Annotated in this window: 54 protein-coding genes (2 of these 54 only partly in view); 35 read left to right on the forward strand and 19 right to left on the reverse strand. The window is 70.0% G+C overall.

Going from position 1 to position 56,881, the window contains the following annotated elements:
- A protein-coding gene (locus ACYVNR_RS14610) for a hypothetical protein (RefSeq protein WP_461048861.1) crosses the window boundary here: on the reverse strand, nt 1-227 show its beginning. Its footprint begins 1,108 nt before the window's first position; the window shows 227 of its 1,335 coding nt (coding positions 1-227); it begins with the start codon at nt 225-227; its stop codon lies off the left edge, out of view.
- An 86-nt stretch (nt 228-313) separates the two neighbouring features.
- Between ACYVNR_RS14610 and ACYVNR_RS14615 the strand changes: the two genes are divergently transcribed.
- The 6 genes from ACYVNR_RS14615 to ACYVNR_RS14640 all read left to right on the forward strand — a co-directional run bounded on the left by ACYVNR_RS14615 (nt 314) and on the right by ACYVNR_RS14640 (nt 6,631).
- The gene (locus ACYVNR_RS14615) at nt 314-1,621 is read left to right on the forward strand and encodes a DegT/DnrJ/EryC1/StrS family aminotransferase (protein WP_461048863.1); all 1,308 of its coding nucleotides are present in this window, start codon (nt 314-316) and stop codon (nt 1,619-1,621) included.
- 60 nt (nt 1,622-1,681) lie between these two features.
- On the forward strand, nt 1,682-2,836 hold the full coding sequence (locus tag ACYVNR_RS14620; RefSeq protein ID WP_461048865.1) for a glycosyltransferase: 1,155 nt from the start codon (nt 1,682-1,684) through the stop codon (nt 2,834-2,836).
- Nucleotides 2,833-3,768, forward strand: a complete 936-nt coding sequence (locus ACYVNR_RS14625; protein ID WP_461048867.1) for an NAD-dependent epimerase/dehydratase family protein — start codon at nt 2,833-2,835, stop codon at nt 3,766-3,768. Before ACYVNR_RS14620 ends, ACYVNR_RS14625 begins: the two co-directional genes overlap by 4 nt.
- 103 nt (nt 3,769-3,871) lie before the next feature.
- Nucleotides 3,872-4,891: a GDP-mannose 4,6-dehydratase gene (gene gmd / locus ACYVNR_RS14630; protein ID WP_461048869.1), complete on the forward strand. Its 1,020-nt coding sequence runs from the start codon at nt 3,872-3,874 to the stop codon at nt 4,889-4,891.
- Nucleotides 4,884-5,669 carry a glycosyltransferase gene (locus ACYVNR_RS14635; RefSeq protein WP_461048871.1) on the forward strand — a complete coding sequence of 262 codons (786 nt, stop codon included), beginning with the start codon at nt 4,884-4,886 and terminating at the stop codon, nt 5,667-5,669. The genes gmd and ACYVNR_RS14635 overlap by 8 nt, the downstream gene beginning before the upstream one ends.
- Nucleotides 5,666-6,631, forward strand: a complete 966-nt coding sequence (locus ACYVNR_RS14640) for a GDP-L-fucose synthase family protein (protein ID WP_461048873.1) — start codon at nt 5,666-5,668, stop codon at nt 6,629-6,631. Before ACYVNR_RS14635 ends, ACYVNR_RS14640 begins: the two co-directional genes overlap by 4 nt.
- 46 nt (nt 6,632-6,677) lie before the next feature.
- On the opposite strand, the gene ACYVNR_RS14645 is transcribed toward ACYVNR_RS14640, so the two are convergent.
- A complete protein-coding gene (locus ACYVNR_RS14645; RefSeq protein ID WP_461048875.1) occupies nt 6,678-7,049 on the reverse strand; it encodes a DUF2304 domain-containing protein in 372 nt (123 codons plus the stop codon).
- Nucleotides 7,046-7,804 (reverse strand): glycosyltransferase family 2 protein, encoded by a 759-nt coding sequence (locus ACYVNR_RS14650; protein WP_461048877.1) that lies wholly within the window; start codon nt 7,802-7,804, stop codon nt 7,046-7,048. Before ACYVNR_RS14650 ends, ACYVNR_RS14645 begins: the two co-directional genes overlap by 4 nt.
- 243 nt (nt 7,805-8,047) lie before the next feature.
- Between ACYVNR_RS14650 and ACYVNR_RS14655 the strand changes: the two genes are divergently transcribed.
- On the forward strand, nt 8,048-9,334 hold the full coding sequence (locus ACYVNR_RS14655; RefSeq protein WP_461048879.1) for a hypothetical protein: 1,287 nt from the start codon (nt 8,048-8,050) through the stop codon (nt 9,332-9,334).
- 33 nt (nt 9,335-9,367) lie between these two features.
- Here the strand turns inward: ACYVNR_RS14655 and ACYVNR_RS14660 are convergent, their stop codons facing one another.
- A complete protein-coding gene (locus tag ACYVNR_RS14660) occupies nt 9,368-10,765 on the reverse strand; it encodes a hypothetical protein (RefSeq protein ID WP_461048881.1) in 1,398 nt (465 codons plus the stop codon).
- A 217-nt stretch (nt 10,766-10,982) separates the two neighbouring features.
- Here ACYVNR_RS14660 and ACYVNR_RS14665 point away from each other — a divergent pair, with 217 nt between their 5' ends.
- From ACYVNR_RS14665 to ACYVNR_RS14730, 14 genes are all read left to right on the forward strand, one after another.
- Nucleotides 10,983-11,165, forward strand: a complete 183-nt coding sequence (locus ACYVNR_RS14665; RefSeq protein WP_461048883.1) for a Flp family type IVb pilin — start codon at nt 10,983-10,985, stop codon at nt 11,163-11,165.
- Nucleotides 11,166-11,288: 123 nt separating this feature from the next.
- Nucleotides 11,289-11,471: a Flp family type IVb pilin gene (locus ACYVNR_RS14670; protein ID WP_461048885.1), complete on the forward strand. Its 183-nt coding sequence runs from the start codon at nt 11,289-11,291 to the stop codon at nt 11,469-11,471.
- A 102-nt stretch (nt 11,472-11,573) separates the two neighbouring features.
- Nucleotides 11,574-11,957 carry a TadE family protein gene (locus tag ACYVNR_RS14675; RefSeq protein ID WP_461048887.1) on the forward strand — a complete coding sequence of 128 codons (384 nt, stop codon included), beginning with the start codon at nt 11,574-11,576 and terminating at the stop codon, nt 11,955-11,957.
- Between the two features lie 41 nt (nt 11,958-11,998).
- A complete protein-coding gene (locus tag ACYVNR_RS14680; protein WP_461048889.1) occupies nt 11,999-13,156 on the forward strand; it encodes a TadE/TadG family type IV pilus assembly protein in 1,158 nt (385 codons plus the stop codon).
- Between the two features lie 72 nt (nt 13,157-13,228).
- On the forward strand, nt 13,229-13,999 hold the full coding sequence (cpaB, locus tag ACYVNR_RS14685; protein WP_461048891.1) for a Flp pilus assembly protein CpaB: 771 nt from the start codon (nt 13,229-13,231) through the stop codon (nt 13,997-13,999).
- On the forward strand, nt 13,996-15,168 hold the full coding sequence (locus ACYVNR_RS14690) for an AAA family ATPase (protein WP_461048893.1): 1,173 nt from the start codon (nt 13,996-13,998) through the stop codon (nt 15,166-15,168). The genes cpaB and ACYVNR_RS14690 overlap by 4 nt, the downstream gene beginning before the upstream one ends.
- Nucleotides 15,165-16,565, forward strand: coding sequence for a CpaF family protein (locus tag ACYVNR_RS14695; protein WP_461048895.1), 1,401 nt, complete (start codon nt 15,165-15,167; stop codon nt 16,563-16,565). The genes ACYVNR_RS14690 and ACYVNR_RS14695 overlap by 4 nt, the downstream gene beginning before the upstream one ends.
- 71 nt (nt 16,566-16,636) lie before the next feature.
- Complete coding sequence (locus tag ACYVNR_RS14700; RefSeq protein ID WP_461048897.1) at nt 16,637-18,544, forward strand: type II secretion system F family protein; 1,908 nt, start codon at nt 16,637-16,639, stop codon at nt 18,542-18,544.
- A gap of 1 nt (nt 18,545) precedes the next feature.
- The gene (locus ACYVNR_RS14705; RefSeq protein ID WP_461048899.1) at nt 18,546-19,454 is read left to right on the forward strand and encodes a type II secretion system F family protein; all 909 of its coding nucleotides are present in this window, start codon (nt 18,546-18,548) and stop codon (nt 19,452-19,454) included.
- Between the two features lie 14 nt (nt 19,455-19,468).
- Nucleotides 19,469-20,896, forward strand: coding sequence for a hypothetical protein (locus ACYVNR_RS14710; protein WP_461048901.1), 1,428 nt, complete (start codon nt 19,469-19,471; stop codon nt 20,894-20,896).
- A gap of 42 nt (nt 20,897-20,938) precedes the next feature.
- A complete protein-coding gene (locus ACYVNR_RS14715) occupies nt 20,939-21,817 on the forward strand; it encodes a glycosyltransferase 87 family protein (RefSeq protein ID WP_461048903.1) in 879 nt (292 codons plus the stop codon).
- A 69-nt stretch (nt 21,818-21,886) separates the two neighbouring features.
- Nucleotides 21,887-23,365 (forward strand): hypothetical protein, encoded by a 1,479-nt coding sequence (locus ACYVNR_RS14720; protein ID WP_461048905.1) that lies wholly within the window; start codon nt 21,887-21,889, stop codon nt 23,363-23,365.
- 161 nt (nt 23,366-23,526) lie between these two features.
- A complete protein-coding gene (locus tag ACYVNR_RS14725; protein ID WP_461048907.1) occupies nt 23,527-24,114 on the forward strand; it encodes an acyltransferase family protein in 588 nt (195 codons plus the stop codon).
- A gap of 138 nt (nt 24,115-24,252) precedes the next feature.
- Nucleotides 24,253-24,618 (forward strand): acyltransferase family protein, encoded by a 366-nt coding sequence (locus ACYVNR_RS14730; RefSeq protein WP_461048909.1) that lies wholly within the window; start codon nt 24,253-24,255, stop codon nt 24,616-24,618.
- A 118-nt stretch (nt 24,619-24,736) separates the two neighbouring features.
- Here ACYVNR_RS14730 and ACYVNR_RS14735 read toward each other — a convergent pair whose 3' ends face one another.
- The 3 genes from ACYVNR_RS14735 to ACYVNR_RS14745 all read right to left on the reverse strand — a co-directional run bounded on the left by ACYVNR_RS14735 (nt 24,737) and on the right by ACYVNR_RS14745 (nt 27,649).
- Nucleotides 24,737-25,285 (reverse strand): NADPH-dependent FMN reductase, encoded by a 549-nt coding sequence (locus ACYVNR_RS14735; protein WP_461048911.1) that lies wholly within the window; start codon nt 25,283-25,285, stop codon nt 24,737-24,739.
- Nucleotides 25,286-25,390: 105 nt separating this feature from the next.
- Nucleotides 25,391-27,184 (reverse strand): DEAD/DEAH box helicase, encoded by a 1,794-nt coding sequence (locus ACYVNR_RS14740; RefSeq protein WP_461048913.1) that lies wholly within the window; start codon nt 27,182-27,184, stop codon nt 25,391-25,393.
- A 114-nt stretch (nt 27,185-27,298) separates the two neighbouring features.
- Complete coding sequence (locus tag ACYVNR_RS14745; RefSeq protein ID WP_461048915.1) at nt 27,299-27,649, reverse strand: hypothetical protein; 351 nt, start codon at nt 27,647-27,649, stop codon at nt 27,299-27,301.
- 62 nt (nt 27,650-27,711) lie between these two features.
- Here ACYVNR_RS14745 and ACYVNR_RS14750 point away from each other — a divergent pair, with 62 nt between their 5' ends.
- Entirely contained in the window at nt 27,712-28,950 is a 1,239-nt protein-coding gene (locus ACYVNR_RS14750; protein ID WP_461048917.1) for an HNH endonuclease signature motif containing protein, read from the forward strand.
- A gap of 237 nt (nt 28,951-29,187) precedes the next feature.
- Here the strand turns inward: ACYVNR_RS14750 and acs are convergent, their stop codons facing one another.
- Entirely contained in the window at nt 29,188-31,182 is a 1,995-nt protein-coding gene (acs, locus tag ACYVNR_RS14755) for an acetate--CoA ligase (RefSeq protein WP_461048919.1), read from the reverse strand.
- A 228-nt stretch (nt 31,183-31,410) separates the two neighbouring features.
- Between acs and ACYVNR_RS14760 the strand changes: the two genes are divergently transcribed.
- Nucleotides 31,411-33,123 carry an alkaline phosphatase D family protein gene (locus ACYVNR_RS14760; protein WP_461048921.1) on the forward strand — a complete coding sequence of 571 codons (1,713 nt, stop codon included), beginning with the start codon at nt 31,411-31,413 and terminating at the stop codon, nt 33,121-33,123.
- 131 nt (nt 33,124-33,254) lie between these two features.
- Nucleotides 33,255-34,064, forward strand: coding sequence for a lysophospholipid acyltransferase family protein (locus ACYVNR_RS14765; RefSeq protein ID WP_461048923.1), 810 nt, complete (start codon nt 33,255-33,257; stop codon nt 34,062-34,064).
- Between the two features lie 25 nt (nt 34,065-34,089).
- Here ACYVNR_RS14765 and ACYVNR_RS14770 read toward each other — a convergent pair whose 3' ends face one another.
- The 3 genes from ACYVNR_RS14770 to ACYVNR_RS14780 all read right to left on the reverse strand — a co-directional run bounded on the left by ACYVNR_RS14770 (nt 34,090) and on the right by ACYVNR_RS14780 (nt 36,982).
- The gene (locus ACYVNR_RS14770) at nt 34,090-34,647 is read right to left on the reverse strand and encodes a nucleotidyltransferase domain-containing protein (protein WP_461048925.1); all 558 of its coding nucleotides are present in this window, start codon (nt 34,645-34,647) and stop codon (nt 34,090-34,092) included.
- A 46-nt stretch (nt 34,648-34,693) separates the two neighbouring features.
- Complete coding sequence (trpS, locus tag ACYVNR_RS14775) at nt 34,694-35,800, reverse strand: tryptophan--tRNA ligase (protein ID WP_461049389.1); 1,107 nt, start codon at nt 35,798-35,800, stop codon at nt 34,694-34,696.
- Nucleotides 35,801-36,052: 252 nt separating this feature from the next.
- Entirely contained in the window at nt 36,053-36,982 is a 930-nt protein-coding gene (locus ACYVNR_RS14780) for a hypothetical protein (protein ID WP_461048927.1), read from the reverse strand.
- A gap of 53 nt (nt 36,983-37,035) precedes the next feature.
- Between ACYVNR_RS14780 and ACYVNR_RS14785 the strand changes: the two genes are divergently transcribed.
- The 8 genes from ACYVNR_RS14785 to ACYVNR_RS14820 all read left to right on the forward strand — a co-directional run bounded on the left by ACYVNR_RS14785 (nt 37,036) and on the right by ACYVNR_RS14820 (nt 43,517).
- Nucleotides 37,036-37,914 carry a hypothetical protein gene (locus tag ACYVNR_RS14785; RefSeq protein ID WP_458803322.1) on the forward strand — a complete coding sequence of 293 codons (879 nt, stop codon included), beginning with the start codon at nt 37,036-37,038 and terminating at the stop codon, nt 37,912-37,914.
- 754 nt (nt 37,915-38,668) lie between these two features.
- Entirely contained in the window at nt 38,669-39,517 is an 849-nt protein-coding gene (locus ACYVNR_RS14790; RefSeq protein WP_461048929.1) for a CpaE-like family protein, read from the forward strand.
- A 16-nt stretch (nt 39,518-39,533) separates the two neighbouring features.
- Nucleotides 39,534-40,703 (forward strand): TadA family conjugal transfer-associated ATPase, encoded by a 1,170-nt coding sequence (locus tag ACYVNR_RS14795; RefSeq protein ID WP_458803318.1) that lies wholly within the window; start codon nt 39,534-39,536, stop codon nt 40,701-40,703.
- Nucleotides 40,700-41,686: a type II secretion system F family protein gene (locus tag ACYVNR_RS14800; protein WP_461048932.1), complete on the forward strand. Its 987-nt coding sequence runs from the start codon at nt 40,700-40,702 to the stop codon at nt 41,684-41,686. The genes ACYVNR_RS14795 and ACYVNR_RS14800 overlap by 4 nt, the downstream gene beginning before the upstream one ends.
- On the forward strand, nt 41,683-42,456 hold the full coding sequence (locus tag ACYVNR_RS14805; RefSeq protein ID WP_461048934.1) for a type II secretion system F family protein: 774 nt from the start codon (nt 41,683-41,685) through the stop codon (nt 42,454-42,456). Before ACYVNR_RS14800 ends, ACYVNR_RS14805 begins: the two co-directional genes overlap by 4 nt.
- 127 nt (nt 42,457-42,583) lie before the next feature.
- Nucleotides 42,584-42,796 (forward strand): DUF4244 domain-containing protein, encoded by a 213-nt coding sequence (locus ACYVNR_RS14810; RefSeq protein WP_045190649.1) that lies wholly within the window; start codon nt 42,584-42,586, stop codon nt 42,794-42,796.
- A gap of 38 nt (nt 42,797-42,834) precedes the next feature.
- Nucleotides 42,835-43,158 carry a TadE family type IV pilus minor pilin gene (locus ACYVNR_RS14815; protein ID WP_461048936.1) on the forward strand — a complete coding sequence of 108 codons (324 nt, stop codon included), beginning with the start codon at nt 42,835-42,837 and terminating at the stop codon, nt 43,156-43,158.
- Nucleotides 43,155-43,517, forward strand: coding sequence for an Rv3654c family TadE-like protein (locus tag ACYVNR_RS14820; protein WP_461048938.1), 363 nt, complete (start codon nt 43,155-43,157; stop codon nt 43,515-43,517). The genes ACYVNR_RS14815 and ACYVNR_RS14820 overlap by 4 nt, the downstream gene beginning before the upstream one ends.
- Nucleotides 43,518-43,559: 42 nt before the next feature.
- Here ACYVNR_RS14820 and ACYVNR_RS14825 read toward each other — a convergent pair whose 3' ends face one another.
- The 8 genes from ACYVNR_RS14825 to ACYVNR_RS14860 form a co-directional block, all read right to left on the reverse strand.
- Entirely contained in the window at nt 43,560-44,024 is a 465-nt protein-coding gene (locus ACYVNR_RS14825) for an RrF2 family transcriptional regulator (RefSeq protein WP_045190644.1), read from the reverse strand.
- Nucleotides 44,025-44,288: 264 nt separating this feature from the next.
- A complete protein-coding gene (locus tag ACYVNR_RS14830; protein ID WP_045190643.1) occupies nt 44,289-45,299 on the reverse strand; it encodes a sulfate/molybdate ABC transporter ATP-binding protein in 1,011 nt (336 codons plus the stop codon).
- Entirely contained in the window at nt 45,296-46,102 is an 807-nt protein-coding gene (cysW, locus tag ACYVNR_RS14835; RefSeq protein ID WP_045190641.1) for a sulfate ABC transporter permease subunit CysW, read from the reverse strand. The genes ACYVNR_RS14830 and cysW overlap by 4 nt, the downstream gene beginning before the upstream one ends.
- Nucleotides 46,099-47,103, reverse strand: a complete 1,005-nt coding sequence (gene cysT / locus ACYVNR_RS14840; RefSeq protein ID WP_461048941.1) for a sulfate ABC transporter permease subunit CysT — start codon at nt 47,101-47,103, stop codon at nt 46,099-46,101. Before cysT ends, cysW begins: the two co-directional genes overlap by 4 nt.
- A complete protein-coding gene (locus tag ACYVNR_RS14845; protein ID WP_461048943.1) occupies nt 47,100-48,134 on the reverse strand; it encodes a sulfate ABC transporter substrate-binding protein in 1,035 nt (344 codons plus the stop codon). Before ACYVNR_RS14845 ends, cysT begins: the two co-directional genes overlap by 4 nt.
- A 185-nt stretch (nt 48,135-48,319) precedes the next feature.
- Nucleotides 48,320-48,601 carry a DUF5818 domain-containing protein gene (locus ACYVNR_RS14850; protein ID WP_461048945.1) on the reverse strand — a complete coding sequence of 94 codons (282 nt, stop codon included), beginning with the start codon at nt 48,599-48,601 and terminating at the stop codon, nt 48,320-48,322.
- A 149-nt stretch (nt 48,602-48,750) separates the two neighbouring features.
- Nucleotides 48,751-51,744 carry a S8 family peptidase gene (locus ACYVNR_RS14855; RefSeq protein WP_461048947.1) on the reverse strand — a complete coding sequence of 998 codons (2,994 nt, stop codon included), beginning with the start codon at nt 51,742-51,744 and terminating at the stop codon, nt 48,751-48,753.
- A gap of 184 nt (nt 51,745-51,928) precedes the next feature.
- The gene (locus ACYVNR_RS14860; RefSeq protein WP_461048949.1) at nt 51,929-54,421 is read right to left on the reverse strand and encodes a DEAD/DEAH box helicase; all 2,493 of its coding nucleotides are present in this window, start codon (nt 54,419-54,421) and stop codon (nt 51,929-51,931) included.
- A gap of 225 nt (nt 54,422-54,646) precedes the next feature.
- Here ACYVNR_RS14860 and ACYVNR_RS14865 point away from each other — a divergent pair, with 225 nt between their 5' ends.
- From ACYVNR_RS14865 to ACYVNR_RS14875, 3 genes are all read left to right on the forward strand, one after another.
- On the forward strand, nt 54,647-55,030 hold the full coding sequence (locus ACYVNR_RS14865) for an anti-sigma factor antagonist (RefSeq protein WP_045190773.1): 384 nt from the start codon (nt 54,647-54,649) through the stop codon (nt 55,028-55,030).
- The gene (locus ACYVNR_RS14870; protein ID WP_461049392.1) at nt 55,027-56,619 is read left to right on the forward strand and encodes a DUF7059 domain-containing protein; all 1,593 of its coding nucleotides are present in this window, start codon (nt 55,027-55,029) and stop codon (nt 56,617-56,619) included. Before ACYVNR_RS14865 ends, ACYVNR_RS14870 begins: the two co-directional genes overlap by 4 nt.
- Nucleotides 56,620-56,726: 107 nt before the next feature.
- Nucleotides 56,727-56,881 carry the 5' end (the start) of a TetR/AcrR family transcriptional regulator gene (locus ACYVNR_RS14875; protein ID WP_461048951.1) on the forward strand. Its footprint extends 643 nt past the window's final position, so 155 of the gene's 798 nt are visible here — the first part of the coding sequence; its start codon is at nt 56,727-56,729; its stop codon lies off the right edge, out of view.

Raw genomic sequence — 56,881 nt, forward strand, 5'->3', positions numbered from 1 at the left:
TATCCGAACAAGGTCGTGGCCGTCCACGCCAGTGCGAGGCCGACGAACGGCTGAAGGCCGAGAACGCGTGGACCAGCAGCCAGCATTGCCACGACGGACGCTGCGACTGCGACGTTGCCCAGCGTCACATCACTGACACTGCGCCGCACCGCCCCCACGTCTGTCACCTGCGTCGACCCCTTCTCTCGGAGCAGCGTCGCGGCCTCCGCGGCCGATTGCGCCACCATAGACGGCAGGCGAGTAGAGCCCCCGAATTATGCGGGTCTGTCGCTTATGCCTGCTCATGTGACACCTGCTCGGTAGCATCACGCGAGTGACTGGATCAGACGTACGAGCCGCGACCGCTCCTGACATTCGGGTGCGGAGGCGGGACGCCATCGAGCGCGAGATCGGTGCGCTTCTGGAGGAGTACTTCGACCTCGTCGAGCCCATGCCCGGGAACTCGTGCCCGCTGTCGGTACCCCTGTATGGCGCCGATGAGGTGCGAGGGGCGCTCGCGACGATGCTTGAGCAGAACGTCACGATGGGGGTACGCGTGCGCGAGTTCGAACGAGAGTTCGCGACGTTCGTTGGCTCCCGTCACGCTGTGATGGTCAACAGCGGGTCGTCGGCGAACCTGCTCGCGCTGGCCGTGCTGTCGAACACTTCGCTCCCCGGCGCCCTGCGGCCCGGCGACGAGGTGATCGTTCCCGCCGTGACGTGGGCCACGACCATCGCTCCGATCCTCCAGCACGGGTGTGTGCCGGTGCTCGTGGACATCGACCCAAAGACGTTGAACCTCAGACCGGATGACCTTTCAAAGGCATTGTCGAACCGCACCAGAGCCATCATGCCCGTCCACCTGCTGGGCAACCCGATCGACATGGCGCCCCTCATGCAATTCGCCGCGAAGCACAGCCTCTGGGTCATCGAAGACACCTGCGAGTCGCTCGGAAGCTCAATCGACGGGCGGATGGTGGGTTCCTTTGGCCAGTGCGGGACATACTCCTTCTATTTCTCGCACCACATCACGACGATCGAGGGAGGGATGCTTGTCACGAACGATGACCGGATCGCCGACCTTGCCCGCTCGATCCGCGCGCACGGATGGACCCGAGACATGGTCAAGCGGACTGACGTCGAGGCGGCCAACCCCTGGATTGACCCGCGGTTCCTGTTCGTCAACGTCGGCTACAACCTGAGGCCCATGGAGTTGCAGGCGGCCTTCGGTCTCGTCCAGCTCAAGCGCCTGGACTCGTTCAATGCGAGTCGACGAGCCAATGCCCAGTACCTCCTCGCCGCAATGAGCGATCTGTCGGAGCACCTTGAGTTTGTCACCGAGCAGCGCGGCGGGCGCAGTACGTGGTTCGGCTTCACGGTCATGACCGAGAGCGGCGACGTCCGACGCAGGCTGAGTGCGCACCTGGAGGCGCGGGGGGTGGCAACCCGCCCCATAGTCGCCGGCAACCTTGCCGTTCAACCGGCGTTCCGGGACAACCCACACAGGACCGTGGGTCATCTGGGCGGTGCCACTCAGGTCGGCGAACGGGGTCTTTTTGTCGGCAACCACCCGAACCTGAGCCGGCAGCAGCTGGACCATATCGTGGCGTGCTTCCGGTCCTTCTTCGCCGACGCCTCCTGAACCGTGACTGCAGAGACCGGTCCAGCAGGCCGAATCCTTTGGGTGCACAGTCATTTTCAATTGCCCACAGGGGGTACCAAGTACATCTTCGAGGTCGCCCGCCGCATCGCAGCTGAGCGATCGATCGAGATGCTCGTAGAGTCGGCCTCCCCGCTGTGGCGCGAGCGCTATGCAGAAGCCGGGATTCCGCTCCACGAGGTGGGTGGCCGAACGTCGACGAGCCTTGGGTACTGGGCGCTGTTCCCGTTTCACCTTTGGCGTGATTTCAAAACTGTGGGGCTGCACGCTGCCAGCGCCGACGTCATCGTAACGAGCTTCTTCCCCATGCCATGGCTCGCGGGCCGGGTCGCTCGGGACAAGAAGGTGAGGCACGTTTCCCTGTGCTTCGAGCCCTTCCCGTTCTTCCACGACCGAGAGGTCATTGGCATGTACCCCGTTCCGAAACGATTGCTGCTCAAAGGGCTTCGTGTCGCCTACGGCCACCTGGACCGGGCGGGTATTCTCGGCGCCGACTCCGTGGTCACACTCAACGAGTCGACGCGACGACAGATCGAGGTCACCTACGGTCGTTCCGACGCGATTCCTGCGTATGCAGGTGTGGATACCGAACTTTTCCGACCGTATGCCGCGGACGAGGTGGCTCACCTGACCGCTCGCTTCGGGCCGGGGCCGTGGATTGTCCACTCGACGGACTTCTCGCCGATCAAGCGAACCGACCTCGCGCTCAAGGCCTTTGCAGCCTGTGCCCAGTTGAGTTCGACGGCAGGGCTCCTGGTGACCAGTACCAGACAGGACCCCTCCGCAGAAGGGGCGATGCATCGCCTTGCCGAGTCGCTTGGTATAGCCGACCGTGTCGTCTTCGGGGGGTTCCTCCCTTTCGAGGATCTCCCCCGGGCGTACTCCATGGGTACGGTGCTGTTGCAGACCGGCACGTCGGCCGGCTCGGGCGCCACGACGATGTCCCTGCCCGTCAAGGAAGCCCTGGCATGTGGCACGCCCGTCGTTCGCAGCGGGGTCACGGACGAGGACGTCGAGGAGGGAATCAGCGGATACCTAGTCGACCCGACCGACAGCGCGACGACGGGAGCGCGACTGGCGGAGCTTTTGGCCGACCCCGCTAGAGCTACGGCGATGGGGATGGCGGGCCGGGAGCGTATCAAGCGGACCTACACGTGGCCTTCTGTTGTCGACGCCGTCCTCGGAGCCGTGAGGTGAGCCGCCGCGCGCTCATCACAGGGGTGAGCGGGTTCACCGGACGTCATCTCGCAAGACAGCTCGTGGCGGCTGGGTGGGCCGTCACCGGCACGGTGCGGAGTCGCGCTGCAGGCGTCCCGGGGGTCGACGAACACGTGGTGGGCCTGGATGAGTGGGCACGGGTTCGCGAATTGGTCGAGAGCTGCAGGCCGGACGTCGTCTACCACCTCGCGGCCATCGTCGACACCGTGACCACGCCAGACCTTCATATGCTGTATCGCACCAACACCCTGGGCACGGCGTCCGTGCTGGACGCGGTCCTGGCGAGCGGCCTCCATCCGCGCGTCCTCTTGGCCAGCTCGGCTTTCGCCTACGGACTCGTTGCCAATGGCGGCGAATGCGTCGCCGAGGACACGCCTCTGAGGCCGCTCACGCCGTACGGCGCGTCCAAGGCTGCTGCGGAAGCCATTGCGCTCCAGTGGTGGCGACAGACGGGCATCGACCTCGTGGTCGCCCGGGGCTTTCAGCACACGGGGCCTGGCCACGTCGGCGCCTACGCCTTGGCTGACTGGGCCGCTCAGCTCGCGAGCGGAGCTACAACCCTCGAGGTGGGCAGCCTTGACGTCGTTCGTGACTATCTCGACGTGCGTGACGTCGCCTCCGCCTACGCCGCTCTCGCGGAGCATGGACGGCCCGGAGAGGCGTACAACGTCGGCAGCGGCGTGGGCAGGACCATGCGTCAGATGCTCGATGGCCTCGTCACCGCCTTCGGCCGGCGTGTGGAGATCCGCAGGGCCGTCGGAAGGTTTCGGGCAAGTGATCAGCCGGTCTTCGTCGCCGACATCACGCGGCTGACCACTGATACCGATTGGACCGCTGCCTACACGCTCGACGAGACCATGCGTGACCTTGCAGCATCGGCGACTGCGACCACGACGCCAAAGCCGAGATGACTGATTTGCACCATTGCGACGACACCTCGATGGGTAGGCTGACGAGGCGCCCGCCCGCCGCCCGGCGCCAGTATTCCTGCGCCACGAGTACGAAGGATGAGAAGTGACGAAACGTGCCCTGATCACCGGCATCACCGGGCAGGACGGTTCCTACCTGGCCGAGCTCCTGCTCTCGAAGGGGTACGAGGTGCACGGGCTTATCAGACGCGCTTCGACGTTCAACACCACGCGAATCGACCATCTGTACGTCGACCCCCATGAGTCCGGCGCCAAGCTCTTCCTCCACTACGGAGACGTCACCGACGGCTCCCGTCTGGTGACGCTGCTGGCGCAGGTCCGGCCGGACGAGGTCTACCACCTCGCGGCGCAGTCGCACGTGCGCGTGAGCTTCGACGAGCCTGAGTACACCGGCGACACCACTGGCCTCGGAACCATCCGCCTGCTCGAGGCGATCCGTATGATCGGGCTGGAGTGCCGCTTCTACCAGGCTTCGAGTTCGGAGATGTTCGGAGCGGCGCCCCCGCCGCAGAACGAGGAGACGCCCTTCTACCCTCGCAGTCCCTACGGCGCGGCCAAGGTCTACAGCTACTGGGTGACGCGCAACTATCGCGAGGCCTATGGCATGTTCGCCGTCAACGGCATCCTCTTCAACCACGAGAGCCCTCGTCGCGGCGAGACCTTCGTGACGCGCAAGATCACGCGGGCCGTCGCCCGCATAAAGGCCGGGCTGCAGGACGATCTGTACCTCGGCAACCTCGACGCGGTGCGTGACTGGGGGTACGCCCCAGAGTTCGTCGAGGCGATGTGGCTGATGCTCCAGCACGACGAGCCTCGCGACTACGTGGTGGCCACCGGCAGCGCGTACTCGGTCCGTGACTTCGTCCAGTTTGCCTTCGACCACGCGGAGCTCGACTGGCAGAAGTACGTTCGCTTCGACGAGCGCTACCTGCGACCCACCGAGGTGGACGCCCTCATCGGCAACGCCACGGTGGCACGCGAGACGCTCGGCTGGGTGCCGAAGGTCCACACGCCCGACCTCGCGCGGATCATGGTGGACGCCGACATGGGTGCCTTGGAGACTGAGGGCTCGCCGTGGGTCCACCGGGCGTGGGCGCATGGCTGAGCGGGGAGCAGTTCTTGCCGTCGTCCCGACTCTTGGCGAGAGGCTGGACACGCTCGGCCCGGCACTCGCCAGTCTGCGCGCCCAAGAGCGGGTCAGCACGACCCTCGTGGTCGTAGCGCCCCCAGCCGCTGAGGAAGCGCGGGCGATCGCCCAGGAGCACGGTGCCGTCCTCGTCGACGACCCGCGACGGGGGCTGTCCGCCGCGGTCAACGCGGGCATCGCTGCCGCCAACGGCGAGGCGTACTTCTCCTGGATCGGCGACGACGACGAGCTGCACCCCTCAGGGCTAGGCACCTTGGTCGACATGCTCGAGCGCGATCATGGTGCGGTCGTGGCCTTCGGTGCCTGCGACTACATGGACGACAAGGGAAAGGTCTTCGCGGTCAGCCGGGCCGGCCGCTGGGCCAGACGGGTTCTGGCCTGGGGCCCTGACCTCATTCCGCAGCCTGCCTCGCTTACCCGCCTCTCCGCCATGAGAGCGGTCGGGCCCTACGACGAGGGCCTGCGCTTCGTCATGGACCTCGACATGTTCCTACGGCTCCGCGCCCAGGGTTCCTTCATCAGCACCCAGCAGCGCGTCGCCAAGTACCGGTGGCACCCGGACGCCCTCACAGTTGCCAACCGCGACGTGTCCATCTCCGAAGGCGACACCGTGCGGCGCCGACACCTGCCCCGCGCCGTCCGCCCACTCGCGTTCGTGTGGGAGCGTCCAGTGCGGATCGCCATCAACCTCGTCTCGGACCAGCTGTCCAAGCGTGCCCGGCAGCGGCGCGCATGACGGAGACCGGCCGCGGGCGGCTGCAGCGCGACGCCCCGTTCTACGTCGCGGGGCACCGTGGACTCGCCGGGAGCGCGATCTGGCGCCACCTCGAGCGCGAGGGCTTCAGCGGTCTCGTCGGGCGCTCCTCGGCTGAGCTCGACCTGCGCGACCGCGACGCGACGTTCGAGTTCTTCGAACAGACGCGGCCGCGCTACGTCGTCATGGCGGCCGCCAGAGTCGGCGGCATCCTCGCGAACAGCACGCGCCCGGTCGACTTCCTCTCCGACAACGTACGCATCCAGGTCAACGTCCTCGACGCCGCCCATGCGTACGACGTGGATCGCCTTCTCCTGCTGGGCTCTTCGTGCATCTATCCCAAGTTCGCGGAGCAGCCGATCAAGGAGTCGTCGCTGTTGACGGGGGCGCTCGAGCCGACGAACGACGCGTACGCCATCGCCAAGATCGCCGGTGTCGTGCATGTGCAGGCGATGCGACGCCAGCACGGCCGCTCGTGGGTCAGCGCCATGCCGACGAACCTCTACGGCCCCGGGGACAACTACGAGCAGGACTCCTCGCATGTGCTGGCAGCCCTGATCCGTCGATTCCACGACGCCCTCGAGATCGGCGCGACCACCGTCACCAACTGGGGCACCGGCTCTCCGCGCCGCGAGTTCCTCCACGTTGACGACTTGGCCTCCGCGGTGCTCCACGTCCTCGAGCACTACGACGAACCGTCACCCATCAACATCGGCACCGGGCGCGACCTGACGATCCACGAGCTGTCTGGGTTGGTCGCCGAAGTGGCGGGCTACGCCGGCGACATCGAATGGGATGCATCAAAGCCGGACGGCACCCCTCGCAAGCTGCTCGACGTGTCGCGTCTCGAGGCGCTCGGCTGGCGATCCAGCATCGAGCTGCGTCCTGGGGTGGAACAGGCCTACGCCTGGTACGCCGACCACGCGGCCACAGCGCGCCGCTAATCCTGTTGGGCGGCGGAAGGTCGGCTCCGTCCGCCCCGGATCCCCGTCATTCGCGAGGTTGCGAGGTGTCCGACTGGGCGTCGCGCGCCTCGGCCTGCAGCCGGAGCAGGGCCGCGTCCTCGGCGATACGAAGCAGCTTCTTCTCTAGTCGTCCGAACTCGGCCGTGAGCTGGATGAGGATGAGCAGCAGCCCGAGGAAGCCGATGAAGAAGAGCAGGTTGAGGGGGATCGCGACGCCGGCCACGCGGGCCGCCCAGTCGAGTGCGCCCGGAGCGAGGGCCATGACGGTCGTGATGACGCCGACGAGGGTCCACGTCACGGCGAACCGGCCCCGAATATAGCGTCGCCGGACCATCTCGAAGATGGTCAGCACGACGAGCGCAGCGCCCGCGACGGCGAAACCGAATCCACCGGTCACGGCAGCGCACCCCGCACGACCGGCTTCGCCCGAACCATGCCCAGGAACACCGTCGCCACCGCACGACCGGCGTAGCCGATCGACGACACGGTGCCTTGGCTGGGGCGCCCACCGACGCGCTGGCGCATGACGACACCGGTCTCACTGACCCGCAGGCCGGAGCGACGGGCGAGCACGAGCGACTCGACCGTGTCGCCGAGGTACTCGCAGGGGTAGTGGTCCGCGAACAGCTCGATGGCGGGCCGGGAGAAGGCCCGGAAGCCGGAGGTCGAGTCGGTCAGGACGTTGCCGACGACGCGGCTCATCAGCCCAGCGACGATGCGCATGGCGACGCCACGCACCGGATGCAGTTCGTAGTCGGCGCCCGCACCGAACCGGCTGCCGATGACGATGTCGGAGCACGTCGTGGCCTGGATGAGAGTCCGGGCCTGCGCCGCGATGTGCTGGCCGTCGGAGTCGACCTGCACGACGACGTCGTAACCGTGGGCGGCCGCGTACCTGAACCCCGTACGCATCGCGCCGCCGACACCCATGTTGAAGGGGTGTCGAGCGACCTTGACAGGAAAGAGATGCGCGATGGCAGCCGTGTCGTCGGCCGACCCGTCGTCAACCACGAGCACGTCGCACTCCGGAAGGCTCTCGAGCACCTCTGAGAGAACCATCGCGATGGCCGCGGACTCGTTGTAGGCGGGCATGACGACCAGCACGCGTGGATCGGTCGCCCACCCGCCCTTACGGTCTTCCTTCGCAGCCATCGTCCCCCCAGAAGTCGTGTCGTCCGCCCCCCGGCGGATCGCGTCCGCGCTCATGGTGCATCGCACTCGTCGCTCTTGTCCGGCGAACGGACAAATCGGCCTCAACGGAACAAGCTAAATGTGCGAAGCGGCCTTGTACGGTGACCCCGTCGCCTAGGCTCACGGCGTCTGCGACTCGATGAGGCCCTGCCGGGACTCTTCGAGAGCTCGAGCCAGAGGTACGCGTACGTCGAGGGGGACCACATGCGCGAGGCAACACCGCCACAGGCGCCCCCGGTGCGCGAGGGGGTGCATCAGCGCACCAAGGCTGCCGCACCTGTGCGACTCTTGGTGCTCGCGCGCACCTGGCTGCTGCGGTGGTGGGTGCCGTTGTCGATCTTCGCGGCCTCACGCGTCGTGGACACGGTCTTCCTCGCCCTGGCCGCGCAGGACCAGGTCGCCCTCACACGGACGCGTCTCGACTACTACGTGTACGAGCCGACGCCTGCGGACCCCGGCTACCTCGGGATCGTGTCCAACTGGGACGCTCAGTGGTACCGGCGGATCGCGACGGATGGTTATGAGCTACCGACACCCGGCGCGAGTGCCGCGGACACGCGAAACACGCTGTGGACCTGGGCCTTCCCTCCGGCGTACCCGATGGTGGTCCGTCTGCTCATGTCCTTGACGAACCTGTCGTTCCCGGTCGCTGCGACGATCGTCAGCTGTCTCGCTGGCGCGGCAGCGATGATCCTGCTGTACCGACTCGTGCACCGCACGGGCGGCGCCTTCCTGGCGACGGCGACCGTGCTCTTCTCGTCGTTCTTCATCAGCGCGCCTCTCCTGCAGATCGGCTACAGCGAGTCCGTCGCCCTCCTGTTCCTGATCGCGGCGCTGAATCTCGTTGCAGACCGGCACTACCTGTGGGCGTCGGCTGCCTTGCTCGCCCTCTCCATGACGCGGATCGTGACCCTCCCCTTCCTGCTCGTGGTCCTCGTCCACGGCTACCTCCGCTATCGCTCCGAAGGTGCCTTCTGGCGGTCACGGCGCAGGGAGGCCGCCTCGCTAATCTTCCTCGGCTTCATGAGCGTCTTCGGGCTCGTGTCGTGGATGCTGCTGGCATCCCTCTTTATCGGAACCAAGGCGGGGCTCGCGCGAAGCGAGGGCCAGCGCAGCCTCTACCTCGGGTGGTTCGAGGACGCCTACCACCTCTTCGGCGTGGGCGGCCCCGTCCTCATCGCCGTCTTCCTGGCGCTCATCGCACTGCTCATGCTCAGCCGCACCGGCAACGCCTGGGCTCCGGAGCTTCGAGCGTGGTCGGTCGCCTATCCGGCCTTCCTCTTTGCGATGACCCCGATCCTTCCGGCGGTCCTGCGCTACCTGATCCTGACACCGACCCTGCCGGTCATGCTGGCCGCTACGCCCAAAGAAGCTACCCGGCGCAACATGATCTGGGTCGGCGTCGTGCTGCTAGTTCTCGTGCTGTGCCAACGCTGGTATGCGGCCAACATCATCGTGGTGTGGACCACCGAGCTGCGGCCCGCCCCCTGACCTCCTTGGATGGCTGCGGTCCTCGCAGGCGAGTCAGCGCGTGAAGAGGCTGTAGCCGGCAACGGTTGTGCCCTGCGTCATCCCGGCGGCGACGGCCATGCGCGCCTGCGCCGAGCCGGGGCGCGCCACGACGATTTCTGCGCCGGCAAGGGCGCGTTCGGCGCCGACCGAGTCGCCCCTCATGAACGCCAGGTATGCCGCCTGGTCGGCTGTCGGGAACGCGTCCAGCGGGTTGCTTGCCCACACCTTCGCACCGGCCGCGGCGAGGGACTCCGCAAACGGCTCTGCGACGAGCGTGACCTGCCCGCTGGTTGCCGAAGCGACCTGTGCAGCTTCGTAGTCCGAGGCCTGGAACTGTGGCGCCCGGAGTGCGAGCACGGCCGGGATCGCCATGAGGAAGGCGACGAGAGCCACAGCTGTCGGAGTTCGCCACTCGCGCTTCGCGGGGACCGCCGGCATCAGGCCGTCGGCACCCCGTGTCGCGCGCGAGCGGGACACGGCGGCCGGAACCTCGAGGAGGAGCACGAGCCAGATGCCGTGGCGCGCAGCACTCACCGTGGCGACAGCAAGGCCTCCTGCTGCGACGTACTCCCACGTCGGCCGGCGGCGACTGAACGCCATCGCGCCAAGGACGACCACTGCGAGCACGAGCAGGATGTCGAAGGGGTTGGAGAGGGTGAGCCGGCTCCACATTCCCGAGTCGTCCCTGGTCGCCTCCCCACCGAAAACCCGGGCGTAGTAGCTCGGGGCCCGCAACAGTCCCGGGTTGAGGCACGTAGCGGCCAAGACCGCGACGCCCAAACCAACTGTGCTGAAAGGGAGCCGGCGTAGCCGAGAGAAGGTGAGGTAGCAGCCGAGCACCGCGACGCCGGCCAGCACGGCACCGTGCAGATTGCTCCACACTGCGACGAGGGGGACGCTCCACCAGAGTGCAGAGGAGGGGCGCTCGTGGTCACGCCTGATGAGGACGAGCAGGACGGCATACGGCAGGAGCGAGAGCAGCTGGGCGCGGGCGATGAGCAAAGGCGGAGCGGCGCCCACGGCGACGGCGACGAGCGCCACAGAAGTCGCGGACGGCCCAGCGCCCCACCGCACCGCATTCGTGGCCAAGGTCGCCAGGATGGCGGCCACGACCACCACCTGGGCCACGACCACGCCCACACTGCCCGCCTGGTGAAGCAGCGAGAACACCACCTGTCCCAGTGCGGTGGTGTTGACCCAGTCATCGGAAGGGGCTGCGGCAAAAGGGATTCCATTCGGAATGGCACGCGTCGAGCGGATGTCGTCGCCGAGTGCTGAGAGCCACAGGGCGTCGGACCCGATGACCGTGAACCAGGCGGCGGCGAGGGTCAGCAGCCCGATGACCACGAGCACGCCGAGGGCCGGCGGCCGCTGCACCGAGGTGCTGTCGGGGCGGGGACGTTCGGACAACGGTCCTCCGGGATGAGTGGGCGGGTCGCCTGCAGCGCGTGTCGAGCAGGGGCTCGGCACGCCCCAACCGTGCCACCTAGAGGTGTCCGAAAGGAGAATTTTGGGATTCAGATGACAAGTTCAACCATTTTCGAGACGCCACTTGTGCCGCCACCTAATCTTCCTTCAGCGGGGGGCACATCGGGTGGCCCTGCATCACCGGGAGGAACCCTTCACCATGACCAAGATTGCAGCCAAGATCCAGACCAAGGCTTCGACGATGCTCGACCGCGAGCGCGGCGCCACCGCAGTCGAGTACGGCCTCATGGTCGCGCTGATCGCTGTCGTGATCATCGCCGCCGTGACCCTTCTCGGCAACAAGCTGTCCACGACCTTCAACAACGTCGCGAGCCAGGTCTGAGCGTTTGTCGCGGGCGCGAGACCGAGGGGACGGTCTCACGCCCGCGACGCTGGCGCGGGCGTGTTACAGACAATCACCAACAGAGAAACCAGCCCTTCGGGGTTAATAGTCAGGGAGAACAACATGACCAAGCTCGCCGCCAAGATCCAGACCAAGGTCGCGTCCATGCTGGACCGTGAGCGTGGAGCCACCGCTGTCGAGTACGGCCTGATGGTCGCGCTGATCGCCGTCGTGATCATCGCCGCCGTCACCCTGCTCGGCAACAAGCTCTCGACGACGTTCAACAACGTCGCCGACCAGGTCTGACACCGAGTACGAGGTCCGGGCCGCGGGGGGCGCCGGACCGCACGACAACTGCGAGGGGAGGGGTGATCGGGCATGGCCAGAGCTGAGCGGGGCGCTTCAGCCGTGGAGTTCGCGATCGTCCTTCCCGTTCTGTTTGTCGTCATCGCCGGCATCGTTGACTTCGGTCGCTACTTCTTCGCGCAGATCGAGGTTACGAACGCGGCTCGCGAGGGGGCCCGTGTCGCCATCGTCACGCGTGGTCCGACTCCCGATCCCGTTCCAGTGATCACTGACCGGGTCAAGGCCGCGCTCCCGAATGTGGGGGCGGCCTCCATCACGATCTCTCCGATCAGTACCTGCGCGACCGGGTCCACGGCGGACGCCTCGGTCAACGTGCAGGTGCCGTTCAGCTGGATCGTCATGGGACCCGCCATTCGCATGGTGCGTGGCACCTGGTCTGGCAGTCAGTTCGTCTCCTCGACGGGAGTCATGCGATGTGGTGGGTGAGGTTGCGTCGCCGGATGCGGCGAACCAAGGAACACGGGGCCGTGGCGACCATCGTCACGGTCCTGCTCGCAAGCGGCGTCATCATGGGCATGCTCGCTATCAGCGTGGACGTCGGTGCCATCATGTCCGAGCGTCGACAGCTACAGAACGGTGCCGATGCGACCTCGATGGCCCTTGCGAGAAGTTGCGCAAAGAGTCTGGCCGAATGTGCGTCGGACTCGAACGCCGTGACCTCGCTGAAGCCGCTGGCCAACGCGAACGCGAAAGACAGCAGGACCACAGTTGCGAGCGTCTGCGGTCACAACGTCGCGGCACTCACCCCGTGTGGCGTAGGAAACATCTCGGATCTGGGCAACTGTCCTCCCTCGACCCTCGCGGCCGGCGTTACCTACGTCGAGACGCGCACCGTCACGGAGACAGCTTCTGGGGCATCGTCCCTGACGACGCCTTTTGCTCGCGCACTGACGGGAAACCCCGCGGGCACGACAGTGAGAGCGTGTGCGCGGGCTGCTTGGGGTCCGGCAGGAAACACCGGCGCCACGCTCCCGCTTACCATGGGCTACTGCCAGTGGGCGAACGCGACGAAGGATGCGGCCGGCGTTCCCGGTAAGAGGTACGCACCGAGCCCGCCCTACTCGACGGCCCCGTTCGACAAGAACACCGACGTGCCGAGCGAGATCAGCGCTGGAAACTATCCTGTCGCGATCCTGGCCCACGACAGTGCTGAGAACACCACAAACGTCTGCGGCGTCAATGCAAACGGCCAGGACTACCCGGGTGGGTTCGGCTGGACTGCTGCCAACGAGCCGTGCGACGCCTCCTTCAACTCCACCGGAACGGTCGGCGGCGACACCGGTTCGCTCCCCAGTAACTGCAAGGACAACGCGGACCTCGCCCGCTATGTGGGAACCGAGGTTGCCCTCCCCATCGCCATCTCGGCCAGCGGCACCGGGTCGAGCTCCGTCTTTGAGCTGGAGGGGATCGCAACCTTCTTTCTCGCCGGATTTGTCAAGGTCGCGGCCGCACAGCCGGACCAGTCTTACGCGAAGTACAAGGAACCGTCCGGGCTGTGTACAGGGAAGTGCAACGGCTCCGTCACCTACATCTGGGGCTGGTTCACGACCGGGATCCTGCCGGCAGGCACCGTGATCGGCAGCGGACCATCCCGCGGAGCCACCGTTGTGGCGCCCGCCGGCTGACCACACGAGAACCATCATGAACTTCTTCTCTGGGGGGACTCCCGAATGAACCGTCGAGTAATCGCCATCGTCGTGGCGCTCGCCCTGGCCGTCCTGGGGGGCGCGCTGGTCATCACGTACGCGCGAAACGCGGACGCCCGTGCCATCGCCGGCGAGTCACCCGCTCCGGTGTGGGTGGCTCAGGGACCGATCCGCTCCGGCACCAGCCTCAAGGACGCCCAGCGCACCGGGCTTATCGCACAGACCGCCGTCAGCGCCAAGGCCCTGCCGGTCGGGGCGCTCCAGGAGATCAATGCGGACAACAACTCGCTGCTGGCCCTGTCCGACATCGCCCCGGGGGAGTTCCTGCTCGCCGCACGCTTCGGCACGACTCTTCCGGGCGTCAAGGCCATCGACATTCCCAGCGGGATGCTTGCTGTCTCCTTCAGCCTTTCGGAGGCGGCCCGCGTCGGGAAGTTCGTCACCCCCGGGTCGCACATCGCGCTCTTCCAGACCTACACGATCAAGGATCTGACCGATACGCCAGAAGCGAAGGTCATCAACGCGAACGGCGTGAAGGGAACCAGCCTGCTGGTGCCCGACGTGCTCGTCATCGCCATGGGCGACGCGCCGCTTTCGGGCCAAGCGGCCCAGCCGCCCGTCGAAGGCCAGCCGGTGACCGCCGCGGGAGCCAGCGGCGGCTACCTGATCACCGTTGCCGTCAAGCCGGCCGATGTTGCTTCTCTCATCCACGCCATCAAGAACCGTGACCTCTACGCAGCGCTCCGTGGGTCTGACGTCAAGCTCGACCCGTCCAACGAGGTCACGGACCTTCAGCTACGAGACGCGGTGACCAAGCCATGACCATCCTCTGGGACTTCGACCCTGCTGCCCTCGACACCTACCGCTTCGCCCTCGGGGGTGACGTCCTTCCTCTCGACTCGGCGCCGCGCGTGAGCCGCGCGCTCGAGGAGGACCGGAACCAGGCGCTCGTCGTCATCGGTCCCGACATCAATCTCGACCAGGCCTGTGAGCTGGCCGAGCGCGAGCGCGTCGACCGGCCCGAGCTCGGTGTCATCCTGCTTCGCCACCGGCTCGATGTGACCGCGCTCGCGCAGGCGCTGCGTAGCGGAGTGCGTGAGGTGGTCCAGGCCGATGACCAGAACGCCCTTGCCGATGCGGTCCGCCGGTCGCTGTCGCTGACGCAGCAGCTCACCGGGCACGGCACCCAGGTCGGCAGCCGCGACGGCAAGATCATCACGGTCTTCAGCGCGAAGGGAGGGGTCGGCAAGACGACGATGTCGACCAATCTCGCCGTCTACCTCGCGTCGGTCGGCGCGAAGACGCTCCTCGTCGACCTCGACCTCATGTTCGGCGACGTCGCCATCAGCTTGCAGCTGCAGCCCCATGGCACGGTGCGCGACGTCGTCGCGATGAGCGGTCATCTCGACGACCAGGGCGTGCAGTCAGTCGTCACGCGTCACGAGCCGAGTGGACTCGACGTCATCGCCGCGCCGCCGGACCCGGCCGATGCCGAGCGTGTCCCGTCGCACGTCGTCATCGAGCTGCTCCGCGTCGCCAGGGGCCAGTACGACTACGTCATCGTCGACACGCCGCCGTCGTTCACCGAGCACGTGCTCGCTGCCTTCGACGTCAGCGACCTCACCGTGCTCATCGCGACGCTCGACATTCCTGCGGTGAAGAACCTCCGCATTGCGATCAACACTCTCGATACGCTCGGTGCCTCGAAGGAGGCGCGGACCATCGTGCTCAACCGCTCCGACGCGAAGGTGGGGCTCAAGCCCGACGACGTCGAGACGGCCCTCAAGGCCGAGATCTCGGCGAACGTTCCCAACAGCCTGACGGTTCCGGCCTCGGTGAACCGCGGTGTCGCACTGGTCCTTGACGACCCGCGCAACCCGGTCTCGCTCGCCATCCGCGACCTCGCTGACCAAGAAATCCGCCGCCGCTTCGGTGAAGACCTCCAGAACGGTGCCAAGCGTGGCTTCAGCCTGTTCGGAGGCAAGCGATGAGCAACCTGGCCGAGCGCCTCGACCGGGTCCGTCAGGCAGGCCAGCTCAGCGAGCCCGCATCTGCCAACCAGGCCCAGGCCCAGGCTCGCGCCGCGAACGGTGAGCCTGCTCGACGCCGTGGAGTGGACCCGTTCGCCGATGTCAAGGAACGCGTCCACCAGGCGCTCGTGGGCTCATTGGGGCCGCGGCTCTACGACCCGAATCTCAGTGAGAGCGAACTCGCCACGCAGGTTCGCACCACGCTGCAGCAGGTCATCGACTCGGAGCAGACCCCGCTGTCGCACGCCGACCGCACCCGTATCGCGCAGGACGTCTCCGACGACATCCTCGGCCACGGACCCCTGGAGCCCTATCTGCGTGACACCGAGGTCTCGGAGATCATGGTCAACGGTCCGGAGGACATCTACATCGAGCGTTCGGGCAAGATCTTCCCCGTCGACGCGAGGTTCTCCGACGAGTCCCACCTGCGGCGCACCATCGACAAGATCGTCGGTCGCGTCGGACGTCGCGTCGACGAGTCGAGCCCGATGGTTGACGCCCGCCTCCCTGACGGCTCGCGCGTCAACGCCGTCGTGCCACCGATCGCGCTCGACGGCTCGATGCTGACGATCCGAAAGTTCTCGGCGGATCCATTCACCGCCGCGGACCTGATCTCCTTCGGCACCTTCACGCCCAACGTCCGCGACTTCCTCGACGCCTGTGTCAAGGGTCGCCGCAACATCATCATCAGCGGCGGCACCGGCTCGGGCAAGACGACGACGCTCAACGTGATCAGCTCCTTCCTGCCACACGACGAGCGCATCGTCACCATCGAGGACGCAGCCGAGCTCCAGCTGCAGCAGCAACACGTCCTGCGGCTCGAGGCACGACCCGCCAATATCGAGGGCCGCGGCCTGGTGTCCATTCGTGAGCTGGTCAAGAACTGCCTGCGTATGCGACCCGACCGCATCATCGTCGGTGAGATCCGTGACGGCGCAGCCCTCGACATGCTGCAGGCCATGAACACCGGCCACGACGGCTCGATTACGACCGTGCACGCCAACACGCCGCGAGACAGCCTCGCCCGTCTCGAGACGATGGTCCTCATGGCGGGAGTGGACCTGCCCGTGCGAGCCATCCGCGAGCAGGTCTCGGGCGCCGTCGACCTCATCGTGCAGCAGTCACGCCTCAAGGACGGCTCGCGTCGCATCGTCGCGATCTCCGAGGTCGTCGGCATGGAGTCCGACGTCATCACCCTCCAGGACATCTTCACGTTCGACTATGGCGCCGGTCGTGACGAGCACGGTCGGTTCCTCGGTGGGCTGAAGCCCACCGGCATCCGGCCCAAGTTCACATCCGACCTCGCAGACGTCGGCGTCGAGCTTCCGGTCTCCCTCTTCGCGCGGTCGATGGCATGAGCCTCAGCGCCCGACGCCTCCTCAGCGGGCTGGCCGCCTTCGTGGCCGGTCTCGTCGTGCTGCAGCCAGGCGTGGCGCAGGCGGCCGACCCGGTGACCGTCGGACTGAGCAGCGTGAGGGCCAGTTCAACAGGCGGGAGTTCCGCTCTCTCCGGCGTCATCACGATCAACAGCAAGAGTGATGCGCGCATCCAATCGGGCGGTCTGACGGTGAAGGTCGACGGCGCCACCTTCCCCGTGTCGCTCCGGCAGCCGCAGAAGGTCGAACGGCAGGCGATGCTGGTCATCGACACCAGCGGGTCGATGGGCGCCCAAGGCATGAACACCGTCCGCAGTGCGTCCGCCACCTACCTCAAGACGGTCCCGGCCGACGTCAAGGTCGGGGTCGCCGCGTTCGCCAGCACCGCCGGGGTCGACCTCAAGCCGACGCTCAACCGAGCCGCGGCGCAGCGCGTCATCAACGGTCTTGCCGCCCGTGGCGACACCAGTCTGTATGCCGGTATGCAGAGCGCCGCCACGGCGCTCGGAGCGACCGGCGACCGCAGCATCGTTCTGCTCAGTGACGGCGCCGATACGGTCGCGACGGATAAGGCGAAGGCCCAGCGCGACGCCATCACGAAGGTCAAAGCCGGCGACATTCGCGTCGACGTCGTGAGGTTCAAGTCGAACGAGCCCGACGCCACCGCTGCCCTTCAAGCGTTCGCCCGAGCCAACGGCGGTTCAGTGGTGTCCGCCGACGATGCTGCCGGTGTCTCCGCTGCTTTCGCGTCCTCGGCCCGCGCGCTCAACCGTCAGGTGCAGTTCACGGTCACCATTCCCAAGCCGCTCTGGGGAATGCACCGCTACGACGTGGCAGGGGCGGCGGGCACAACGCGCTTTACGTTCAGCCGACAGATCAGCTTCACAGCGGCGACCCTCCCTCAGGCACCGGCTGCACCAGCGGCCCCGCCGCAGCAGCAGGGCCAGGCATCGGCCGTTGGGCTCGGCGCCGCCATCACCGACTCGACGCCGTTGATGGCGGCGGGGCTGTTGGCGCTCGCCCTCTTCGTCGTGCTGTCCACCACCCTAATGCCGAGCCTGGACACCAAGCGGGAGCGTCGCCTCGCCTCGATCGACGCGTACGTCGGCGGAGACATCACGACCCTGTCGCGCAAGGACATGAAGGCGGCACAGAGCACCATCACGGCACAGCTTCTCGACATGGGCGACCGGGTCATGAAGGACCGCAAGTCGACGAGCAAGACGATGGCCCTCATCGAACGAGCGGACCTGCCGTTCCGGGCTGGCGAGTGGCTCGTGCTCCGGATCGTCGCTGTGATCGTCGGCGCCGCACTCGGACTCGTCTTCGGTGGCGAGACCAAGCTCTTCGGAGTGGTCCTCGGGTCCCTGCTCGGACTCGTCGCCATGCCGGCCTTTCTCCGGATCTCGGCCGCACGTCGGGCCAGCAAGTTCGAGGCGCAGCTGCCCCAGATCCTGCTGCTCGTGTCCACCAGCCTGCGCAGTGGTTTCGGGCTCCCACAGGCACTCGAGGCCGTCGCCCGTGACGCCGCCGAGCCGGCTGGAAAGGAGTTCAGCAGGGCCTTGGCGGAGACGCGCATCGGGACCGACATCAGCGATTCGTTGGAGCGTGTCGGACATCGCATGGAGAGCAAGTCGATGCATTGGACGGTCATGGCCATTCGCATCCAGCGCGAGGTCGGTGGCAACCTCGCCGAGACGCTGAACACCACCGCCGGCACGCTGCGTGAGCGGGAGGCCCTCTTCCGGCAGGTGAGGACGCTCTCCGCCGAGGGACGACTGTCGGCGTACATCCTCATCGCTCTGCCGATCTTCCTGTTCTTCTACATGATGCGCGCGAACTACGAGTACGTCGCCCTGCTGTGGACGACCACGCCGGGCATCTTCATGAGCATCTTCGGCCTCGTCTCCCTCGGCATCGGCATCGTGTGGATGCGCAAAGTCGTGCAGATCGAGGTGTGAGATGACGCTGAGCTACGTGTATATCGGTGCGGTCCTGGTGGGTCTGGGTCTGCTTATCGCAGTGCTGAGCATCAGGTTCAGCCCGGGCGAGCCCCGCGGCGTCGCAAAGTCGCTGATGCTCATCGAGAACACCGTCGATCGTCGCAGCGTCGTCACGACGGAGCTCGCCGCGAAGGACCGCCTCGTCGCACCGATCCTCGACCGGACCAAAGGCCTCGCCCGGGCGCTGTCGCCGGCCGGCACTGACGAGCGCTACACCGCGATGCTGGATCAGGCAGGCAACCCCGCCGGATGGACAGTCGAGCGCTTCCTCGGCGTCAAGGGCGCGGCCCTTCTCGTCGGAGTGGTTCTCGGCGCCTTCTACGGTCAGTTCCAGGCTGTGAGCATCGCCTACGGCCTGGGGGGCGGGGTTGCCCTCTTCTTCCTCCCGGACCTGCTGCTCAAGAACGTCGCCCTGCGCCGCCAGGAGGAGACGAGCAAGGGCCTCGCCGATGCCCTCGACATGCTGAGCGTGTGCGTGGAGGCAGGCCAGGGCTTCGACGCGGCTTTGCTCCAGGTGGCCCGCAACATCGAAGGCCCGATCTCGGGCGAGTTCGCGCGCGTACTCTCCGAGATCCAGATCGGCAAGTCGCGCGGGGAAGCGTTCTCGTCGATGGGCAACCGGGTCACCCTGGCCGAGGTGAAGAACTTCGTCAGTGCGATCGTCCAGGCCGACCGACTCGGGCTGCCGATCGCGGGCGTGCTGCGCGAGCAGACCGCGAACATGCGCCTCGTGCGACGTCAGAAGGCAGAGGAGCAGGCGCAGAAGGTGACGATCAAGATCCTCTTCCCGCTCATGTTCTGCATCCTGCCCGCACTGTTCATCGTCATCATCGGCCCGGGTGGCATCCGGATGATGCAGTCCCTCTGACCGACGAGATTGCCGTGGCTGTCGCAACTCAGGCGAAGGAGCTTGGCCGCGTCGGCAAAGATCGCCTGTCGCCGGGCGACCGCATCGGCTGGGTGCTGCCCTCGTGCATCCTGGTGCTCTTCACCCTGAAGCCGCTCGGCCCGGTCAAGGACCCGGATGCCTTCTGGCACATCGTTGCGGGCGAGCACCTGTGGCAGACAGGCCGGTTCGTGCTCACGGACCCGTTCGGCGCCGCCACCGAGAAGACGTGGATCCTCAACCAGTGGCTGCCCGAGGTCCTGATGCACCGCGTGTACGCGCTGGCGGGGCCGCCGGGCGTGGCCTGGCTGCTCTGCTTGGGGTCCGCACTGGTCGGTCTTGCGGTCCTCGCCTCCTGTCGGCGCCGTGCTTCGGCCCTGGTGACGGCGCTGGTCGCCGCCGTGGTGTTCGTCGCCATGGCCGGAAGCCTTTCGCCGCGTCCCCAGCTCGTCACCTTCGCGCTCACCGCAGTCGCGACGAGCGCTTGGTTGCAGACCCGCCGGGACCTGCGGGTGCGCTGGTGGCTGGTGCCCATGACGTGGGTCTGGGCCTGCGCTCACGGGATGTGGTTCCTCGGACCCGTCGTCGGTGTGGGCGTCGTCATGGGTCTCCTCGCCGAGCGGCGCATCGACACGAGGACTGCTGCCCGGCTCGGCCTCGTGCCGCTGTTCTCGGTCGTCGTGGCGGGGCTCACGCCCGTCGGCCCACGCCTGTTCACGTCTCCGTTCCAGGTCGGGGGCGTGACCTCCATGATCAGCGAGTGGCAGCCGCCGGGGCTCGGCGATCCCGGCGTGCTGGCGGCACTGGCGCTCGTCGTCCTCGTCGTCGTCGACCAAGCCAGGCGCGTCGCCAAGGAGTGGACCACGGTGCTCCTGACGCTGTTCGCGCTGGTACTCGCGCTGTCTTGGGCGCGCACCATCGCCATCGCCGCTGTCATCCTGGCCCCTCTTGCAGCTGTGGCGCTGCAGCGGTTGACCCGGCAGGGTCAGGTGGCGGCACCGCCTCGACGCGAGGCTTGGGCTGTCGGGCTGGCCGGCGCGGCTGCCCTGGGCGCGTCCGCCGTGCTCGCCTCCGCTGTCGCCGCTGCTCCCGGAATCGGGCCCAACGCGCTGGACACTGCGCTGTCGCGCATCCCGGCGGGCGCGGTGGTCTGCAACGACCAAGTGGACGGGGGCTGGCTCATGCTCGAGCACCCGGGACTCAAGCCGACGATGGACACCCGCGTCGAGCTTTACACTGTCGAGCACATCCAGCACTATCTGGCCTTCGTCGCCGCGGGTGAGCGGTGGCAAAGCTATCCCGACGAGGTCGGGTGCACGTATGCCGTTCTCCCGAGTGCCGCGAGCGTGACACCTCGCCTCGTGGCCGAGCAGCGCTGGGCGGTCGTCGACCGAGCCGGTGGCTACGAATTGCTGAAGCGCTGACGGATGCAGCCCGAACGCCATGTCGAGCAAGAGGCCGAGCGGATGTCAAGTACGACGAAGCTCTCTGCCGCAGAGAGCTTCTCGGTACTCGAGGTCGGACCAGGGGTCGGGGCTGGGGCTTCCCGGTCGCTCGCTGACGTCGGCCGCGCCGCCCTCTGGATCGCCCTGCCGCCTGCCCTCTGGATCCTCGTCGGCAGCAGGATCTCCACGTTCGGCATGGATTCGGCGCACGCGTACTGGAACGTCTGGCGCGTCGGGCCGTACACGCTCCCGCCAGGTTCACCCGACGCGTTCAACTACACACCGGCCTTCGCCCACCTGATCTATCCCCTCGCGCTCCTGCCCTGGCCGGTGTTCCTCACCGTGTGGACGACGCTGCTCCTCGCCGCCCTCGTCTGGCTCCTCTGGCCGCTTGCGCCGCGTTGGAGATGGCTCGCGCTCGCGTACGTTACTCCGCCGGCCCTGCTCATCGGCAACATCGAGGCCTTGCTGGCGATCGCAGCGGTGGTCGGTCTGAGGCACCCGACCGCCTGGGCCTTCCCGCTGCTGACCAAGGTGACTCCCGGGCTGGGCCCCGTGTGGTTCGCCGTGCGTCGAGAGTGGCGTCAGTGCCTCTCGACGGCCGCTGCAACCGTCGCTCTCGTCGTGGTGTCGGCGGCCCTCGCACCGTCGCTGTGGAGCGAGTGGTGGCAGTTCCTGGCCGACGCACCGACCCCACCGACCCAGCACGGATACCCGGCCTTGTGGCTGCGGTGTCTCGTCGCGTTAGCCGTTGTCGTCTGGGGGGCGCTCAAGGGCCGTCGAGGTGCCATCGCGGTCGCGATGGCCATGGCGATGCCCTTGTGGTCGAGCGGGGTGCTCATAGTCCTGGCCGCGCTTCCGCGTCTGACGCAAAGGTTCCCGGCCCCCGCAGGGGAGTGAACCCGGCTGTATACCAATCCGCCCATATGCCCCACGAACTGTCGGGCCAGCAGCGATGATCGCCCGGTGATGAGCGACACGAAGGGCGCCGAGACTGCGGCCGAGATGGGCTCGGACGCCCATCACGTGCGAGCGACGCAAGACGCGGACGTCGCGCCGCGACGGGGTCCGCTCCCGCTCGTCGTGGCCCAAGCGCTGCCTGGTCTGGTCGTACTCGTCGCCGTCGTGGAGGTCGCACGTCCCATCGGCGACCCCGACACGTTCTGGCACCTTGCAGCGGGTGACCGGCTCTGCGACTCCTGGACCTTCAACGGGCCCGATCCGTGGAGCACGATGTCGACCCAGCCATGGCGTCTGCACGAGTGGCTTCCGGAGCTGCTCATGAGCGTTGTGCAACAGATGCTCGGGCTCCCCGGCGTCGCATGGCTGCTTCCCCTCGGTGGTTCGGCGATCGGCCTGGCGCTCTGGCGGGCCACACGCGCGCGCGCGTCGCTGCTCGCCTCCGCAGCCGTGACATCCGTCGCCTTCCTCGCGATGAGCCAGAGCCTGTCTCTGCGCCCCCATCTGCTCACCTTCGCGTTCGGTGCGGCATTCACGTCGGCCTGGTTGCGGTCCGCCGCAGACGGGCGTCCCCGGTGGTGGCTCATCCCGGTCACCTGGCTGTGGGCCTGCTCCCATGGCATGTGGTTCATGGGCGTCGCCATCGGGGTGGTCGCCCTGACCGGCATCGCACTCGACCGCTCAGTGAGCCGGCGACAGTGGTTGCGGCTCTCCCTCGTGCCGCTCGGCTCCTTGGCGGCCGCGGCCGTGACGCCGACCGGACCGGAGCTGCTCCTGTCTCCACTCGCCGTCAACGAGACGACCAACTTCATCGAGGAGTGGCGGCCGCCCTCGCTGCACCAGCCCGGCTTCCTCGCCTTTCTCGTTCTCGCCGCCAGCGTCCTGCTCGTGTGGGCACGTTCGCGCCGCCCAGCCCGGTGGACGGATGTCGGGCTCGTCGGACTGTCAATCGGGCTGGCCTTGCTCTACAGCCGGACCGTCGCCCTCGGAGCCGCCGTCATCGCGCCGATCACCGCCGCTGCGATCCAAGAGCTGCTGCCGAGTGACCGGGAGCCCACGACCCGCCGAGAGACCATGCTCACGCTCGGCCTCACGGCAGTCGGCTTGACCATCGCGGCACTCCTCCTGCCGGCGAGGGCCGCGGCTCCCGCATGGGGTGCGACGGACCTCAACAGCAGCTTGGATGCACTTCCCCAGAACACCGTGGTCTGCAACGACTATGGCCTTGGCGGCTGGCTCATCTGGCGCCATCCGAACCTCCGTCCGACCATCGACGGGCGCGTCGAGGTGTACTCCGCCGAGCATGTGAAGGCGCATGTCGACTTCGAGAGAGCCGCGCCGGGATGGCGGACGTATCTCGAGAGCACGATGTGCCCGTATGTCCTGCTCTCGAACGGGCAACCGGCCGTCGATGCCCTGGTCCGGCAAGCCGGTTGGACGGTCGAGCAGCGCGGCTCGGAATACGTGCTGCTCCACGAGCCACGCTGACCCGCGGTAGCCGGCTGAGGTGCCGCACCTGACCGTGTGGCACGCTTTGGCTGCGCCGTTTTGTCCGTTGTGCAGTGAAATGTGCGATTCTGAATCGCGTTCGCCTGCAAGGGTTTTCGCGTTCTTCGGATGATTCGTCCGCGTTCGTGCACGCTTGGCCCATGTCATGGGTGACAAGCGTCGGAGGCCTGGCCGTGCACGAACGGCTCGCGCACCGCGACAACGCCCTGAACGCGGTTCGTCTCCTCCTCGCGGGGTTCGTCGTGGTGGACCACTCCTTCAAGGCCGCGACGGGGGAGTCCGGTCCGTGCCCCTATCTCGGCGCATTCGCCGTCGACGCGTTCTTCGCGATCTCGGGATACCTCATCGCGGGCAGCCGGACGAGGATGGGCCTGCGACCGTTCCTGTGGCGGCGAGCGCTGCGGCTGCTGCCCGGCTACTGGACCGTCCTGCTGTTCACCGCCTTGCTGGTGGCACCGATCTCGACGACGATCACGCGGTCCGGCTACGACTGGACGAGCGCGGCCGGCTATGTCGTCCACAACGCGCTCCTGGTCACCACGCAGATGGGGATCGCCGGAACGCCCTCAGGTGTCGTCTACCACGGTCTGTGGAACGTGTCCGTCTGGAGCCTGCTGTACGAGGCGGCCGCGTATGTCGTGTTCGGCGGGCTCATCGGCATGGCATGGTTCCGTGCCCGAGCGGCCGTGTCGGTGTGCGCACTTCTCCTCGTCGGCGTCGTCGTGTAGTTCGGCGCGGGTGCCGGCCCGGACTCGCTCCGGGACCTGACGAGACTGTGGTCCTTCTTCGCGGCCGGTGTGCTGCTGTGGTTCGTCCGCAGCGAGCTGCCGGACGGTCGGTGGGCAGCGGTCACGGCTGGTGCGGTCGTGACGATTGCGCTCCGGCTCGACGACGCCTGGTACCTGGGGCTGACACCGTTCCCACTGGCCTTCCTTCTGCTGTGGCTCGGCGCCCGAGTGCCCGTGCGCCTCGGTGCGCGGAACGACATCTCCTACGGCGTCTACCTCTTCGCCTTCCCCTTGCAGCAGCTCATGGCTGTCGCTCAGGTCCCGCGCGCCGTCGGGTCCTTCTGGTTCGCGGTGCTGTCGATCGCGGTCACGATCCCCGTGGCGTGGGCGTCGTGGCTCCTCGTCGAGAAGCCCTCCATGCGGCTTCGGCGTCTCGTACCAACGAGGCCACGTTCCGCCGGGCCACCGCTGCTGTGGCCGCGGCCGGCGTCGCGAACCCTTTGAGCCAGTAGATGGCTCCGAGGCTCGGTTCAGATCGGCGGCACAACGCACTGCGGGCGCACCGGAAGAGAGTGCGCCCGCAGGAAGCCGGACACGACGGGACCGGCGAGGTCGAGAACGATCAGCCGGCGCTGACGGAGTCGAGGTCGGTGACCTTGGACTCGAGAGCCTCGAGCAGGTCGGCCAGCTCGGCGCGCCGCTCGGCCGTGACGTCGAGCTCGCCCTCGGGAGCGATGTCCTGGGTGAAGACGAGGCCGGTCGAGCCGACGACGTCGGCCTTGACGTGCTGGAGCACCTTGGTCAGGTCGGCAGTGGCGTCGGAGGCACCGGTCCAGCCGTAGCCGACGAGCGCGATCGGCTTGCTGTCCCACTCGGCGAAGAGGTAGTCGATGGCGTTCTTGATCGGCGCCGGGAAGCTGCGGTTGTACTGCGGCGTCACGACCACGATCGCATCGGACTCGAAGACCTTTGAGGCCCAGTCCTTCGTGTGCGGCTTGGCGTAGTTGCCGTTCTTCGGCATGTCCTCCTCGTCGAAGAAGGGCAGCGTCGACAGGTCGAGCAGCTCGACCTCCCAGGCGTCGGCAGGAGCCTGTGCGGCGACCCACTCGGCGACCTTCGGGCCGATGCGGCCGGGACGGGTGCTGGAGACGATGATGCGCAACTGGTTCACACTTCAACCAACTATCACGAAAATCCAGGCACTCGAGGACCGGCCGTGCTCGGCGTGTGGCCTCTGTCACACCCGGATTTCGTATGCCGTCCGCGTCCGGCCCTGTCAGGGCCGCGACCCCTTGCGGTGGCCTCCACTGCGACCGCCGCGGCGCCCCTCGTCGAGCACCAGCTCGATGAGCTGGCCCGAGATCCGCGTGCCACGGAGCCGCTCCCAGGCGCCGTCGGGCAGGGTCGCGGGCAGCTCGACGAGTGAGTGGTCGGCGCGGATGTCGATGTGCCCGAAGTCGGCTCGTCCGAGGCCGCCCTCGTTGGCGATGGCACCGACGATCTGACGGGGCTCGACGTGCTGTCGCCGGCCGACGGAGATCCGGTACGTGGCGAGCGGCCCACCCGAGCCCCCGCGGCCGCGGTCACGCCGGTCGCCCCGCCGGTCGTCGCGTCCGCGCCCACCGGAGCGGTCGTCACGCCGGTCGTCACGACGATCCCCGCGCTGCCGATCGTCGCGGTCGAAGCTGCGACGGGCCGGACGCTCGGGCTCGGGCTCGAGCAGCATCGGCTCGTCGCCCTGCAGCACGACAGCCAGGGCGGCGGCCACGTCGGCCTCGGGCACGTTGTGCTCGTTGACGTAGTGCGCGATGACGTCGCGGAAGAACTCGACGCGGTCTCCCGCGAGGGCCTCGGTGATGGCGTCGTCGAACCGCGTGAGGCGCGTCGCGTTGATGTCGTCGACCGTCGGCATCGACATCTGCACGAGTGACTGCCGCGTCGCCTTCTCGATCGCCTTGAGCAGGTGGCGTTCCCGCGGCGTGACGAACGAGATCGCGTCGCCGCTGCGTCCGGCACGCCCGGTGCGGCCGATGCGGTGGACGTAGGACTCGGTGTCGGTGGGGATGTCGTAGTTGACGACGTGGCTGATGCGCTCGACGTCGAGCCCGCGGGCGGCGACGTCGGTGGCCACGAGGATGTCGAGCTTGCCGGACTTCAGCTGCTCGACGGTGCGCTCGCGCTGCGCCTGGGCGACGTCACCGTTGATCGCCATCGCCGAGAATCCGCGCGCCCGAAGCTTTTCCGCGAGCGTCTCGGTCTCGTTCTTCGTGCGGACGAAGACGATCATGCCCTCGAAGTTCTCGACCTCGAGGATGCGCGTCAGGGCGTCGACCTTCTGCGGGTAGCTGACCGTCAGGTAGCGCTGCGTGATGTTGGGCGAGGTGGTCGTCTTCGTCTCGACGGTGATCTCGACGGGGTCGGTGAGGTACTTCTTGGAGATGCGGCGGATCTGTGCCGGCATCGTCGCCGAGAACAACGCGACGTGCTTGTCGTCGGGGGTGTCGGCGAGGATCGTCTCGACGTCCTCGGCGAAGCCCATCTTCAGCATCTCGTCGGCCTCGTCGAGCACGAGGAAGCGCAGCTGGCTGAGGTCGAGCGTCCCCTTGTCGAGGTGGTCCATGATGCGTCCGGGCGTGCCGACGACGACGTGCACACCGCGGCGCAGCGCACTCAGCTGCACGCCGTACGCCTGGCCGCCGTAGACAGGGAGCACGTGCACGCCGGGGAGGCGGGCGGCATACCTCTCGAAGGCCTCGCAGACCTGCAGCGCCAGCTCGCGCGTGGGCGCGAGCACGAGCGCCTGGGGAGCCTTCTGCCGGAGGTCGAGCTGGCTGAGGATCGGCAGCGCGAAGGCGGCCGTCTTGCCGGTGCCGGTCTGCGCGAGACCGACGACGTGGCGGCCCTGGAGCAGCGCCGGGATGGTCGCCGCCTGGATCGGCGACGGGTGCTCGTAGCCGACGTCGCGCAGGCCCTTGAGCACGCGCTCGTCGAGTCCGAGGTCGGCGAACGTCACCTGCTCGGGCTGGTCGGGCTCGTCACGCTGCTCTGGTTCCGTCCCTCGTTCGCTCACCCCCCGACGGTAGTGCGTCGGGGCGGGTGAGCGACACGGGCGGGGGTCCGATCGACCGTCCGCGTATGCCGTCGATCCCCTTGCGTATGCCGTCTGCGTCCCGATCCTGTCGGCTCAGTGCTCGGCCACCCACCTCTCGAGCGCCTCGACGCGGGCGGCGAGGCCCGTGACGAGATGCTCGACGAGGCGGGCCTCGAGCTCTGATGGGGGAGCCGTCGGAGGGACCGTCAGGTCGGGTGCCGCTGATGGCGGGACCCCCACGTCGGTCGCGCTGATGCCGAGCCCGCGACGGACCAGGGTGCGCGCCAGGGTCGAGGGGCCGACGCCCATCTCGATGGCCCGTGCGGTCAGTGCCTCGAGCTCCTCGTTCGTGAGGCGGACGGAGAGGACTTTCGTGCGGTCGCCTCGCAGGGTGTCGGGAACTGGGCTGGAGGGAGCGCCGGCGCGGCGCTTGCTCGTGGGCATGGGGCTCCTCGGCGCGTGTGACGAAGTCATGCGTTGTCAGTGGTCGACTCTACAGTGAAGGCATGAGCGCAGCAGCCGCGATCGAGCCGAAGAGCCTGGTCGAGGTGCTGCGCTCGATGGCCGAGACGCTGCGCGACCTGACCCGCGAGTTCCCCACGTGGTCGCTGCCCGAGGCCGAGGTCGGGGCGGTCATCGGCCAGGCGCAGCAGGTGCGGCAGCTGAGCCACTCGCTGACAGCCGTGCTGGCGCGCGAGGCCGACTCGCGTGGACTCGGCTCCGACGACGGGCTCTCGCGCACCGACTGGCTGCGCAGCCAGGCCGACGGTGCTCTCGACGGGCCCGAGGCGGCCGCCGTCACGCGCGTCGGGTCGGCCATGAACGAGCCGCGTTGGGCCCGCCTCGCCGAGCGGGTGGCGGCTTCGGAGGTGCCGGTCGCGCACGCCGCCGCCATCGTCCGTCTCCACGACGACGTGGCGCGCATCGCCGACCCCGACCACCTCGCCGCGATCATCGACACCATGGTCGAGGAGTGCCACGTCCTCGGCCGGCGCGAGCTGGCCCGCCTCGTCGCCCACGCCCGCGCCACGCTCAAGCCACCGGCTGAGTTCGAGTCGGAGGAGGCCGGGCTGCGGCTCGGGCGCTCTTTCCGCAGGGTCCGCTCGTGCGCGGGCTTCTCGGTGTTCGAGCTGCGCCTCGACCCGGAGGGTGCCGCGATCGTCGAGTCGGCCGTCGACGCCCTGTCGGCGCCGCGTCCCGACCTCTGCCTCAACGGCGGCGTCGGTGAGGTCGACCCGCGCACACCGGCCACGCGGCGGGCTGATGCGCTCCTCGAGATCGTCGGCCGGGGAGTGGCTGCGCCCGAAGGGGTAACCCGTTCGCCGCGCACCACCCTCGCCGTCACGATGAGCCTCGAGGCGTTGTTGGAGCGGGTGCGTGGCGCCGGCCTGCTCGACACCGACGCCGCGCTGTCCGCGTCAGCCGTGCGCCGCCTCGCCTGCGAGGCGGGCATCGTTCCCATGGTCCTCGGGGCGCGGTCCGAGGTGCTCGACCTCGGCTACACGCAACGACTGTTCACACCCGCCCAGCGACGGGCGCTGGCCGTCCGCGACGGTGGCTGCTCGTTCCCCGACTGCACCATTCCGCCCCAGTGGTGCGACGCCCACCACGTCGTGCACTGGCTGTTCGGCGGCCGCACCGACCTGCTCAACGGCGCTCTCCTCTGCGGGCGCCACCACACGGTCGTCCACCAGCGGGGCCTCACGGCCACCGTCACGGCGACCGGCGTCACGTGGCACCTGTAGCGACCTCGCCCCGCACCCCGGTCAGTGCGGCCGGGGCCTGAGGCGCGCCCGGGGCCCGAGGCGTGCCTGGTGTCTCGGCGCACCCCATGTCTGGGGGCGCCACGCGTCCGGGGCGCGCCGGGCGACGAACTGCTGCGCGCGGGTCGGTGGAGCCGGGCCACGAGCAACGCCCGCCCCACCGACGAGGGTGGGGCGGGCGGCATACGTGCTCGGGCGGGTCGACGGCGACCCGGGAGGTCACTCCTTCGACATGCCCGTCTTGATGAGGTCCATGACCGAGCTGTCGGCGAGCGTCGTCACGTCGCCGACCTCGCGCCCCTCGGCGACGTCGCGCAGCAGGCGGCGCATGATCTTGCCGGAGCGCGTCTTCGGCAGCTCGCTCACGATCATGATCGAGCGCGGCTTCGCGATCGGGCCGATCTCCTTGGCCACGTGGTTGCGCAGCTCCTGCACGAGGTCCTTGCCCTCGCCGGGCTCGTCGGCCTCCTCGACGGCCTCCTGGCGCAGGATCACGAACGCGCACACGGCCTGGCCGGTCGTCTCGTCGTTGGCGCCGACGACCGCGGCCTCGGCCACCTTCGGGTGCGACACGAGGGCCGACTCGATCTCGGCTGTCGACAGGCGGTGACCCGACACGTTCATGACGTCGTCGACGCGGCCGAGCAGCCAGATGTTGCCGTCGGCGTCGTACTTCGCGCCGTCACCGGCGAAGTAGTACTTCTCGCCGAACCGCGACCAGTACGTCTCCTTGTAGCGCTCCGGGTCGCCCCAGATGCCGCGGAGCATCGACGGCCACGGCTTGGTCAGCACGAGGTAGCCGACCTGCTCGGGCGTGGTGAACGGCTTGCCCTCGTCGTCGAGGATCTCGGCGCTGATGCCGGGGATCGGCTTCTGCGCCGAGCCGGGCTCGAGGGTGGTGACGCCCGGGAGCGGGCTGATCATGATGGCGCCGGTCTCGGTCTGCCACCACGTGTCGACGATCGGGGCGCGGCCGCCGCCGATGTGCTTGTGGTACCAGAGCCAGGCCTCGGGGTTGATCGGCTCGCCGACCGACCCGAGCAGCCGCAGCGAGCTCATGTCGAACTTCGCCGGGATGTCGGCACCCCACTTCATGAAGGTGCGCACCGCGGTCGGGGCGGTGTAGAGGATCGTCACCTTGTAGTCCTGGACGATCTCCCACCAGCGGCCCTGGTGCGGGGTGTCGGGGGTGCCCTCGTACATCACCTGCGTGACCCCGTTGGTGAGCGGGCCGTAGACGATGTACGAGTGGCCGGTGACCCAGCCGATGTCGGCCGTGCACCAGTAGACGTCGGTGTCGCGGTGCACGTCGTGCACGACAGCGTTCGTGTAGGCCGTCTGGGTCAGGTAGCCACCGGTCGTGTGGAAGATGCCCTTCGGCTTTCCGGTCGTGCCGGAGGTGTAGAGGATGAAGAGCGGGTGCTCGGCCTCGAACGCGTGCGCCTCGTGGGTCGGAGCGGCCTTCTCGAGAGCCTCGTGCCACCAGAGGTCGCGGTCGTTCCAGGCGGTGTCCTGCCCGGTGCGCTTGACGACGAGGACCTTCTCGACCGAGGTGTCGCCGTGGTCGAGCGCGGCGTCCACGGCCGGCTTCAGGGCCGAAGGGGCGCCGCGCCGGTAGCCGCCGTCGGCCGTGATGACGACCTTCGCCTTGGCGTCGTCGATGCGCGAGTGCAATGCCTCCGCGGAGAAGCCGCCGAAGACGACCGAGTGCGGGGCTCCGATCCGGGTGCACGCGAGCATCGCGACGGCCGCCTCGGGGATCATCGGCAGGTAGATCGCTACCGTGTCGCCCTTGCCCACGCCGAGGTCGGCGAGGGCGTTCGCGGCGCGCTGCACCTCGGCGTGCAGGTCGGCGTACGTGATGTCTCGGGTGTCGCCCTCGGGCTCGCCGACGAAGTGGATCGCGACCTTGTCGCCGCGACCGGCCTCGACGTGCCGGTCGACGGCATTGACGCACGCGTTGAGCTCGCCGTCGGCGAACCACTTCGCGAAGGGCGGGTTGCTCCAGTCGAGCGACTGGGTGAAGGGCGTGCTCCACGTCAGGTAGGTGCGGGCCTGCTCGGCCCAGAAGCCCTCGTGGTCGGCGGCGGCCTTGTCGTAGAGGTCGGCCGTACCGTTCGCCTGGGCGGCGAAGTCGGGCTGGGGCGGGAACGTCAGCCCCTCGTGGACGAGGTTCTCGAGCGTCTCTTCGCTCACGGTGTCACCCTTTCGCATCGACGATGAAGCGGTCGCACCGGACCAGCGCTCGCGGCTGGCGGCATCTGCGACAACTCAAACGCAGGCTAGTTCGCCCATCAAGAGCCGAGTGAGGCAGGTCTCACCCCTACCGGTCAGTAGCCAGCCGAACGGTCACGGTCCGCGGGTGAGCGGTCACCCCAAGGTTCACCGGAGGTTCGGCCGCAGGCCTTCCGCTCAGTACGAACCGGGACGAATGTGGACGACATGGACAACTCACACCATCAGCTCACCCAGAAGCTCTCCTCCCTCCGGTCGTCACGACGCGCGGTGCTGCGTGGCGGTCTGGCCACCGGCGCCGTCGCCCTCGCCGGCACCTCCGTCGTGGTCGGCAGCCGCTCCAGCGCCGCGGCGGTCATCCCGTCCACCGACCCGTTCACGCTCGGCGTCGCGAGCGGCGACCCGGCCCCTGACGGCTTCGTCATCTGGACCCGCCTCGCCCTCGAGCCGCTGGCCGCCGACGGCCGAGGAGGTATGCCGTCCTCCTCCTACCAGCTGGGCTGGCAGGTCGCGTCCGACGAACGTTTCGAGGATGTCGTCAAGGCGGGTTCCGTTGCAGCAGAGCCGGTTTGGGCTCACTCTGTGCACGTCGAGGTGCAGGGTCTGCGCCCCGGGCGTGAGTACTTCTACCGCTTCCGCCTTGGCAAGCACCTCTCTGCGCCCGGCCGTGCCGTGACCGCACCCAGCGCCCTGGAGACACCGTCGTCGTTCGCGATGGCCTTCGTCTCCTGCTCGAACTTCCCGGCGGGCCACTTCACCGCCTACCGCCACCTCGCCGACGAGCGGCCCGACGTGATCCTCCACCTCGGCGACTACCAGTACGAGGGTGCCGGCAACGGGGTCGGCCGCGCCCACGTCGGCCCCGAGACCAAGACGCTGGCGGGCTACAGGCAGCGCTACGCCCAGTACAAGAGCGACCCCGACCTTCAGGCGGCGCACGCGGCGGCCCCGTGGCTCGCCGTCTGGGACGACCACGAGGTCGACAACAACTACGCCGGCGACATCCCCGAGAAGCCGGCCGAGACGCCGACCTTCCTCGAGCGGCGGGCAGCGGCCTACCGGGCGTACTACGAGAACATGCCGTTGCGCCGGTCGTCGGTGCCGAACGGCCCCGACCTCGACCTCTACCGCCGCGTCCAGTGGGGCCGGCTCGCGAACCTCCACATGCTCGACACCCGCCAGTACCGTTCCGACCAGGCTTGCGGCGACGGCTACAAGGACTGCCCGGACGCCGCCGACCCGTCGCGCTCGCTGCCCGGCATGGAGCAGGAGAAGTGGCTGCTCGACGGCTTCCGCCGGTCGCAGGCGCGCTGGGACCTGCTCGGCCAGCAGGTCTTCTTCGGCCGCCGCGACAACGACGCCACGGCGAGGACGACGGTGTCGATGGACGCCTGGGACGGCTACCCCGCCTCGCGGCGGCGCGTCACCCAGGGCTGGGTCGACGCCGGGGTGCGCAACCCCGTCGTCCTCACGGGCGACGTGCACGCGCACTGGGCGTCCGACCTGTACCTCGACTACGACAACCCCGGCGCGGTCGTCGGCTCCGAGCTGGTGACGAGCTCGATCACCTCGGGCGGCAACGGCTACGACAGCCCGACCGGCCAGCACCCGTGGGCTGCGTGGAACCCGAACCTCCGCTTCTGGACCAACCTGCGCGGCTACGTCTCGACGACGATCACCCCCGATGCCCTCACGGCGCGCTTTCGTTGCGTGCCGGTCGTGACGACGCCCGGCGCCGAGGTGTTCACGCGTGCCGAGTTCGTCCTCGACGACGGTGAGCGCGGTCTGCGCCAGACCGCCGACAACCCGCTGCCGGCGACGGCCGCCCGCCGTTCCGCCGTGGCCCCGGTGACGGCTGTGCCGTCCGACGCGCAGATCGTCGCCGACACCGTCCGCGAGGAGACCCACACCACCGGCTAGCCCTCACGGCCTTCATCGAGAAAGCAATCCCGTCCGCCCACATCCCATCGAGAAGGCAATCCGCCCGGACGGATTGCCTTCTCGATGGGTGTCGGGGCATCCGGCGGGAGCGGCTGCACCGAAGATGAGGTGTGGCAGAGAGGACCTATCGCTTCGTCATCGCTCTCGCCCGCGCCGGCTTCGCGGCGCTCGGGCTGCGCATCGAGGTCCGCGGCGCCGAGCACCTGCCGGTGGTCGGCGGTGCGGTGCTCGCGAGCAACCACGTGAGCTCGCCGGACTTCCTGTTCGTCGGGCTCGTCGGGCGCGAACGCGGCCGCTACGTGCGGTTCCTCGCCAAGCACGGCGTCTTCCTGCCACCGGTCGTCGGCGATGCGATGCGCGCCATGCGGCACGTCGAGGTCGACCGCGCGCACGGCGAGGTGGCGCTGCGGCACGCAGTGGAGTCGGTGCGTGCGGGTGAGGTCGTCGGGATCTTCCCGGAGGCGACGGTCTCGCACTCCTGGGAGCTGCGTCCGTTCCGCCCGGGCGCGGCTGCGGTCGCCATCTGGTGCCAGGTGCCGCTCGTGCCGGTCACCGTCTGGGGCAGCCATCGCATCGCGCGGGGACGCTCGGGCCGGTTCGCCCTCCGGCGGGGTGTCCCCGTCACGATCGTCGTCGGCGAGCCCCTTCGTCCGGCACCGGACGCCGACCCGTATGCCGTCTCGGAGCAGCTGCGCGCCAGGGTCGCGATGCTCCTCGACGAGGCGATGGCGGTCTATCCGGACCGCCCCCGGGATGACGCCGAGCGCTGGTGGCTCCCGCGATCACGTGGCGGCACGGCCCCGACCGTCGAGGAGGGGCTGCGCATCGACGAGGAAGGCATGCGACGCGCCGACCTCGCCGCCGAACGACGAGCCCAGCGCTCCCGCAGGCGGTTCCGCGAGGCGCGCGACTCCCGCTGAGGGCGCTGCGGGGCTGCGCCAGCGGTCACTGCTGACGCGTGGCTCGCTCCAGGGCAGCGAGGTCCGACCGGTCCTTCTCGCCGTCGTCAGGGTCGTCGCGCGGGCTGTTCTTGTCGCGCAGCAGGACGTCGAGAGCGATGACCCGAGCCGATGTGCCGTGCAGCGACCGGCGGGCACTCCCGAACGACCGTTCCGACCACACGGCGGGTTCCGGCTCGAAGGGCAGCAGGACCCGTTCGCCGTCATGGACCACGAACGTCAGCTCGAGGAGCACTCCGTCACGGCGGTAGCGGGTGCCCACGACCTCGCCGGCCTGCGGCTCGTGCGCCCAACCACAGGCAACCAGGAGGCCGTGGACCGCGGGACGGTCGACCAGCAGGACGGCCAGGTCGACGTCGTGGTGCTGACGGGTGACCCGGCCGCACCACAGGTCGACGGCCCAACCGCCGAAGAGCCAATGGTCGAGACCTGCCCGCTCGAGGTCCGCCCCGACCTCGGCGATCGCCTGGAGCTGGGCCCGAGCCGACTCGCTCGGCGACCCGGTCGGAGGGACCTCGAGCGCCCGATCTGCCCCGTCGTCCATGCCTCAGGGTAGGGCGGCGCCGACCGCTTGGCACGAGCGTCGGCAGTCAGTAGCCCATGCCCATCACCGCACGCACAGTCGCGAGCGTGCGCTCGGCGACCTCGTTGGCGCGGGCGTTCCCCTCGCGCAGCACCGAGGCGACGTAGGCCGGATCGCGGGCGAGGCCGGCCCTGCGCGCGCGGTGCCCGGCGAGGGACTCGTTCACCGCCTCGGTGACGATCTCCTTGAGAGCGCGGGCGCCGCCGTCGCCGACCCGGTCGGCCACCGACTCCGGTGACTCCTCGAGGAAGAGCCCGGCGATCGTCAGCAGGTTCGCCACGGCCGGACGCGCCTCGGGGTCGAAGGTGATCCGCCGCTCGGAGTCGGTGCGCGCGGCGCGGATGCGAGCCACCGTCTCGTCGGCGGTGTCGCGCAGGTTGATGACGTTGCCCTTGCTCTTGCTCATCTTGGTCCCGTCGGTGCCGAGCAGCAGCGGCACGTCGCTGAGCAGCGCCTCGGGCTCGGGGAACACGCTGTGCCCGGCGGCATACCTCGTGTTGAAGCGGCGTGCGATCGCCCGCGTCTGCTCCAGGTGCGGCAGCTGGTCACGGCCGACCGGCACGATCCTGCTGTGGCAGAAGAGGATGTCGGCCGCCTGGTGCACGGGATAGGTGAGCAGCAGCCCCGAGAGCGGCCGCCCGTCGGAGAGGGCGAGCTCGTCCTTGACCGTCGGGTTCCGGCGCAGCTCGGCGTCCGTCACGAGGGACAGGAACGGCAGCATCAGCTGGTTGAGGGCCGGTACCGCGCTGTGCGTGAAGACCGTCGTGCGCGTCGGGTCGATGCCGGCCGCCAGGTAGTCGAGCACCAGGCCCTGCACGTTGGCGCCCATCTCACCGACCGAGTCGCGGTCGGTGATGACCTGGTAGTCGGCGATGACCACGAAGGTCTCGACGCCCTTGTCCTGCAAGCGGACCCGGTTGCGCAGGCTCGCCAGGTAGTGCCCGATGTGCAGCGGCCCGGTGGGGCGGTCACCGGTGAGCATGCGGAAGCGCGTCGGGTCGGTGGCCGCGTGCTCGTCGATGAGCGCGTCGAGGACCGCGCTGCGCTCGCGCGCGGCGGCATACGTCGCAGTGGCATCGGCGTTGACCACGTGATCCGCCACGTGATCCGCCACGTGATCCGCATGGGCTGCGTGTTCCGCTTGGGCTGCGCGGGCTTCGTGGACTGCGTGGTCGGTGGTGGTCGTGCTGGTCATGTTCGTCTCCTGTGGTCGTGCCCACGGGAGGACCGGCGCCGAGGCGATCCGACATGCGGAGCCTGACATGCGAAGAGCCGCCCGTGGGCGGCTCCGGTTTCGGGTTGGTTCGACGGGCCGCCTCAGCTGGGCAGCCACCACGCGCGGATCGGTGCGACGGTCGAACTCATGTCAGTCAGGGTACGCGAGGAGGACACGTTCCGCGACGAGGGTCACCCACCGGCTCGGGCTCCCGGCGCGTTCGTCGGGCACATGGGTGGCGCCCGGGTAGGCGCGGTTGGCGCACCACCGACCCTCCGGCCCGCGCTTCTCGCGGACCAGCGCGAGGGCTTCGTCCATGCGTGGGTCGCGCGGGAACCGCTCTGCTGCAAGGGAGTCGAGCCCGCGCAGGATGTCGTAGTGCCACCGTGCGGGGAAGTGCAGGCGTGCCATCTCAGGATGGATGACCTCACCGGTGCGCTCGCTGCGCAGGAGCCGGTGTCGCAGGAGGAACTCGGCTGACGTGGCGTACGCCTCTCTCAGCTCGTCGAACCGGTGGGAGCCGCCCGCCCGCACGTACTGCGTGACGCCTTCCATGACGCAGACCGTCGTGTGCAGCGACGAGTGCGTGACGTGGGCGCCGCCACGGTTGTGCCGACAGTTGAAGCCCCCGTCGGCGACCCGCTCGCGCAGGAGGAAGTCGACGACGCTGCGCAGCTGCTCGTCCGTGGCCCCGAACCAGCTCGCGTAGCGCAGGCCCATGCCGTTGACGCAGGCGTCGCTGGGCCGCCTGCGTCCGGAGGGGTTGAGCCCACCGTCGTCCGCCTTCTCGGAGTCGAGGATCAGCCGGACCGTGGCCCGGGCGGCGGGATGCGTCGGGGACAGGCCGATCTCGCAGAGCTGGAGCAGCGTGTAGTGGCTCGACGTCCACTTGGGTTGGTAGAAGCCGCGGCCCCAGTGACCCGTGGAGCCGCGGGCAGCCAGGATCGCTGCCCCGGTGCCCTCGGTGGCGACGAGGGCCTGGAGGGCGGGGTCGTCGTGACCGAGCAGGTCTCGGGTCGCGACGTAGCGCACCGATGCATCGCCCTCGAGCAGCCAGGTGAGCACCTCCGACGTGGCCACGATCTCATCGTCGCAGGGCTGGGGGGCCAGCGGGCGACCTTAGGCTGAAGGGCGTGCCAGACCCGACCCGCTCGACCCCCACGCCGGCCGTCATCGACCAGCTCGCCGCGCTCACCGACCTCCCGGACGTTCGTGCCCGGGCCGAGGCCGCACGAGAGGCGTGCACCCGGTTGCGCTTCCACGAGGCCCTGCGCCGCCGCATCCCCGAGGCTTCCGCCGAGTCTCGGGTGCGCGGGGCGCAGGCGAGCGCCGCGCTCGACGGCGCGGAGTTCCCCGTCGACCTCGTGCGCGAGCTGATGAGCGGAGCCCGGGCCTGGCCCGACGACCTGGACCCCGGCCTGCGCACGCTGAAGGGAGCCGTGGCCGCGACCGCGGAGAGCGAGCGGGTCGTCGCGCTCGTGCGCACGGCGCCGCTGCAGGCGCTCGCCCGTCTCCACGTCGCAGCCGCCGCGCCGGTCGTCACCGACGAGCGACTTGGCCGGCCGCGCATCGACGACGAAGGCTGCACCGAGCTCGTCGACCTGGGCCCGGCGCCGGCGCCGCCGGTCGTCGCGGCACGGCTGGCTTCGCTCTCCGACGTCGTGGTGGCCGCCGGGGGCAGCAACCGGGTGCCCGCGGCTGTCGTCGCGGCGCTCGTGCACGCCGAGATCGCCTCGATCAGGCCGTTCGGTCACGGCAACGGGCTCGTGGCCCGGGCCATGGAGCGCGCGGTCGTCCAGGCGCTGGGGCTCGACCCGACCGGTGTCGCCGTGCCCGAGGCCGGCCACGTCTCTGGAGGTGGCCCGGCCTACCTGGGGTCGCTCGCGGCATACGCCCGGGGAGACGCGGCCGGGGTCGGGCTGTGGCTCACGCAGGCGGGCGAGGCGTACGTGCGTGGTGCTGCCGAGGGGGAGCGGATCAGCGACGCGGTGCGTGCGGGGCGTCTCACCTGACCCGGCCGTGGTCGGGCGGGCACGCGGCGTTTCGTGCGGGATGTCCACGATGCTGGACAGTTTCTGGGCCTGATCGGGACGTTGCTGGGGGCGAGGGGTGTCGCCACGCCGAGGCCGTGGAGTAGAACGGAGTCAGGAACCACATCGCCGAGAGGCGTAGATCCGGATCCACGCAAGACAGATGTCACGAGAAGACCCCGAGTACCCACGCGAGAGCAGTTCCCTTGGAACAGTCCACCTCCGGGCGCACAACCGGAGCGACACTTCGACAATTGCACGCTTGGTAGCCCGGACTTCTCTGGAGGCCCCTCGACCAGGTCGAACCCCGTCGAGGGGCCTTCGCCTGCCTGGCTGGGCGCCACACGAAGCCTCTGGAATGGAAGCGCTTTCTGGACATATCGGGCGACGCTTGTCGTGTCGTGACAAATCCTGAGAAACGACAGCGTGTCGCGACTTCCCGGTTTGCATTAGCGGGGCGAAACCTCCACGATTGACGAGGTGCTCCCCTCACGGGTCGAGCGCCACGCGATCTGGCTCCTCCCCCCCGGTGCCAGTCTCGTGAGGGTGGCCTCCGTCTTCCCCCGGACGGAGGCCACCACCGTTTGGGGTCCTTCGGCCCGCCCTCCACGTGCCCGTCTCGAGGGTTGGGGACGCGCTTGGGGCGTCGTCCACACCCCCTCGGGTGCAGGGCCCGTTGTCCACCGGCTTGCGTATGCCGCTGGGCCGGCGCGTGCGGCTGCGTGACGGTTGGCGCATGGGAACCGTCATCGCCTTCGTCCCCGCCTCGGGCGGGTTGGGTTCGTCGACGCTGGCCGCAGCGGTCGCCGTTCGTGCGGCCGCAGCGTCGCGCTCGGCCGTGCTGGTCGACCTCGACCCCTGGGGAGGTCCGAAGGACGTGCTCTTCGGGCTCGAGCAGGAGCCGGGGTGGCGGTGGCCCGAGCTGTCCGAGGTCGCGGGCGTCGTGGACGGACAGGGGCTGGCCGACGAGCTGCCCATGGCATGCGGGGTGCCGGTGCTCACGAGCCCCGGCGTCGCTGTGGTCCCGGCGGACGACATGCCCCCGGGTGATGATCTCGACACCCGACCCGCCACGCGACCCGCCACCCGACCCGTCGGGTGGCTCGACGGGTGGCTGGAGACGGTGCCCGACGTCGTCGCGGGGCTCGCCGACGCTCACGAGGTGACGGTGCTCGACCTCCCGCGCGACGACCGGGTGCTGGCGTCTGTCGCCGTCCTCGTCGACGCCGTCGTCGTCCTCGTCGGCTCGCAGGTGCCCCAGCTCGCCGCGGCCGCCGCGGTCGTGCCGCAGCTGCGACGCCTCCTCGGCAGCCTCCGCGAGCCGGTGGTGCGCACGTGGGGCGATGATCCGCTGCTACCGATCGAGCCGTGGGTGGTGCTGCGGGGCAACCGGGTCGAGAGCGACCTCGAGAATCTCGTGATCGACCAGCTCGACGTGCCGGTCGTCTCGACGATCGGCCACGACCGCACGCTCGGGGCCGAGATGCACGAGGGCCTCCCGCCGGGCACCCGAGGGCGCGGCGCCGTGGTCCGGGCCGCTGACGAGCTGCTGCTGCGGCTCGTGACGCAGTCGGTCGCGGCATGAGCGGCCGGTGGTCACGATGAGCCTCAGCCCCGCGGTGTGGCAGCGGGTGCGCGACGGCATCTCGCCCGACGGTGGCGCGGTCGCGGAGGTGGCCGCCCAGGAGCAGGGCGCTCTCGGGGTGCGGCGGGTCGCAGAGACCCGTTCGGCGCTCGCGTCTCGCGTGCTGGGGGCCGGACCCCTCGACGGCTGGCTCACCGAGCCCGGGGTCACCGACGTCGCGGTCAACGGTGACGGCTCCGTCTGGGTCGACCGCGGCCGGGGCATGGAGTGGGTCGGCGAGCGGCTGGAGGCCGATGAGGCCCGCTCCCTCGCGGTGCGCCTCGCAGGCCTCGCCGGCAGACGCCTCGACGACGCGAGCCCCTGGGTGGACGGCCAGCTGCCGTCCGGCGCCCGGCTCCACGCGATGCTGCCGCCACTGGTCGCGGGCGGCCCGCACATCACGATCCGCGTGCCCCCTGGCGAGGCCGTGTCGCTCGATGGGCTGTGCGCCCGCGGCATGATGCCGCGCGAGTGGGAGTGCGTGCTGCGCGCGGCTGTCGAGGCGCGTCTGGCCTTCGTCGTGTCGGGTGGCACCGGCGCGGGCAAGACGACCCTGCTTGCGGCGCTGCTCGGCTGCATCGACCCCGTCGAACGGCTGCTCGTCGTCGAGGACGTCCGCGAGCTGAGCATCGACCACCCGCACGTCGTCCGGCTCGAGGCGAGACCGGCGAACGTCGAGGGGGCCGGCGAGGTCACGCTCACCACGCTCGTGCGGCAGGCGCTGCGCATGCGACCCGACCGCATCGTCGTCGGTGAGGTCAGGGGAGCCGAGGTGCGTGAGCTCCTCGCCGCGCTCAACACCGGCCACGAGGGCGGTTGCGGCACGGTGCACGCCAACGCGCCTGCCGACGTCGTCGCGAGGTTCGAGGCCCTCGGGGCGCTCGCCGGCCTCGCGCCCGACGCCGTGCGCGCCCAGCTCTCCGCCGCCATCGACCTCGTCGTGCACGTCACGCGCGACCGCGGACACCGACGTGTCTCGTCGGTCGCGGCGTTGTTCCGCCGTGACGGGTCACCCAGCATCGTCCCCGCGCTCGAGTGGGACGGTCCGGGTCACCCGCCGCGCACCGGCCCCGGCTGGACGGCACTCGCCGCCCGCCTCGCGCTGCCCGCCGCCGCGGCCGCGGATCGTCTGGAGGAGGCGTCATGAGGGTCGACCCGGCCACAGTCGTCGCCGCCCTGCTGCTCATCGTCGCCGTCCTCCTGTGGCCCCGGTCCCGACGCCATGGGGGAGTGGCGGTCAGGGACTCGGTCTGGGCCGAGGCGCCTCGGCGTCGAGGGCAGGAGGGTCCGGTGACGTCACCGAGCCTGTGGCACCAGGACCCCGTCGAGCTGTTCCGTCGCTGGCGGCTGCGGCGCCGCAACGGTGAGCTGGCTGACGACGTCCTCGAGCTGCTGCGCGGCGTCGGTCCGGCGCTCGATGCCGGACTCACCCCGAGCCGTTCCATCGAGCTTGCCGCCTCGGCTGCCTTCGGGGCGGAGCGGGTGGCCCGTGCCCGCGAGTGGGTGGAGCGGGCCCATCAGGCACCCGAGCGCCGCCGTGCCCGCCGAAGGGGGAGCGACCCAGCGACGTCTGAGGGCGACCTCGCGCGACCCCGCGCTGGCCTCCCGACAGCGGGGGGCCGACGTCGGGACCGACGTCTCGCAACCGCCCCAGGCGTGGGCCGGCGGGAGGCCCCTGCCTCCAGCGGTCCGATGCACGACATCGACCGCCTGGTCGGCGCAGTGCTCTCCTCCGCGGACCGGGCCGAGGCCGTGTCCCCGGTCTGGGCCCACTGGGCAGCCCGCAGCGGTTCGGCAGAGCTCGCACTCGTTGCCGCCTCCTGGCAGCTGTCCGAGACCACCGGCGCACCGCTGTCCTTCGCCGTCGACCGAGCTGTGCGCGGGCTGCTCGACGCCAGGGCCCGGCGCCGCAAGGTCGCCGTCGCGGTGGCCGGTCCGCGCGCCACCGTCACCGTGCTGACCGTCCTTCCCCTCACCGGGCCCCTCTTCGGCCTGGCCGTCGGCGTCGACCCCCGCACGCTCTATCTCGGCTCGGGAGCGGCAACGGCCTGTCTGGCTGCCGGGGTCGCCCTCGTCTGGGCCGGGAGGCTCTGGTGCACGCACATGGTCCGCCGGGCGGTGGGCCCATGAGTCCGTGGTCCCTCATCGCGGCGGCCCTGCTGGGCCTGGCGGTGTTCATCCTGCTGGGCGGCGTTCGCGCACCGGTCCCGCTCGGTGCGCCAGGCGACGTCTGGAGCGACGTCGACGGCCGCGAGGGCGATCCTGGTGGTCCTGGTGGTCCTGGTGGTTCGGGTGGTCCTGGTGGTTCGGGTGGTCCTGGTGGTCCGGGGGTGCCCGGGGCGGCAGGTTCCGCTGCTGCTCCAAATGCCACCACGCATCCCTTCCGGCTCGGCCGCCGCCTCGCACCGGGCCGCCTCGTGCAGCGCCGCGCCACGGTCGGACAGAGGCGTGCCGCCGTGGTGTCGGCCGGTGACGCCGACGTGTCGTCGGCGCTCGCCCTGCTCGCGCTGGCCTACCGATCCGGGCTGCCGACGTGGGACGTGCTGGACGCCGTGGCCGCCGGACTGCACGGGTCCGCCGTGCGAGACCTCCGCCAGGTGGCCGCCGCGCTGCGGTGGGGAGCCGATGAGAGCGAGGCCTGGGCCTCCGTCGGACCCGTCTGGGCGCCGGCCGCCCGTGCCGTCGCCATCGCGCACCAGGCCGGGGTGCCGCCGGGCCCGATGCTGCTGGCCGCCGCCGACGACCTGCGTGATGCACAGCTCGAACGGCTCGAGCTCGCCGCCGCGAAGGTCGGGGTGCGGTTGGTCGCTCCTCTCGGCCTCGTGCTGCTGCCCGCCTTCTGCCTCACCACGGTCGCACCGCTCGTCATCGCCCTCGCGGGCGACCTGCTGCAGGGATGAAGACGTGCTCCAGGAATGAGACGGCGATGAGACAGGGATGTGCAGGCCCCCAGGAAGTCCCGAGCACGCCGCTCGGGCAGTGAGAAGGCAAGACCAACGGAAAGGCAAGACCGATGAGGGAGAACCCATGTCCCGGAGACTGATTCGCCGACTGGCAGGCCGACCGACGTGCCGATCGAGGTCGCTGCGCCGCGACGTCGGGATGACGACGGCTGAGTACGCCGTCGGCATCATGGCCGCCTGCACCTTCGCGCTCGTGCTGCTCGGCGTCGTGAAGTCCGATGCAGTCCGCAGCGCCCTGACGGGCATCGTGCAGAGCGCCCTGGGGCTCGCCGGGTGACCCGACGGCCACCTCGCCTCGCTCGGCGCGATGGTGGGATGGTGACGGCCGAGCTCGCCGTCGCCATCCCGTCCGTCGTGCTCGTCCTGGCCCTGTGCCTCGTGGCCGTCAACGCCGCCGTCGACCAGATCCGGTGCATCGACGCCGCGCGGATCGCCGGCCGGGCAGCGGCCCGCGGCGACGACGCGGCTCGCATCCGGTCCCTGGCTGAGCAGGCGGCGCCCTCGGGTGCGCGTGTTGCGGTGGTGGGAGCCGGAGGCTCGGTGCGCGTGACCGTGTCGGCGCGCACCGGCGGTTGGGGTGGCCTGCCCGGCTGGGAACTGGAGGCCTCCGCCGAGACCCCCGTGGAGGCAGGCTCGTGACCGACTGCCGCAGCCAACGCGCCCGTGACCGGGGCGCCGCCACCGTTCTAGCCGTCTCGATCGTGGCGCTCGTCCTGGTGCTCACGGGTGGCGCGCTGGTCGTCGGGTCGGTGGTCGTCGCGAGCCACCGAGCGCGACTGGCGGCAGACCTCGGTTCCCTGGCCGGAGCCTCGGCGGCCCAGGACGGGTCGTCGAGCGCAGCGGCCTGCTCCGCCGCGCGACAGGTCGCCCGGGCCAATGGCGCACTGGTGCAGGCCTGCTCGGTCGACGGGGTGGATGTCGAGCTCACGGTCTGCGTCGACGCGTCGTTGTGGCCGGCTCCGGCGACGGCGCGATCCCGTGCCGGCCCGGAACGATGACGTCGTCCGGGAGGAAGCCTCGTGGCGCCCGGCCGGATCGCGTCAGCGGTTCTGCCAGGCGTCCGGAGCCGTGAGCAGCTGTCGCACCCGGTCCGGCAGGTCGCCGGTGCGCAGGTCCTCGAGCGACGTCTCGTCGAGCACCTCGCGGAGGCTGGCCCGGACCGCCACCCACAGGCTCGGCAGGTGCTCGGCGACGCCTTGGTACGCCGTCTCGTGGGGGCGCAGCCCTCGCACCTCGGCCAGCGGCCCGTCGACCGCGCGGAACACGTCGCCGACGCTGATCGCGCCGCGCTCACGCGCGAGCACGTAGCCGCCGCGCGCGCCACGCCGGCTCAGCACGAGGTCGGCTCGACGCAGGTCCGCGAAGATCGCCTCGAGGAACTTCCGTGGCAGCTCCTGCCGCGTCGAGAGCGTGTCGATGCTGATCGGCGCCGCCCCCTCCGCGTCGGCCTCCGCGAGGATCAGCATGGCGCGGACCGCGTAGTCGACCCGGGCCGAGATGTCCATCCGAGCAGTCTGCCGCACCGAGGCAGCGCCCGTGCACCGGACTCGTGCGAGATGCCTGGTGCGGCTGAGGCGGCGAGGTGTCGTCCCCTCGCCGCCTCAGTCATTCGGCCACCCGGTCTCCCGGGCCACCGGCACTCGTCTCGTCGTGACGAGTGGGCTTCACGGCATACGGTATGCCGTCGTGCGTGGCAGCGACCGGGCGGTCTCGACCGCCGTGGTTCCGCCTTCTCCATACCCGCACGGGACGGGCCGCGTCCGGGTGGTTCAGATCGCCAGTGCCGGATCGACCTCCACGACGCTGGAGCGGCCGACAGCGCGGGCGTGGACGGTCTCGCCCTCGCGCAGCTGCAGGTCGGCGGCGTCTCGGCGCGTGATCTGGGCCGCGAAGCGTGCCCCGGAGTCGGCGCGGAGGTCGACACGCACCTCGAAGCCCAGCGGCACGACCCGCTCGACGACCGCCTCGACGACGCCGGGCGAGCCAGCCACCTTCGCGTCGAGCGCCAGCGCCGTCGCCCGGTCACGCTCGAGCACGATGTCGTGCGGGCGCACCAGCTGGTCGCCGAAGTGCGCCACCGACCCGAGGAAGCCCATGACGAAGTCGTTCGCCGGGCGCTCGTAGAGGGTCACCGGGTCGCCGACCTGCTCGATGCGGCCCTTGTTGAGCACGGCGATGCGGTCGGCGACGTCGAGGGCCTCCTCCTGGTCGTGCGTCACGAGCACCGTGGTGACGTGCACCTCGTCGTGGAGGCGGCGCAGCCACTGGCGCAGGTCGGTGCGCACCTTGGCGTCGAGGGCGCCGAAGGGCTCGTCGAGCAGCAGCACCTGCGGGTCGACGGCCAGTGCGCGAGCCAGGGCCATGCGCTGGCGCTGCCCGCCCGAGAGCTGCGCCGGGTAGCGGTTGCGGAAGCCGTCGAGCCCGACGATCTCGAGCAGCTCGTCGACCTTCTTGTCGGTCTCGGCCTTGGGCCGCTTGCGGATCGTCAGGCCGAACGCCACGTTGTCGCGCACGGTCATGTGCTTGAACGCGGCGTAGTGCTGGAAGACGAAGCCGATGCCCCGCCGCTGGGGCGGCTCGTTCGTGACGTCGCGGCCCTCGATGGTAACGGTGCCCGAGTCGAGCCCCTCGAGCCCCGCGATCGAGCGCAGCAGCGTCGACTTGCCCGACCCGCTCGGCCCCAGCAGGGCGGTGAGCGACCCGCTGGGGATGTCGAGACTCACGTCGTCGAGGGCGGCGAAGGACCCGTAGTTCTTGCGCGCGTCGGTCACGGTGATCATCGGTCGCTCCTCTTGCGGTCGAGCACGGTCATGAGCAGCAGGACGACGAGCGCGATGCCCATGAGGAGGGTGGCGGCGGCATACGCGCCGTAGGTGTTGTGGTCGTCGATGTAGCGCGAGTGGACGAGCAGGGTGAGCGTCTGCGACACCCCGGGGAACCCGGACGACACCATGATCACGGCTCCGAACTCGCCGAGGGCGCGGGCGACCGTGAGGACGATCCCGTAGGTCAGGCCCCAGCGGATGGCCGGCAACGTGATGCGCCAGAACGTCTGCCAGCGGTTCGCGCCGAGCGTCGAGGCCGCCTGCTCCTGCTCCTGGCCGATCTCGTGCAGCACCGGCTCAACCTCGCGCACGACGAACGGCAGGGTGACGAAGAGGGTCGCGATGACCATTCCGGGCAGGCCGAAGATGACCTTGAAGCCGGCATTGTCGAGACCGCCGAACCAGCCGCCGGCCCCCCACAGCATGATGAGCGCGACCCCGACGACGATCGGCGACACGGCGAACGGCAGGTCGACGACGGCCTGCAGCAGTCCGCGCCCGCGGAACCGTCCGCGCACGAGCGCCAGTGCCGTGGCCACCCCGAACACGACGTTGAGCGGCACGACGATCGCCACGATGAGCAGCGAGAGGTTGATGGCCGACTGGGCCGCAGGCGTCGACACGGACGCGACGAACTCGCCGATGCCGGGCGAGAAGGTGCGCCAGAGGATGACGGCGATCGGCACCGCGAGCAGCACGAAGAGGTAGCCGAGCGCGATGACGCGCAGCGAGATCCGGGTGCCCGTCGAGATCCTCATGCGTCACGCTCCTCACGACGCTGGGTGCGGCTCGAGAGCACCCGCAGGACGAGCAGCGTCAGGAAGGCGATCGCGAGGAGCGCCACCGACACCGCGGCGGCGTTGAGCGGGCGGTCGATCTCGATCTGCTGCTGGATGTACTGCGAGGCGACCTGCGTCTCGCGCGGGATGTTGCCGCCGATGAGCACGACGGAGCCGTACTCGCCGATCGCACGGGCGAAGGCGAGTCCCGTGCCGCCGAGGATGGCCGGCGCGAGGGTCGGCAGCACGATCCGGCGGAACGTCGTCCAGTTCGAGGCGCCGAGCGAGGCCGCAGCCTCCTCGACCTCACGGTCGGCCTCGATGAGCACCGGCTGCACCGAGCGCACGACGAAGGGCAGCGTGACGAACAGCAGGGCGACGACGAGGCCCCATCGGGTCGCGTTGAGCTCGACGCCGATCGGGCTGTTCGGCCCGTAGAGCGAGAGCAGCACGATGCTCGCCACGATCGTCGGCAGGGCGAACGGCAGGTCGATGAGCGCGTTGACCACACGCTTGCCCGGGAACTCGTCGCGCACCAGCACCCACGCGACGAGCGTCCCGAGCACGGCGTTGACGACGGCCACGATGGCCGACACGAGCACCGTGACCCACAGCGACGCGAGCGCGGTCGGGGCTGTGACGGCCGCCCAGAAGCCGGAGACGCCTTCCCCGAACGATGCGACCGTGAGCGCTGCCAGCGGGAGCAGCACGATGACGCTGAGCCACAGGGTCACCACCCCGACGCCGAGCGGGCGGGCGAGGCCGATCCGGCGCCGCGGCCTGCTGGGCGGTGGCGCGGCCCCCGGGTCCGTAGCGTCGTCGCCGCTCACCCGAGGCCGTATGCCGTCCCGGTCCTCACGCTCGCCCGGCCGGTTCCCGTCGGGCCGGTGCTCGTCGGGTTGGTGCTTGTCGGCTTCCGGACGCGCCGGCAGGGGCGCCGCGGCGGCGGCACCCCTGCGCTGGTGGATCCTGGCGGTCACTGCGTCGCCTGGTCGTAGATCTTGGCGATGTCACCGACGTCCTTCTTGAAGAGCGTGGAGTCGACCTTCTTCCAGCCCCCGAGGTCGGCGATCGCCCAGAGCTTCGTGGGCGTCGGGAACTTCGAGGCGAACTCCTGGGCGACGGACGCGTCGACGGGGCGGAAGCCGGCCTCGGCCAGCAGCTTCTGGGCCTCCGGCGTGTAGAGGTAGTCGTTGAAGGCGGTCGCCTTGGCAAGGTTCTTGCTGCCCCTGAGCACGGCGGCCGGGTTCTCGATCTTGAACGTCGTGGGCGGCGTGACGTGCTGCACGGGGTCGCCGTTCTTCTCGACGAAGAGCGCCTCGTTCTCGTAGCTGAGCAGGACGTCGCCGCTGCCCTGGAGGAAGGCCTCGGTGGCCTCGCGGCCCGACTTGGGCTGGATCTTGACATGGTCCTTGACGAGCGCGCTCACGTAGGCGAGGCCGGTCGCCTTGTCGGCGCCGCCGTTGCTCTTCGCGGCGTACGGCGCGAGCAGGTTCCACTTGGCCGACCCCGACGAGAACGGGTTGGGCGTCACGACCTCGACCCCTGGCTTGAGCAGGTCGTCCCAGTCCTTGATGCCCTTCGGGTTGCCCTTGCGCACGACGATCGTGACCACTGAGCCGAAGGGAATTCCCTTGTGCTCGTTCGCATTCCAGTTCGCATCGACGAGGCCGGCGTCCACCAGGCGCGTGACGTCGGGTTCTACCGAGAAGTTGACGAAGTCGGCCTCGGCGCCGGCGGCGACCTTGCGGCTCTGGTCGCCGGAGGCGCCGTAGCTCTGCTGGAACTGGACGCCCTTGCCGGCATCGGTCTTCTGGAAGGCAGGGATGACGACGTCGAAGCCGACCTTCGGGACGGCATACGCAAAGAGGTTGATGGTGCTCGTCGCGGCACCGGCCGCCGTGGAGCCGGGCTGCTCGACGGTGTCGCTGGCGCCGCCGCCGGCGCACGCCGACAGGCCCAGGGTCGCGGTGAGGGCGATGGCGGCGAGGGCGAGGTTGGGGCGGCGCATGGCTGGCTCCTGAGAGGTGGGGCGGCGGTCGTGTGCGGGGGTCGTGCCCAGGGGAGAGCGGGAGGCTTTCCTATCTGTTGCATGGGAGTTTCGAATAGGCGGGCGTTACCGGTCAAATAACTCGGAATTATGTCTCAGAGTGTGGTCCGGCCCGGCGACGCAGCGGTGCACCTCAGCGCTGCACCTCAGCAATCGGCCGACAGTGATCGCACGCGCAGCACCGGCCCGACCATCGAGGTCGTCATGACGGCGGTGGCCCGGTCGCCGCTGACCGTCACCCTCGCGCCCGGCTCGGCGTCCAGCGCCCGCCCCTCGGGCAGGAGCAGCTCCCACGTGGTGCCGTCGTCGGCATCGAGCACGAGGGGCCGCATCTCCACGTCGGCGCGCCGCAGCGTGCCACGGGCGACCACCGTCGAGGCCTTCCGGGACTCCGACGCCCTCGCCAGGCGTCGCAGCTCCTCCGGCACGCCGAGTGACGGGACGCCCTCCGGCCCAGCGGGATCCGTCCCCTGTCCGGGCTCCCGACCTCCGCCCGGACGCCGAGCGGGGAGGCCCCGGCGGCTGCCGGGACCTCCCCGTCGTTCAGGGCCTGCCGGCCCTCGTTGGTTGTTCACCCCTACGGCACGTCCACCCGCACGATGGTCGGGTTGGGCATGCCCACGCTGCCGCCATAGGCGACCGAACCGAGCCACTTGCCCGACGTGAGGCCGGTGAAGCCGAGCGCGATCGTGCCCGTGCCGCCGGTCGTCGCCTGCGTCGGCGCGGTGACCGTCATGTTGGCGGGCGAGACCGGGGTGGTGGGCAGCACCCACGTGTGCAGCTTGTACGGCGTGGAACCGGCCACGCCCCAGCCCTGCACGACGACGGTGTAGGTGCCCGCGGACGGAGCGAGGAGGTTGACCTCCTCGGCCGAGGTGCCCGAGCCGCTCGATCCCACCAGGTCGGTGCCCTTGAAGACGCACAGGTCGATGTCGCTACCGGCGTTGACGTCGGCGTCGAACATGGCGAACCGCGCGAACGACGTGCCGTCCGGCACGCTCACGGCGTGCTTCTGGGCGTTGGGCGAGCTGAGCGAGCAGGTCGAGTCCGTCGGGTCGTCGGCCACGGTGCCGGCCGTCACGGTCGCGGGCACGAGCCCGCGCGGCGTGGCGCTGAACGGCCCGGTGTAGCCGAAGGTGACGCCGTAGGACGTGCCCGTCGGGGGCGCCGTCACGGTCCGTGGCGCCGCGAGAGCGACGGGCCGGACGACGATGGGCGAGCGGACCGAGTGCTTGCCGTCCGACCACTCAAGGTTGCCGGCCGTGTACTCGTTGAGCGTCGCCGTGTCGCGCTGGAGCCTCACCGTGAACGAACCGCTCGCCCCGGGTGCGAGGCTCAGCGTGGACGGCGTCACCGTCACCGAGAGGCCCGGCACACTGGCAGCCGCCGAGTAGACGGACGCCGTGGTGCCCGCGTTGGTCACCTTGCGAGTCACCGTCTGAACTCCTGCCAGGTCACCGACGGCGATCGACGCGCCGTTGAAGTCGCTGGCGTCGGTCTTGTAACCGGCGGCCGTGAGGGTCGAGCAGGTCCCCGCACTCACCGCGCTCGAGCTGCCGCAGAGGAAGGCGAGCCAGTCGTTCCAGCCGCTGTCGTAGACGAGGCCGGGGTCGGCTGCGGCGTTCGGCTTGACGTGACCGGCGCCCTGCGAGAACGCCAGCCGCGCCGGCGAGGCGCTGTCCTTGACGTCGTAGCCGGTCGTCATGAGCGCGCTCTTGACCGCCATCGGCGACCAGCCCGGGTGCAGGTCCATGAGCAGGGCCGCGAGACCCGCGACGTGCGGCGCCGACATCGACGTGCCCGAGAGCAGGTTGAAGCCGTAGCCACGGTTCGTCGAGGGCGACACCGCCGCGAGGATGTCCTGGCCCGGTGCGATGACGTCCGGCTTGAGCAGGTCGCCGCCGCCGGCCTGCAGCGGCCCCCGCGACGAGAAGGCAGCCGTGAACGGCGCCGTCGCGTTGGTGACCAGCTCGGCCTTGTTGATCGTGGCCGTCGCACCCGCCGTGGCCGCGTACGCCTTGACGGCAGCGCGGTCGGTGTTCTGCAGGTGGACCGTCGGCACGGAGTGCAGGTCTGCGTTGATGGAGTTGCTCGTCGGGTTGACGAGGATCATGCCGACGCCACCCGCCTCCTGCACCGCAAGGCTCTTGTTGGTGCGGCCCGTGACGCCGCGGTCGCAGACGACGATCTTGCCCGCGACCTTCGCCGGGTCGAGCACGGTGGCGCCGTCGGCACTGGAGTAGCACAGGGCCACCTGGGTCGGGTCGGCCCCGGCCTTGCCCACGGCGGTGGAGTCGACGAGTGGCGCGGTGACCGCGCTGGCGGCGATGCTCGCCCCGGTGTACGTCGTGTCGTTGCCGAGCGTGACCGAGCCGCGACCGTCGCGGTTGTGGGTGCCTGCGGCGACCGTGGTCACCCACGGCGACGGGTGCGCCACCGTCGAGGGCGTCGGTCCGCTGTTGCCTGCGGACGCCGAGACGAAGATGCCGGCGCGGGCGGCGAAGAGGAACGCGATCTCGGCGGGGTCGGCGAAGTTCGTCTGCGTGCCGCTCACCGAGTAGTTGATGACGTCGACGCCGTCGGCCACCGACTGGTCGATGGCGGCCACGAGGTCGGACGTCGTGCCGCCGGCCGTGTCGCCGCTCTGCGTCGACCACAGGGCCTTGTAGGCAGCGATGCGGGCCCGCGGCGCGATGCCGCTGATGCCCTTGGGGGCGATACCGGCGGCAGCGCCGGTGACGGGAACGGCGAAGTTGCCGCCCGACGTGCTCGCCGTGTGCGTGCCGTGGCCGTTGTAGTCACGGGGTGAGGTGAACTCCCACGGCTTGTCGCGGTCGATGGCGGCGTTGCCGCCCTGTCCCTCGTTGAAGTAGCGAGCGGCGACGAGCTTCTGGTTGCAGAGCGAGTTGTTCCACTGCTCGCCGTTCTGGCACTTGGCGTTCCAGCCGGGGATCTGCTGGTAGGCCAGCTTGCCGGTGGCCGTGCGTGTCGGGGTGCCGTTGGCGTCGACGCGGTCGGCGAACGACAGGGACTCGGGCCAGATGCCGGAGTCGATGACGCCGATCACGATGTTCTCGCCGGCGCTCTTCGTGCCACCGAGCTGGTCCCACAGACCGCCCGGATCGGTGAGGCCGAGGAAGCCCGGCGTGGTGGACGTGTCGATCGTGTAGGTCTGCTGCCTGGTGACTGCCAGCACGCCGGCGGTCGAGCGCATCGCCTTGGCCTGTGCGCCGGTGAGCCGCGCGGCGAAGCCGTTGTAGGTGTACGCGTAGTCGTAGAGGCGCGAGGTCGCACCGACGGACCGCAGCGCGTTGCCGTGCTTGCTCTTGAGGTTGTCCGTCCAGCGGGTCACGGCCGCCGACGTGACGTCGATCTTCTTGCCCTTGGCGGGTCGCGTGGCCGCGTAGCCGGCCGTCGACCCGTCATAGGCGACGACCGGGAGGTCGGCCATCTGGACGACGTAGACGCCGTCCGAGTCCAGGCCGTCGGCGGCGGCCGAGACGGCGGGGGCAGCGGCGGTCGAGGCGGCGTCGGCCGCCCCCGTGCCCGCGACGCTGAGTGAGAGTGGCACTGCGGCGAGTGCAGCAAACCATCGGCGATTCATGGCTCTCCTGAGGTGTGGTCCCCGAGCAGGCACGTGGGCGAACTGCTGCACCCGTGTGGGAGGACCATAACCGCGCGATGGCTCGTTTGGGGAGGCTTCGACGACCTTCACTTTTCCGGTCGGCGCCGTGTAATCCGCACGTGAGGACCGATCAGTCCCAGGTCCGCCGACGTTCTTGCGCGGGCGTGACCGATGAGTCCGGTTCGCCGGAGTCGCCCGAGCCGTGACCGGAATGGCGAAGGGTGAGGTCGAGCAGCGCCACGGCGCCGGCCTTGTCGAGGGGCTCGTTGCCGTTGCCGCACTTGGGCGACTGGACGCACGACGGGCAGCCCGACGCGCACTCGCACGACGCGATCGCCTCGCGCGTCGCCGACAGCCACGAGCGCACCCGGCGGTAGCCGCGCTCCGCGAAGCCGGCCCCGCCCGGGTGCCCGTCGTAGATGAGGATCGTCGGCAGCCCCGTGTCGGGGTGCAGGGCCGTGGACACGCCGCCGATGTCCCACCGGTCGGCGGTCGCGAAGAGGGGCAGCATCCCGATGGCTGCGTGCTCGGCGGCGTGCGCCGCACCGGGTATGCCGGCTTCCTCGACCCCGGCCGCCGCGAGCTCCTCGACGGGCATCGTCCACCAGACGGCCTTGGTGGCGAGCGACCGCGGGGGCAGGTCGAGCGGGTGCTCGCCGAGCACCTCGCCACCGGGCAGCCGCCGCAGGAACGAGGTCACCTGGTTGCGCACGGTGACGTGACCGAACGAGCAGCGCAGCGGCCCCCACTGCTGGTGCTCGACCTCGTGGACGATCTGGAAGTCGCTCACGGACTGCGCCTGCGTCGTCCAGCCGGGGTCACCGCGTACGGCGAAGGCGGCGTGGTCGTCGAGCTGCAGCTCGGTCACGACCCACGTCTGGCCCTGGTGCAGGTGCACGGCCCCGGTGTGCACCTGGGCGTGCGCAGCAGCCTCGTCGACGGTGCCGACGACCCGCCCGGTGCGGGTCTCGATGATGCGCACCGGCTCGCCGGCGCCGCGCAGCGAGAGGTGGTCGGCCGGCCGGTCCTCGCGGCCCCAGAACCACCCACGCGGCCGTTTGCGCAGGATGCCCCGGTCGACGAGCGCGTCGAGCAGCGAGCGGGTCTGCGCCCCGAAGATCTCGAAGTCCGCCTCGGTCAGTGGCAGCTCGGCAGCGGCGGCGGCCAGGTGCGGCGCCAGAACGTGCGGGTTGTCGGGGTCGACGACCGTCGCCTCGATGCCCCGACCGAAGATCGCCTCGGGGTGGTGCACGACGAAGGTGTCGAGCGGGTCGTCGGCGGCGACGAGCACCGCGAGCGAGCGCTCGCCCGACCGCCCGGCGCGCCCGGCCTGCTGCCACAGCGACGACAGGGTGCCCGGCCAGCCCGCGAGCAGCACCGCGTCGAGCCCGCTGACGTCGACTCCGAGCTCGAGGGCGTTCGTCGCCGCGAGGCCGAGCAGCTGCTTCGAACGCAGCGCCTTCTCGAGCTCGCGCCGCTCCTCGGGCAGGTAGCCGCCCCGGTAGGCCGCGACCTGCTCCTCCTCGGTGACCGAGACGCGCTCGCGGGCGATGCGGGCGACGACCTCCACCCCGGCGCGCGAGCGCGCGAACGCGACGGTCTGCACCTGCTCGCGCACGCAACCGGCGAGCAGCTCACCCGTCTCGGCCACGGTGCTCACCCGCTTGGGCTGGCCGTTCTCGTCCACGAGCAGCGGCGGCTCCCACAGGGCGAAGGTCATCGACGCGCGAGGGGACGTGTCGCGCGTGACCGGGGCGACCGGCATACCCAGGAGACGGCTCGCGTGCTGCTCGGGGTCGGCCACGGTGGCGGACGCGAAGACGAACGTCGGCTCGGACCGGTAACGGCTCGCGACCCGGCGCAGCCGCCTCAGGACCGCGGCCATGTGCGCCCCGAAGACGCCCTTGTAGACGTGGCACTCGTCGACGACGACGTAGCGCAGCGCGCGGAGGAACGAGCTCCAGCGCTCGTGCCCCGGCAGGAGCGAGTGGTGCAGGAGGTCGGGGTTGGTGAGCACGAGGTTCGCGTGGTCGCGGATCCACCGGCGCTCGTCCGTCGGGGTGTCGCCGTCGTAGGTCGCCGGCCGCACCTGCGGCAGCGCCAGCGCCCCGATGCGGCTCAGCTGGTCGGCGGCCAGGGCCTTGGTGGGGGAGAGGTAGAGCGCGGTCGCCCCACGCCCGTTGGGGGCGCTCGCGCCGGAGACGAGGTCGCTGAGGATCGGCAGGTGGTAGCCGAGGCTCTTGCCCGACGCCGTCCCCGTGCTGACGACGACGTGGCGACCCGCGTGGGCGGCCTCGGCCACCTCGACCTGGTGCGCCCACGGCGCCTCGATGCCCGACGCGAGCAGCGACCCGAGCAGCGTGGTGTCGACCCACTCGGGCCACGGCGCGTGCTCCGCGTCGCGGGCCGGGACCTCGTGCACGTGCACGAGACGTTCGGGGTGGTCGCCGACCAGGATGCGCAGCAGCTCGTCGGGGGTGGGACGGTGCTGCGCCGCCGCTCGGACACCCGCTCGGACACCCGCTCGGGCACCGGCTCGGCCGCCCGCACGGGCCGCGGCCGCGCTCGGGCCGTGGCCGGACGATCCCGGCACGGATCCGCGGGGCGCTGGCTCGCCGTTCATGTGGAGCAACGGTATGTCGTCGGGGTACGGTAACCGACGTGCGGGGCATGTTACTGCGCGGTCAGTCACGTCGGGGAATCGTGATCGACGCGGTTCGGTCAGCACGACGACACGCACGCAGACACGCACGCAGACACGCACGACGACAGGCATGACCAGGAGAACGGCTGACCCCGCTCGGGGCAGCCGCACGCAGCACAAGTGTGGGGACAGGAAGGGGCACAGGTGGATCTCTCGATCACCCGAGCCGACCACGGCGACCAGACCGTGGTGCACCTCGGCGGCGAGATCGACGTCTACACGGCGCCGCTCGTTCGCGAGAAGCTCGACGAGCAGATCCAGGGCGGACGCACTCAGCTCGTCGTCGACCTCACCGACGTGACGTTCCTCGACTCCACGGGCCTCGGCGTCCTCGTCGGGCGGCTCAAGCTGGCCCGCACGCGCGGCGGCTCGATGCGCCTCGTCGGCAAGGACGACCGCGTGCTCAAGGTCTTCTCGATCACCGGCCTCGACAAGGTCTTCGAGATCCACCCCGACCTCGACTCTGCGCTCGCAGCGGGCGAGTCGGCGGCCGCGACCTCCGGCCCGGCGCAGGGCGAGAAGTCCTGAGCGACACCCCCGTCGTCGACGAGCGGCTGGTCGCGCTGCTGCGCGCCGACCTGTCCGCGGCCGGCTTCACGGTCGACGGTGTCGCCGAGCGCCTCGGGCCCGTCGCGTCGGCTGCGTTGCACCGCGAGCAGCCCCTGCCGGCCCTCCTCGCCACCGACCTCGAGTCGCCGTCGGGATCCGCCGCGCCCGATGCGTGCGGCACGCTCATCCGCGTCTTCACGCTGGGCCGCGCCGTTCCGGCCTCGGCCCTCGCCGAGGCGCTGCCGACCCTGACGGTCGAGGGGGCGGTGGCCCTCGGGCTCGTCCGTGTCGAGAACGGCCGGGCCGGCTTCGGCGCCGGCCGTGACGTCTCGGGGCGTCTGGCCGTCGCCACCTGCGACCTGCGTCCCTACGGCGACGACGCGCACGACTGGTGGGTCGCCTCGGACCTCTCCGAGCTCGCCGTCGGCGGGCCGTTGCGCGCCGACCACGTGCTCGGCATCGGCGGCGCGTCCACCACCCTCGCGTCGTGGACGGTGCGTCGCCCCGTCGACCGCGCCCTCGACCTGGGCACCGGGTGCGGCGTGCAGGCGCTGCACCTCACCGCCCACGCGGGTGCGATCGTCGCCACCGACATCTCCCAGCGAGCCCTCGCGTATGCCGCCTTCAACCTCGCGCTAGCCGCGTCCGAGGGTGCCGGCGCGGTTCCCGACGTCGAGCTGCTCCCCGGTGACCTGCTGGATCCCGTTGCCGGCCAACGGTTCTCGCTCGTCGTGAGCAACCCGCCCTTCGTCATCACCCCGCGCGACCAAGGCCTGCCGCTCTACGAGTACCGCGACGGTGGCCGCCCCGGAGACGTGCTCGTGCGCTCGCTCGTGCAGCAGGTCGGCAGCGTGCTCGAGCCCGGCGGGGTCGCCCAGTTCCTCGGCAACTGGGAGGTGCCGACCGGCCGCTCCTGGCGCGACGTCTGGATCGAGTGGCTCGACGAGCAGGCCGCTCACGGGGTGGCTCTCGATGCGTGGGTGGTCCAACGCGAGTCCCAGGACCCCGCCGAGTACGCCGAGCTCTGGGCTCGCGACGGCGGTGCCAGCCCGGGCAGCGAGGCGCACTCGCAGATGTATGCCGCCTGGCTGCGTGACTTCGCGTCGCGCGACGTCGAGTCGATCGGCTTCGGGGTGGTCACCCTGCAGCGTCCCGCCACCGACCGGCCGACGTGGCGCTCGCTCGACGAGGCGCACGGACCGGTGGCTGCACCCATGGGCCCGGCCGTCGACGCCGGCCTGCGCGCCCGCACCTGGCTGGCCGAGCACTCCGACGACGAGGTGCTCGACGTCGCGTGGTCCTGCGCGCCCGATGTCACCGAGGAGCGGCACGGCGTTCCCGGCGCCGACGATCCGAGCGTGATCCTCGTCCGGCAGGGCGGCGGGCTGGGACGCGTCGTGCGTGCCGGAACCCTGCTGGCGGCATACCTCGGGGTGGCCGACGGCGAGCTCACGGCACGCGCCGCGCTCGACGCGATCGCGACGGTGCTCGAGCTCGACCCGGGCGAGGTGCGCGCCGAGCTCGTCCCCCAGGTCCGCGACCTCGTCGCCGACGGCCTCCTCGTCTGACCCTCTCTGCATCGAGAAAGCAGTCCGTCCGCACTCTCGAGGACGTTCTGTACGCCCATGGCCTGAAACCGGTTGTGAGTGAGTGCTCACTCATTCAGAATGGTCCGGTGCGACAGCGAACGGGGCGCGCCGCGCCCATGCACCCGGACGACCGCCGAGAGGCGCTCATCGGCGTCTTCCTCGACCTCGCCCACCGGGAGGGCAGACCTCCGACGACGAGCGAGATCGCACGCGAGGCGGGAGTGGCCGAGGGCACGATCTT

Source organism: Terrabacter koreensis (assembly GCF_054783315.1).

Bases quoted from the DNA above. Each gene is read 5' to 3' on its own strand.
- ACYVNR_RS14830 (WP_045190643.1), bottom strand. From the start codon at position 45,299: ATGATCACCGTGACCGACGCGCGCAAGAACTACGGGTCCTTCGCCGCC.
- ACYVNR_RS14725 (WP_461048907.1), top strand. From the start codon at position 23,527: ATGTCATGGGTGACAAGCGTCGGAGGCCTGGCCGTGCACGAACGGCTC.
- ACYVNR_RS14750 (WP_461048917.1), top strand. From the start codon at position 27,712: ATGAGCGCAGCAGCCGCGATCGAGCCGAAGAGCCTGGTCGAGGTGCTG.
- ACYVNR_RS14770 (WP_461048925.1), bottom strand. From the start codon at position 34,647: ATGGACGACGGGGCAGATCGGGCGCTCGAGGTCCCTCCGACCGGGTCG.
- ACYVNR_RS14690 (WP_461048893.1), top strand. From the start codon at position 13,996: ATGACCATCCTCTGGGACTTCGACCCTGCTGCCCTCGACACCTACCGC.
- ACYVNR_RS14715 (WP_461048903.1), top strand. From the start codon at position 20,939: ATGTCAAGTACGACGAAGCTCTCTGCCGCAGAGAGCTTCTCGGTACTC.
- ACYVNR_RS14720 (WP_461048905.1), top strand. From the start codon at position 21,887: ATGAGCGACACGAAGGGCGCCGAGACTGCGGCCGAGATGGGCTCGGAC.
- ACYVNR_RS14795 (WP_458803318.1), top strand. From the start codon at position 39,534: ATGAGCCTCAGCCCCGCGGTGTGGCAGCGGGTGCGCGACGGCATCTCG.
- ACYVNR_RS14845 (WP_461048943.1), bottom strand. From the start codon at position 48,134: ATGCGCCGCCCCAACCTCGCCCTCGCCGCCATCGCCCTCACCGCGACC.
- ACYVNR_RS14695 (WP_461048895.1), top strand. From the start codon at position 15,165: ATGAGCAACCTGGCCGAGCGCCTCGACCGGGTCCGTCAGGCAGGCCAG.
- cysW (WP_045190641.1), bottom strand. From the start codon at position 46,102: ATGAGGATCTCGACGGGCACCCGGATCTCGCTGCGCGTCATCGCGCTC.
- ACYVNR_RS14790 (WP_461048929.1), top strand. From the start codon at position 38,669: ATGGGAACCGTCATCGCCTTCGTCCCCGCCTCGGGCGGGTTGGGTTCG.
- ACYVNR_RS14800 (WP_461048932.1), top strand. From the start codon at position 40,700: ATGAGGGTCGACCCGGCCACAGTCGTCGCCGCCCTGCTGCTCATCGTC.
- acs (WP_461048919.1), bottom strand. From the start codon at position 31,182: ATGCGAAAGGGTGACACCGTGAGCGAAGAGACGCTCGAGAACCTCGTC.
- ACYVNR_RS14760 (WP_461048921.1), top strand. From the start codon at position 31,411: ATGGACAACTCACACCATCAGCTCACCCAGAAGCTCTCCTCCCTCCGG.
- ACYVNR_RS14650 (WP_461048877.1), bottom strand. From the start codon at position 7,804: ATGGCTGCGAAGGAAGACCGTAAGGGCGGGTGGGCGACCGATCCACGC.
- ACYVNR_RS14655 (WP_461048879.1), top strand. From the start codon at position 8,048: ATGCGCGAGGCAACACCGCCACAGGCGCCCCCGGTGCGCGAGGGGGTG.
- ACYVNR_RS14640 (WP_461048873.1), top strand. From the start codon at position 5,666: ATGACGGAGACCGGCCGCGGGCGGCTGCAGCGCGACGCCCCGTTCTAC.
- ACYVNR_RS14860 (WP_461048949.1), bottom strand. From the start codon at position 54,421: ATGAACGGCGAGCCAGCGCCCCGCGGATCCGTGCCGGGATCGTCCGGC.
- ACYVNR_RS14815 (WP_461048936.1), top strand. From the start codon at position 42,835: ATGGTGACGGCCGAGCTCGCCGTCGCCATCCCGTCCGTCGTGCTCGTC.
- ACYVNR_RS14635 (WP_461048871.1), top strand. From the start codon at position 4,884: ATGGCTGAGCGGGGAGCAGTTCTTGCCGTCGTCCCGACTCTTGGCGAG.
- ACYVNR_RS14825 (WP_045190644.1), bottom strand. From the start codon at position 44,024: ATGGACATCTCGGCCCGGGTCGACTACGCGGTCCGCGCCATGCTGATC.
- ACYVNR_RS14745 (WP_461048915.1), bottom strand. From the start codon at position 27,649: ATGCCCACGAGCAAGCGCCGCGCCGGCGCTCCCTCCAGCCCAGTTCCC.
- ACYVNR_RS14705 (WP_461048899.1), top strand. From the start codon at position 18,546: ATGACGCTGAGCTACGTGTATATCGGTGCGGTCCTGGTGGGTCTGGGT.
- ACYVNR_RS14805 (WP_461048934.1), top strand. From the start codon at position 41,683: ATGAGTCCGTGGTCCCTCATCGCGGCGGCCCTGCTGGGCCTGGCGGTG.
- ACYVNR_RS14810 (WP_045190649.1), top strand. From the start codon at position 42,584: ATGTCCCGGAGACTGATTCGCCGACTGGCAGGCCGACCGACGTGCCGA.
- ACYVNR_RS14670 (WP_461048885.1), top strand. From the start codon at position 11,289: ATGACCAAGCTCGCCGCCAAGATCCAGACCAAGGTCGCGTCCATGCTG.
- ACYVNR_RS14665 (WP_461048883.1), top strand. From the start codon at position 10,983: ATGACCAAGATTGCAGCCAAGATCCAGACCAAGGCTTCGACGATGCTC.